Annotated in this window: 48 protein-coding genes; 24 read left to right on the top strand and 24 right to left on the bottom strand. The window is 73.6% G+C overall.

The genetic code is table 11. The annotated features are described in order from the left end of the window. Nucleotides 1-161: 161 nt before the first annotated feature. Nucleotides 162-1,016 (bottom strand): molybdate ABC transporter substrate-binding protein, encoded by an 855-nt coding sequence (gene modA / locus AC07BF_RS10285; protein WP_478333211.1) that lies wholly within the window; start codon nt 1,014-1,016, stop codon nt 162-164. A 360-nt stretch (nt 1,017-1,376) separates the two neighbouring features. On the opposite strand from modA, the gene AC07BF_RS10280 reads away from it, so the two are divergent. Then, a complete protein-coding gene (locus AC07BF_RS10280; RefSeq protein WP_363579401.1) occupies nt 1,377-2,459 on the top strand; it encodes an RNA ligase (ATP) in 1,083 nt (360 codons plus the stop codon). Between the two features lie 108 nt (nt 2,460-2,567). Further along, on the top strand, nt 2,568-3,953 hold the full coding sequence (locus AC07BF_RS10275) for a cytochrome P450 (protein ID WP_363579399.1): 1,386 nt from the start codon (nt 2,568-2,570) through the stop codon (nt 3,951-3,953). A gap of 182 nt (nt 3,954-4,135) precedes the next feature. Here AC07BF_RS10275 and AC07BF_RS10270 read toward each other — a convergent pair whose 3' ends face one another. After that, nucleotides 4,136-4,516 carry a hypothetical protein gene (locus tag AC07BF_RS10270; protein WP_478333210.1) on the bottom strand — a complete coding sequence of 127 codons (381 nt, stop codon included), beginning with the start codon at nt 4,514-4,516 and terminating at the stop codon, nt 4,136-4,138. A 113-nt stretch (nt 4,517-4,629) separates the two neighbouring features. Between AC07BF_RS10270 and AC07BF_RS10265 the strand changes: the two genes are divergently transcribed. After that, entirely contained in the window at nt 4,630-5,475 is an 846-nt protein-coding gene (locus tag AC07BF_RS10265) for an RNA polymerase sigma factor (protein ID WP_478333209.1), read from the top strand. A gap of 45 nt (nt 5,476-5,520) precedes the next feature. Then, nucleotides 5,521-6,486 (top strand): hypothetical protein, encoded by a 966-nt coding sequence (locus AC07BF_RS10260; RefSeq protein WP_363579393.1) that lies wholly within the window; start codon nt 5,521-5,523, stop codon nt 6,484-6,486. Between the two features lie 160 nt (nt 6,487-6,646). Here the strand turns inward: AC07BF_RS10260 and AC07BF_RS10255 are convergent, their stop codons facing one another. After that, entirely contained in the window at nt 6,647-8,050 is a 1,404-nt protein-coding gene (locus AC07BF_RS10255; RefSeq protein ID WP_363579391.1) for a cation:dicarboxylate symporter family transporter, read from the bottom strand. 230 nt (nt 8,051-8,280) lie between these two features. Here AC07BF_RS10255 and AC07BF_RS10250 point away from each other — a divergent pair, with 230 nt between their 5' ends. From AC07BF_RS10250 to AC07BF_RS10235, 4 genes are all read left to right on the top strand, one after another. Then, nucleotides 8,281-10,116, top strand: a complete 1,836-nt coding sequence (locus AC07BF_RS10250; protein WP_478333208.1) for an ATP-binding protein — start codon at nt 8,281-8,283, stop codon at nt 10,114-10,116. Next, the gene (locus AC07BF_RS10245; RefSeq protein WP_363579387.1) at nt 10,113-10,853 is read left to right on the top strand and encodes a response regulator; all 741 of its coding nucleotides are present in this window, start codon (nt 10,113-10,115) and stop codon (nt 10,851-10,853) included. The genes AC07BF_RS10250 and AC07BF_RS10245 overlap by 4 nt, the downstream gene beginning before the upstream one ends. Before the next feature lie 301 nt (nt 10,854-11,154). After that, a complete protein-coding gene (locus AC07BF_RS10240) occupies nt 11,155-12,519 on the top strand; it encodes a diaminobutyrate--2-oxoglutarate transaminase (protein ID WP_478316699.1) in 1,365 nt (454 codons plus the stop codon). 119 nt (nt 12,520-12,638) lie between these two features. Further along, complete coding sequence (locus tag AC07BF_RS10235) at nt 12,639-14,102, top strand: pyridoxal phosphate-dependent decarboxylase family protein (RefSeq protein WP_478333207.1); 1,464 nt, start codon at nt 12,639-12,641, stop codon at nt 14,100-14,102. A 167-nt stretch (nt 14,103-14,269) separates the two neighbouring features. Here AC07BF_RS10235 and AC07BF_RS10230 read toward each other — a convergent pair whose 3' ends face one another. The 10 genes from AC07BF_RS10230 to AC07BF_RS10185 all read right to left on the bottom strand — a co-directional run bounded on the left by AC07BF_RS10230 (nt 14,270) and on the right by AC07BF_RS10185 (nt 26,442). After that, the gene (locus AC07BF_RS10230; protein WP_363617008.1) at nt 14,270-15,067 is read right to left on the bottom strand and encodes an inositol monophosphatase family protein; all 798 of its coding nucleotides are present in this window, start codon (nt 15,065-15,067) and stop codon (nt 14,270-14,272) included. A gap of 250 nt (nt 15,068-15,317) precedes the next feature. After that, a complete protein-coding gene (locus AC07BF_RS10225) occupies nt 15,318-16,538 on the bottom strand; it encodes a type III PLP-dependent enzyme (protein WP_400804898.1) in 1,221 nt (406 codons plus the stop codon). Continuing rightward, the gene (locus AC07BF_RS10220) at nt 16,535-18,289 is read right to left on the bottom strand and encodes an IucA/IucC family protein (protein ID WP_478333206.1); all 1,755 of its coding nucleotides are present in this window, start codon (nt 18,287-18,289) and stop codon (nt 16,535-16,537) included. Before AC07BF_RS10220 ends, AC07BF_RS10225 begins: the two co-directional genes overlap by 4 nt. Continuing rightward, nucleotides 18,286-19,506 (bottom strand): MFS transporter, encoded by a 1,221-nt coding sequence (locus tag AC07BF_RS10215; protein ID WP_400984306.1) that lies wholly within the window; start codon nt 19,504-19,506, stop codon nt 18,286-18,288. The genes AC07BF_RS10220 and AC07BF_RS10215 overlap by 4 nt, the downstream gene beginning before the upstream one ends. Beyond that, nucleotides 19,503-21,218, bottom strand: coding sequence for an IucA/IucC family protein (locus AC07BF_RS10210; RefSeq protein WP_478333205.1), 1,716 nt, complete (start codon nt 21,216-21,218; stop codon nt 19,503-19,505). Before AC07BF_RS10210 ends, AC07BF_RS10215 begins: the two co-directional genes overlap by 4 nt. Continuing rightward, nucleotides 21,215-22,423, bottom strand: a complete 1,209-nt coding sequence (locus AC07BF_RS10205) for an ATP-grasp domain-containing protein (RefSeq protein ID WP_478333204.1) — start codon at nt 22,421-22,423, stop codon at nt 21,215-21,217. The genes AC07BF_RS10210 and AC07BF_RS10205 overlap by 4 nt, the downstream gene beginning before the upstream one ends. Nucleotides 22,424-22,526: 103 nt before the next feature. Beyond that, the gene (locus AC07BF_RS10200; RefSeq protein ID WP_363579376.1) at nt 22,527-23,516 is read right to left on the bottom strand and encodes an ABC transporter substrate-binding protein; all 990 of its coding nucleotides are present in this window, start codon (nt 23,514-23,516) and stop codon (nt 22,527-22,529) included. Nucleotides 23,517-23,603: 87 nt separating this feature from the next. Further along, entirely contained in the window at nt 23,604-24,446 is an 843-nt protein-coding gene (locus AC07BF_RS10195; protein WP_363579374.1) for an ABC transporter ATP-binding protein, read from the bottom strand. Then, the gene (locus AC07BF_RS10190) at nt 24,446-25,480 is read right to left on the bottom strand and encodes a FecCD family ABC transporter permease (protein ID WP_400804917.1); all 1,035 of its coding nucleotides are present in this window, start codon (nt 25,478-25,480) and stop codon (nt 24,446-24,448) included. The genes AC07BF_RS10195 and AC07BF_RS10190 overlap by 1 nt, the downstream gene beginning before the upstream one ends. Beyond that, complete coding sequence (locus AC07BF_RS10185; RefSeq protein WP_363579658.1) at nt 25,477-26,442, bottom strand: FecCD family ABC transporter permease; 966 nt, start codon at nt 26,440-26,442, stop codon at nt 25,477-25,479. Before AC07BF_RS10185 ends, AC07BF_RS10190 begins: the two co-directional genes overlap by 4 nt. 274 nt (nt 26,443-26,716) lie before the next feature. Between AC07BF_RS10185 and AC07BF_RS10180 the strand changes: the two genes are divergently transcribed. Both AC07BF_RS10180 and AC07BF_RS10175 read left to right on the top strand, forming a co-directional pair. Further along, entirely contained in the window at nt 26,717-27,517 is an 801-nt protein-coding gene (locus AC07BF_RS10180) for a (2Fe-2S)-binding protein (RefSeq protein WP_400984319.1), read from the top strand. Nucleotides 27,518-27,619: 102 nt separating this feature from the next. Then, complete coding sequence (locus tag AC07BF_RS10175; protein WP_363579370.1) at nt 27,620-28,021, top strand: VOC family protein; 402 nt, start codon at nt 27,620-27,622, stop codon at nt 28,019-28,021. Here the strand turns inward: AC07BF_RS10175 and AC07BF_RS10170 are convergent. After that, nucleotides 27,982-28,356 carry a DUF6191 domain-containing protein gene (locus AC07BF_RS10170; protein WP_400984321.1) on the bottom strand — a complete coding sequence of 125 codons (375 nt, stop codon included), beginning with the start codon at nt 28,354-28,356 and terminating at the stop codon, nt 27,982-27,984. The genes AC07BF_RS10175 and AC07BF_RS10170 overlap by 40 nt on opposite strands. Nucleotides 28,357-28,461: 105 nt before the next feature. On the opposite strand from AC07BF_RS10170, the gene AC07BF_RS10165 reads away from it, so the two are divergent. The 5 genes from AC07BF_RS10165 to AC07BF_RS10145 all read left to right on the top strand — a co-directional run bounded on the left by AC07BF_RS10165 (nt 28,462) and on the right by AC07BF_RS10145 (nt 35,570). After that, on the top strand, nt 28,462-29,220 hold the full coding sequence (locus tag AC07BF_RS10165; RefSeq protein WP_363579366.1) for a dienelactone hydrolase family protein: 759 nt from the start codon (nt 28,462-28,464) through the stop codon (nt 29,218-29,220). Between the two features lie 418 nt (nt 29,221-29,638). Continuing rightward, nucleotides 29,639-30,517 (top strand): alpha/beta fold hydrolase, encoded by an 879-nt coding sequence (locus AC07BF_RS10160; protein WP_400804925.1) that lies wholly within the window; start codon nt 29,639-29,641, stop codon nt 30,515-30,517. 115 nt (nt 30,518-30,632) lie between these two features. Then, a complete protein-coding gene (locus AC07BF_RS10155; protein WP_400984324.1) occupies nt 30,633-32,750 on the top strand; it encodes a serine/threonine-protein kinase in 2,118 nt (705 codons plus the stop codon). Further along, nucleotides 32,747-33,049 (top strand): glutaredoxin domain-containing protein, encoded by a 303-nt coding sequence (locus AC07BF_RS10150; protein ID WP_363616659.1) that lies wholly within the window; start codon nt 32,747-32,749, stop codon nt 33,047-33,049. Before AC07BF_RS10155 ends, AC07BF_RS10150 begins: the two co-directional genes overlap by 4 nt. An 883-nt stretch (nt 33,050-33,932) precedes the next feature. Next, nucleotides 33,933-35,570 (top strand): M4 family metallopeptidase, encoded by a 1,638-nt coding sequence (locus AC07BF_RS10145; RefSeq protein WP_478333203.1) that lies wholly within the window; start codon nt 33,933-33,935, stop codon nt 35,568-35,570. Between the two features lie 94 nt (nt 35,571-35,664). Here AC07BF_RS10145 and AC07BF_RS10140 read toward each other — a convergent pair whose 3' ends face one another. Genes AC07BF_RS10140 through AC07BF_RS10130 form a run of 3 tightly spaced genes read right to left on the bottom strand, consistent with a single transcriptional unit; the run spans nt 35,665 to nt 38,007 of the window. Further along, nucleotides 35,665-36,132, bottom strand: coding sequence for an MFS transporter (locus AC07BF_RS10140; RefSeq protein ID WP_478333202.1), 468 nt, complete (start codon nt 36,130-36,132; stop codon nt 35,665-35,667). A gap of 13 nt (nt 36,133-36,145) precedes the next feature. Next, complete coding sequence (locus AC07BF_RS10135; RefSeq protein ID WP_400984327.1) at nt 36,146-37,159, bottom strand: ABC transporter substrate-binding protein; 1,014 nt, start codon at nt 37,157-37,159, stop codon at nt 36,146-36,148. 59 nt (nt 37,160-37,218) lie between these two features. Further along, complete coding sequence (locus tag AC07BF_RS10130; RefSeq protein ID WP_363579352.1) at nt 37,219-38,007, bottom strand: MerR family transcriptional regulator; 789 nt, start codon at nt 38,005-38,007, stop codon at nt 37,219-37,221. Nucleotides 38,008-38,364: 357 nt separating this feature from the next. On the opposite strand from AC07BF_RS10130, the gene AC07BF_RS10125 reads away from it, so the two are divergent. From AC07BF_RS10125 to AC07BF_RS10115, 3 genes are read left to right on the top strand one after another with little or no spacing between them, the layout of a single operon-like run. Next, nucleotides 38,365-39,927, top strand: a complete 1,563-nt coding sequence (locus tag AC07BF_RS10125; protein WP_363579350.1) for a flavin-containing monooxygenase — start codon at nt 38,365-38,367, stop codon at nt 39,925-39,927. Next, complete coding sequence (locus AC07BF_RS10120; protein ID WP_478333201.1) at nt 39,924-40,931, top strand: alpha/beta fold hydrolase; 1,008 nt, start codon at nt 39,924-39,926, stop codon at nt 40,929-40,931. The genes AC07BF_RS10125 and AC07BF_RS10120 overlap by 4 nt, the downstream gene beginning before the upstream one ends. After that, the gene (locus AC07BF_RS10115) at nt 40,928-41,833 is read left to right on the top strand and encodes an SDR family oxidoreductase (protein WP_400325832.1); all 906 of its coding nucleotides are present in this window, start codon (nt 40,928-40,930) and stop codon (nt 41,831-41,833) included. Before AC07BF_RS10120 ends, AC07BF_RS10115 begins: the two co-directional genes overlap by 4 nt. A 141-nt stretch (nt 41,834-41,974) precedes the next feature. Here the strand turns inward: AC07BF_RS10115 and AC07BF_RS10110 are convergent, their stop codons facing one another. Then, nucleotides 41,975-43,414, bottom strand: a complete 1,440-nt coding sequence (locus tag AC07BF_RS10110) for an aminotransferase-like domain-containing protein (protein ID WP_478316646.1) — start codon at nt 43,412-43,414, stop codon at nt 41,975-41,977. A 204-nt stretch (nt 43,415-43,618) separates the two neighbouring features. On the opposite strand from AC07BF_RS10110, the gene AC07BF_RS10105 reads away from it, so the two are divergent. Then, nucleotides 43,619-44,215, top strand: a complete 597-nt coding sequence (locus AC07BF_RS10105) for a LysE family translocator (protein WP_363579657.1) — start codon at nt 43,619-43,621, stop codon at nt 44,213-44,215. Nucleotides 44,216-44,279: 64 nt separating this feature from the next. Here the strand turns inward: AC07BF_RS10105 and AC07BF_RS10100 are convergent, their stop codons facing one another. From AC07BF_RS10100 to AC07BF_RS10085, 4 genes are all read right to left on the bottom strand, one after another. Further along, a complete protein-coding gene (locus AC07BF_RS10100; RefSeq protein WP_363579343.1) occupies nt 44,280-45,293 on the bottom strand; it encodes a serine hydrolase domain-containing protein in 1,014 nt (337 codons plus the stop codon). Continuing rightward, nucleotides 45,290-46,222, bottom strand: coding sequence for a DUF6895 family protein (locus AC07BF_RS10095; protein ID WP_478333200.1), 933 nt, complete (start codon nt 46,220-46,222; stop codon nt 45,290-45,292). Before AC07BF_RS10095 ends, AC07BF_RS10100 begins: the two co-directional genes overlap by 4 nt. Beyond that, nucleotides 46,219-46,962 carry a hypothetical protein gene (locus AC07BF_RS10090; protein ID WP_478316640.1) on the bottom strand — a complete coding sequence of 248 codons (744 nt, stop codon included), beginning with the start codon at nt 46,960-46,962 and terminating at the stop codon, nt 46,219-46,221. Before AC07BF_RS10090 ends, AC07BF_RS10095 begins: the two co-directional genes overlap by 4 nt. A 271-nt stretch (nt 46,963-47,233) precedes the next feature. Further along, entirely contained in the window at nt 47,234-47,461 is a 228-nt protein-coding gene (locus tag AC07BF_RS10085; RefSeq protein ID WP_363616679.1) for a hypothetical protein, read from the bottom strand. A 155-nt stretch (nt 47,462-47,616) separates the two neighbouring features. Here AC07BF_RS10085 and AC07BF_RS10080 point away from each other — a divergent pair, with 155 nt between their 5' ends. Continuing rightward, nucleotides 47,617-48,390, top strand: coding sequence for an SDR family NAD(P)-dependent oxidoreductase (locus AC07BF_RS10080; protein ID WP_363579335.1), 774 nt, complete (start codon nt 47,617-47,619; stop codon nt 48,388-48,390). Between the two features lie 169 nt (nt 48,391-48,559). Next, on the top strand, nt 48,560-50,401 hold the full coding sequence (locus tag AC07BF_RS10075) for an ABC transporter ATP-binding protein (RefSeq protein ID WP_478333199.1): 1,842 nt from the start codon (nt 48,560-48,562) through the stop codon (nt 50,399-50,401). Nucleotides 50,402-50,493: 92 nt separating this feature from the next. Here AC07BF_RS10075 and AC07BF_RS10070 read toward each other — a convergent pair whose 3' ends face one another. After that, nucleotides 50,494-51,162: a lysophospholipid acyltransferase family protein gene (locus AC07BF_RS10070; protein WP_363579331.1), complete on the bottom strand. Its 669-nt coding sequence runs from the start codon at nt 51,160-51,162 to the stop codon at nt 50,494-50,496. Nucleotides 51,163-51,336: 174 nt separating this feature from the next. Between AC07BF_RS10070 and AC07BF_RS10065 the strand changes: the two genes are divergently transcribed. Then, nucleotides 51,337-51,549, top strand: a complete 213-nt coding sequence (locus AC07BF_RS10065; protein WP_363579329.1) for an EF-hand domain-containing protein — start codon at nt 51,337-51,339, stop codon at nt 51,547-51,549. An 88-nt stretch (nt 51,550-51,637) separates the two neighbouring features. On the opposite strand, the gene AC07BF_RS10060 is transcribed toward AC07BF_RS10065, so the two are convergent. Further along, the gene (locus AC07BF_RS10060; RefSeq protein ID WP_478333198.1) at nt 51,638-53,848 is read right to left on the bottom strand and encodes a bifunctional glycosyltransferase/CDP-glycerol:glycerophosphate glycerophosphotransferase; all 2,211 of its coding nucleotides are present in this window, start codon (nt 53,846-53,848) and stop codon (nt 51,638-51,640) included. A 799-nt stretch (nt 53,849-54,647) separates the two neighbouring features. On the opposite strand from AC07BF_RS10060, the gene AC07BF_RS10055 reads away from it, so the two are divergent. Next, complete coding sequence (locus AC07BF_RS10055) at nt 54,648-54,914, top strand: hypothetical protein (protein WP_063349971.1); 267 nt, start codon at nt 54,648-54,650, stop codon at nt 54,912-54,914. A 241-nt stretch (nt 54,915-55,155) separates the two neighbouring features. Further along, complete coding sequence (locus tag AC07BF_RS10050) at nt 55,156-55,602, top strand: YjbQ family protein (RefSeq protein ID WP_350875241.1); 447 nt, start codon at nt 55,156-55,158, stop codon at nt 55,600-55,602. Nucleotides 55,603-55,794: the final 192 nt, after the last annotated feature.

Here is a 55,794-nt window from a genome sequence, read left to right as displayed (position 1 = left end):
CACCGGAGCAACCAGAGGAACAACAGGAAGCACAGGACAGCGTGCCCCCCCCCCCCCCCCCCCCCCCCCCCCCCCCCCCCCCCCCCCCCCCCCGGGCCCGGTGCCGGTGGCGCGCTCGGTGGTGCGCCCGGTGTCGGTGGTGCGCTTGGTGGTGCGGTCGCTCACGGCGCCTGGAAGCCCGCCGCGGTGAGCACCTGCTTGGCCTCGGGCGACTGGATGTACGCGACGAAGGCGGCGGCGCCGTCCTTGTTCGGGGCCTTGGCCAGGGCGGCGATCGGGTAGTCGTTCACGGCCTTGTCGGCCTCGGGGAAGTCCACGCTGTCGATCTTCCCAGCGTCCGCCTTCACGTCGGTCTTGTACACGAGCGAGGCGTCGACCTCGCCGAGCTCGACCTTGGTCAGCGCGCCCTTGACGTCCTGCTCCAGGGTGACCGGGGTGAGGTTGACGTTGGCGGCCTTGAGCGCGGTCAGGGCGGCGGCGCCGCACGGCACCTCCTTTGCGCACAGCGCGACCTTCACACCGGAGGCGGTGAGGTCGTTCAGGCCCGCGACGTGCTTGGGGTTGCCCTTGGGCACGGCGATGGTGAGCGTGTTCTTGACGAAGGTCTTCGGGTCGCCGCTCGCGCCGCCCGCGTCGGTCACGGTCTTCATGGTGGCCGGACTGGCGGCGGCGAACACGTCCGCCGGGGCGCCCGAGTTGATGCTGGTGGCGAGGCTGGAGCTGCCGCCGAAGTTGAACTTGACCTTGGCGCCCGGGTTCGCGGCCTCGAACTTCTTGCCGAGGTCGGTGAACGTCTCCTTGAGCGAGGCGGCGGCGAAGACGGTGATGTCGCCGGTGGCCTTCGGGACGCTGCCGCCACCGGCCGCCGACGAGGCCGAGGAACCCGCCGTCGAAGCGGCCGTGGAGCTGCCGGACTTGCCACCGCCGTCGCTGCCGCAGGCGGTGGCCCCGAGGCTGAGGACGAGGGCCGCCGCGGCGGCGACGGCGAGTCTGCGGGTGGTCGTACGGGTGCTCATCGGGGCTTCCCCTCCAGGGCGCGCGCCGGAAGGGGCGCGGAGTGAGGCCGCAGGTGCGGCCATTACGGTGATCATAGTGCCGCAAATGCGAGTGATAAGTCCTCTGTCGCTTCGCACAGGCGGGGTGTGGCGGCGCTCTCCGCCCGGCTGTGCGAAGGCTCAAACGTGCACGGACGGCGCCGGAGCGGGAGTGCTGCGGGGGTCGGCGTGATGGCCTGTGTGAGGGCCGGCGTGAGCGTGGTGCCGGGGAAATTACGTCGCGCAGGGGGCGGCCGGGCGGACAGAGTGGGGGCGATTCGTACGGCAGTCCGTACACACCACCCGGGCCGAACGGCCCAGAAGAGGAGGGGGGGTCCGTCCATGTCCACGTTGCGCGTCACCGCGGAGAAGCTGGTCGTCCTGGAGCACCCGAACGCCGACGCACTGGAGCTCGCGCAGGTCGGCCTCTACCGGGCGGTGGTCGCCAAGGGCAGGTACCGGACCGGCGACTACGCCGTCTACATCCCCGAACAGTCGGTCCTCCCGGTGAAGTTGATCGAGGAGCTGGGCCTGACGGGCAAGCTTGCCGGCAGCAAGTCCGACCGGGTGAGGGCCGTCCGGCTGCGCGGTGAGCTGTCCCAGGGCATCGTCTGCCTGCCGGCCGCGCTCGCCGGCACCGACCTGGCGGACGCCGCCGGGCGCGGCGAGGACTTCGCCGAGCTGCTCGGAGTCGTCAAGTGGCAGCCCCCGGTACCGACCTCCATGAGCGGCGACGTGCTGAGCGCGCCCGACCTGCTGCCCTGGGTGGACATCGAGAACCTCAAGCGCTACCCCGACGTCTTCGAGCCCGGCGAGCCCGTGGTGCTGACCGAGAAGCTGCACGGCAGCTGCTGCCTGATGACGTACACCGCCGCCACCGGCGAGGTCCGGGTGTCGTCCAAGGGCATCGGGGCGCAGGGGCTCTCACTGGTCGAGGACGAGCGCAACCTGTACTGGCGGGCCGTGCGCGCTTACGACCTCCCCGCCGTGGCGGCCCGACTGGCCGAGCGGCTGGGCGCCGAGCGGGTCGGCGTCTTCGGCGAGGTCTTCGGCGCCGGTGTGCAGGACCTGACGTACGGAGCCTCCGGCCGTGCCGAACTGCCCGGCTACGCCGTGTTCGACGTGTCGGCCGTGGTGGACGGGCAGCTGAGGTGGTACTCCGCCGCCGAACTGCTCGCCGCCGAACTGCTCGACGGCGAACTGCCGCTGGTGCCCGAACTGTGGCGGGGGCCGTTCGACCCGGAGACCGTGCTGGCCTTCGCCCAGGGCAAGGAGACCGTCTCCGGGCGTGAACTCCACCTGCGCGAAGGCGTGGTGGTCCGGCCGGTGACCGAGCGCTGGAGCCCGGTGGTGGGCGGACGGGCGATCGCCAAGGTGGTCGGTGACGCCTACCTGACGCGCAGGGGCGGCACCGAGTACGAGTGATCCCCACCCCGTCGCGCCCTCTCGCGCCCTCCCCCGCGCTTTCACGCCTTCCGCAGCTGATGGATCGTCAGCTAGGTTGGTGGGTCGCCTGCGGAGAATGGAGTGCCGATGACCGCCGCCACCGCCCTCATCCCCGGGCCGGCCGGAAACCCCCTGGTCGGGTCGCTGTTCGACCTCACCCGCCGCCCGCTGCGCACCTACCTCGCCGCCCGCCGCGACCACGGGGACGTGGTCCGGTTCCGGGTCGGGCCGCCCGGGCTGCGGGTCGAGTTCTACGGGGTGTTCTCCCCGGAGGGCGTCCAGCAGGTGCTGGGCGGTGAGGCGGCCAACTTCCGCAAGGAGAACGCCTTCTACGACGAGTTGCGGACCAGCGTCGGTAACGGCCTGCTGACCAGCCAGGACGGCGACTACCAGTGCCAGCGCCGGCTGGTCCAGCCGCTGTTCACCCGCCGCCGGGTGGACGGCTACGCGGGCGCCGTCGCCCGGGAGGCGCGGGCGCTCACCGAGCGGTGGAACGCGATCCCGGTCGGGGTCGTGGACGCGGCGGAGGAGATGTCCCGGTTCGCGCTGCGAGCCGTCGCCCGGATCCTGTTCGGCGCGGACGTCGAGGAGGCGGTGGCGGTGGTGGACCGCAGCTTCCCGGTGCTCGGTGAGTACGTCTGGGACCGGGGCTTCGCGGCGATCCGCATCCCGCGCACCTGGCCGACCCCCGCGAACCGGCGCGGCGCCGAGGCCCAGCGCGCCCTGTACGCGGTCTGCGACCGGATCATCGCCGAGCGGGCCGCGCGCGGCGACCTGGACGAGGACGCGGACGACCTGCTCACACTGCTCGGACGGGCCCGTGGCGAGGACGGGGAGCAACTCGACCCGGCCGAACTCCGGGACCAGGTGCTGGTGTTCCTGCTTGCCGGGCACGAGACCACGGCCACCTCGCTGGCCTTCGCGCTGCACCTGCTCGCCAAGCACCCCGAGCAGCGGAAGCTCGCCCAGCAGGAGGCGCAGACCGTGCTGGCCGGCCGGGAACCGACCGCGGCGGACCTGGAGTCGCTGCCGTACATCACCCGGGTGCTGAAGGAGGCGATGCGGCTCTACCCGGCGGCGGCCCTGGTCGGGCGGCGGGCGGTCGCCGAGACGGTCATCGACGGGTACGTGATCCCGGCGGGTGCCCAGGTCGTCGTCTCGCCACTGGTCACCCACCGGCACCCGGCGCACTGGCCGGACCCGGAACGCTTCGACCCCGACCGCTTCCTGCCCGAGCAGGAGAAGGACCGGCACCGCTACGCCTGGTACCCGTTCGGTGGTGGTCCGCGGGCGTGCATCGGGCAGCACTTCGCGATGCTGGAATCGGTGCTGAGCCTGGGCGTGCTGCTGCGGGACTTCGAGATGGAGGCGGTGGACGAGCGGGTGGCGCTCGCCCAGGGCATCACGCTCCGCGCGGCGAGCCCGATGCGGATCCGGGTGACGGCGCGGGGAGCCGCAGGGCTCGCCGGGTAACGGCTGACAGCGTTCAGATTTCAGATGACAGAGGATGAAATCTGTTATCTGTCATCTGTTTGTCGTTATCTGTTCGCTGCCTCTCCGGGTGTGTGGCCGGCCGGCGCCCACCGGGGGGTGCGGGTGCGCGGCGGGGGCGCCGCCCCGGCGGGACAGCGCCCCCGATCGGCTCTGCCGGTGCCTCAGCCCCGGCTCTGGAACACGATCTTGGTCCAGGTGGAGCCCGGGCAGTTGCCCCAGACGTCCCAGGCCTGGGATCGGGCGCCGATCCACAGGCCGGTGGTGCTCGTGCCGTTGGCACAGTAGGTGATGGTGCGCAACTCGCCCGAGTAGACGTTGCAGTAGCCCTCCCAGCGCCACCCGTAGTTCGCGGTGATGACGCAGTGGTAGGAGGCGGCGGCCACCTCGGGCGAGGCTCCGATGGCATTGGCGGTGATGGTCTGGTCGGCGGCGGCGACGGTGGGCGCGGCGGCGGCGGGCAGGGTGGTGGTCCCGAGCACGCCGAGGGTGGCCGCGGCGGCGGCCCCGAACGTGGCGATCTTCCTGGCGATGCGACCTCGCATGGCGGTTTCTCCTCGCTCAGCGGTACGGATCGGGCGGTGCGTCCCCGGCCGTCCAGATCCACGGGGTGGGTGAATTCCGGCTTCCCGTCCGGCCGATGACGTATTGCGCACGAATGACTGCGGACAGTGAGACGACGGCCTATGATGTGAGCTGTGTCACAACCTTTTCTTTGGGTTGTGACCTGCCCAACTGGGCTTTCGGAGTGCCGATTTCCGGGGAGAGCGGCATGGCGGAATGCGGCGGTAGGTGTGGTGGCGGACGCGGGGGCGGCGGTGGGAAGGACTTCGGTCCGAGGCCTGCCGATCGTCAATCGGACGATTTCAACCGGGTGTTCACGGAAATGCTGCCGAGGCTCCACCGGGCGGCCACGTCGCTCACCGGCGGGCTCGCCGCCGGGGACGTGGTGCATGACGCGTATCTGCGGATCGCCCGCAGGCCGGAGCGGTTCCTGAGCCATCCGCAGCCCTACGCCTACGTGTTCACCACGATGGCGAACATCCTGCGCGACCAGTGGCGCCGGGATCGGCGGAGGGTCGTGCTGCCCGATCCGTGCGAGACGGCCGAGCGGGAGCGGGACCGGCCGCCGGTCGAGTCGCCGTCGGGCGGGATGGCTGAGCTGCAGGCGCGCTGGGAGGTGCTCCGACTGCTGGGCTGCCTGACGGCGAAGCAGGCCCGCGTGGTGGTGCTGGTGGACCTCGACGGCTACACCGTCGACGAGGCCGCCGAACTGCTGGGCCTGCATCGCAGCACGCTGGCCGTCACCCGTCGCCGCGCCCACGGGAGGCTGCGCGCGGTCCTCGCGCGGGAGCGGGAACATGAGCGGGAGGGCGAGCGGGACCATCGGCCGGGGCCCGCCCTCGAAGCGGCGCCCGGCGCGGGGTCCGCTGCGGGGTCCGCTGCGGGGCCCGGTGCAGGCCCTGGGGCGGCGCCCGAAGCGGCACCCGACGCACCGAGCTGACGCCAAGTCAGCTGATGCGCCGCCCCGGCCCGTACGCTGAAAATCGTGATCACGTACGAGGACCACCGCCTCCGCGCCCTGGCTGACGACGGCCGCTGGCCCGAACTGCTGACCGCCTACCGGCAGGGTCGGGCGGCAGCCGTGGAGCGCGCCGGGGAGGAGCCCGCGGCGGCGCTGACCGCGCCGCTCGGCCACCTGATCGCCTACTCGGCGCCGCCGGAGCTGGCCGTCCGGCTGTTCGACCGGGACGGCGGCCCGGGGACGGTCGCCGGGGTCGCCGACCATGACGCCGGTCCGCTCTGGGAGGTGCTGGCGACCCGGCATTCCTGGCTGCGGCTGGCCCCGCTGCTCGTCCCGGCCCCGGTGCGCCGACTGGTCGCGCAGACCCGGGTGCTGCTCGGCGAGGACCTCTCGTACGGGGCCGAACCCGACCCGGAGGGCGTGCCGCTGCTGCTGGCGCCGTGGGAGGCGGCCGGATGGGACGAGGGGGCGCGGGTGCGCCAGTACCTGCCCTGCGGGGGCGCGCGCAGTGCGCTGCTGACCCTGCCGGCCAGCCGGGAGGGTCTGGGTGACGTGACGCTGCCCGCATCGGGCGTACGGCTGGGCGGGCAGCGGGCGACCCGGGCGCTGGCCGCACTGGCGGACTGGGCGGAGGTGGTCTGCGTCCGGGGCCCGGCGCCGCAGGCGGCCGCCCAACTGGCCCGTAGTTCCCGGGTCACCGGCGGGTACCTGCCGTTCGCGCTGGTCTATCCGGCGCTGGTACAGGCCGCCGTCGTGGACCGCGGACGGGGCTCGGCGCACGGACGGCTGGCGCTCTGGCGGGCGCTGGTCGAGATGGCCGGCGCGAAGGGTACGGACGGGTCGGACCGGGCGGAGGTCGACGCGCTGGTGGCCCGGATGCGCTGCTTCATCTGGCACGAGCCGACCGCCGGGCTGCGCCATCTGCACGTCGCGCTGGAGGACCCGGCCTGTGGCCTGGCCTGGGCGGTGAGCGGCTCCGAGGACCTGTGAGGACCTCCGAGGACCTGCGAGGACCTGTGGGGACCCGCGAGAACCGGTGAGGACCGGTGAGGGCCTGTGGCGAAGGCCCGTCGGACATGCGGAACCCCCGGTCCGGCGCCGTTTCCGGGGGAGGTGGTGGCGCCGGACCGGGGGCGTATGAGGGGGCCGCTCAGGCGGCCGCGGCCGCACCGCTCTGGACGGGGACGGCTTCCGGAGTCGCCGGGACGGCCTCGGGGGCCTCGACCGGCCCGCCGTGCGCGTCGACCAGGGTCCGCTCGTCGAACGGCTCCTCGCCGGCCAGCACCCGCTGGGCGCGGTCCGCGTCGAGTTCGCCGGTCCAGTGCCCGATCAGGACGGTGGCGACGGCGTTGCCCGCGAAGTTGGTGAGCGCACGGGCCTCGGACATGAAGCGGTCGATGCCGACGATCAGGCCGACCCCGTCCACCAGCGCGGGCTTGTGCGACTGCAGTCCGCCGGCCAGGGTGGCCAGCCCGGCGCCGGTGACCCCGGCCGCACCCTTGCTCGCGATCACCATGAACACCAGCAGCGAGAGCTGCTCGCCGATCGACATCGGCTTGTCCATCGCCTCGGAGATGAAGATCGACGACATGGTGAGGTAGATCGCGGTGCCGTCGAGGTTGAAGCTGTAGCCGGTCGGCACGGTGATGCCGACGACCGGGCGGCTCACGCCGAGGTGCTCCATCTTGGCGATCAGGCGGGGCAGCGCGCTCTCGGAGGAGGAGGTGGAGAGGATCAGCAGGAACTCGCGGCCCAGGTAGCGCAGCAGGGCGAACACGTTGACCCCGGCGACCAGTCGCAGCAGCGCGCCCAGGACGACGACGACGAACAGCACGCAGGTCGCGTAGAAGCCGATCATGATGACCGCGAGGCTCTTCAGCGCGGCCGTGCCGGTCGCCCCGACGACGGCGGCCATCGCCCCGAAGGCGCCGATCGGCGCGACCCACATGATCATCGACATGACCCGGAAGACCAGCCGCTGCACGTGCTCGATCCCGCGCAGCACCGGGGCACCGGCCGGGCCCATCGCCTGGAGGGCGAAGCCGGCGAGCAGTGCGACCAGCAGGGTCTGCAGCACCTTGCCCTCGGTGAGGGCCGAGAACGTGGTGGTGGGGATCATCCCGAGCAGGAAGTCGGTCGTCGACTGGGCGCCGCCGGCGACGGCCTGGGCGTGGCCGGACTTCGCGAGCGCGGCGGTCAGGTGCAGGCCGCCGCCGGGCTCCAGCAGGTTGCCGATGGCCAGGCCGATGGCCAGCGCGACGGTCGACATGACGAGGAAGTAGCCGAGGGCGAGGCCGCCGACCTTGCCGACCTTGGCGGCCTTGGTCACCGAGCCGATGCCCAGCACGATGGTGCAGAAGATCACCGGGCTGATCATCATCTTGATCAGGTTGACGAAGCCGGTGCCGACCGGCTTCAACTCCACGGCGAAGCCGGGGGCGGCCAGCCCGACCGCGATGCCCGCGACCACGGCGGCGATGACGGCGAGGTAGAGGTAGTGGGTCCGGTCCCTGCGTCTGGATCCCCCCGCCGGTGCGGCTCCATCGATCGACATCTGCGGCTCCTTCGCCGTGCGGTCCTGGCGGCCCCGGGTGGTGGGCCGCTCTGACTATCGGTCCTGGGCGTGACGGAGGTCACGTTTGCGTTCATAGAGTTCACGGCCGGGTGTCGCTGGGACGTGGGGTCCGACGGGGCTGGGGGGCGTTCGTCGACAGGTCGTCGGCAGGCCGCCGACCTGTCGCGGGCCCCTGGGGGACCCCGGGAGTGTGGTGCACACTGGCAGGCATGTCCGTGCGCACCGCCCCCACGCCCTCGCGCCGACGGCTCCCGGCACCCCGCGGGCTGGTCCGCAGCCTGGCTGGGCAGCTCTTCGTCGTCCAGGTGGTCATCGTCGCCGCCGTGGTGGCGGGCGGTGCGGTGCTCGCATACCTCTTCACCGCCGACCGGGCCGAGGACGCGGCCCGTCGTCAGGTCACCACTGTCGCCCACGCCGTCGCCGACTCGCCCTCCGTGCGGGCCGCCGTCACCACGCCGGACCCGACCGCGGTGCTCCAGCCGTACGTCGAGCAGGTGCGGGTGGACACCGGCGTCTCCTTCATCACCGTCATGGACACCGAGGGCGTGCGCTGGACCCACCCGCTGCCCGAGCAGATCGGCAAGCGCTTCCTCGGACACATCGACTGGGCACTCGCGGGGGAGACCCGCAGCGAGACGTACACCGGCACGCTCGGGCCGTCCGTGCGGGTGGTGACGCCGGTGTTGGACGACCGGCACCAGGTGATCGCGCTGGTCAGCGCGGGCCTCACGGTGGAATCCATCTCCGCGCAGTTGAGCGGCCCGCTGCTCGCCCTGATCGGGGTGGCGGTGGCCGCGCTCGGGGTCGGCGGTGTGGGCACCTACCTCGCCAACTCCCGGCTGCGGCGGCACACCCACGGCATGGGGCCGGCCGAACTCAGCCACCTCTACGAATACCACCAGGCGACCCTGCGCTCGGTGCGCGAGGGGCTGGTCCTGCTGGACCGCGCGCACCGGGTGGTGCTCTGCAACGACGCGGCCCGTGAACTGCTCGGACTGGGCGGCAACTTGGAGGGCCGCCTGATCGTGGAGCTGGGGCTGCCGCAGGCGCTGGTCGCGGCCGTGCTCGGCGACGAGCCGGTCCGGGACGAGGTGCACCTGACCGCCGAGCGGGTGGTGGTGCTCAACACCTCCACCATCGGCACCGGCCTCGGCCGGGTCGTCACCCTGCGCGACCACACCGAACTCCAGTCGCTCAGTGGAGAGTTGGACTCCGTGCGGGGCTTCACCGAGGCCCTCGGGGCGCAGGCGCACGAGGCGGCCAACCGGCTGCACGCCGTCGTCTCGCTGATCGAACTCGGCCGCCACGAACAGGCGGTGGAGTTCGCCACCGCCGAGCTCGCGCTCGCCCAGCAGCTCACCGACCGGGTGGTCGCGGCGGTCGGCGAACCAGTACTGGCCGCGCTACTGCTCGGCAAGGCGGCCCAAGCGGCCGAACGGGGAGTGGAGTTGGCCCTCACCGACGACAGTCGGATCGACGACGGGCTGCTGCCGCCCGGGCTCTCCGCGCGGGACCTGATCACCGTCCTCGGCAACCTGATCGACAACGCCGTGGACGCCGCCATCGCCGGAGCCGCGCAGAGTGCGGTGCCGCCGGAGGTCACCGTCACCGTGCGGATCGATGGCGGTGGCGTGGGTGGCGTGGGTGGCGTGGGTGGCGTGGGTGGCGGCGACGCGGCTCCGGGTGGCGGCGATTGCCTGCTGCTGCGCGTCGCCGACACCGGGGCGGGGATCGACCCGACCGCCGTCGAGGACGTGTTCCGGCGCGGCTGGAGCACCAAGCAGGACGTGCGCGGGCACGGTCTCGGGCTGGCACTGGTGTCCCAGGCCGCCCGGCGCAACGGCGGCAGCGTCGAGGTCGGGCGCGACCGGGGTGCGGTGCTCACCGTCCGGCTGCCGCTCGCCGGGCTGCCGGCACGATCCGGTGAGCGGCAGCCGGGGCAACTCGGGAGCCCGGAGCAACTTGGCCGGCCAGGCCGGCCAGGCCGGCCGGGGCAGCCGGGGCAGCCAGGCCAGCCGGGCCGACGGGAAGGGGTGTCGCGATGACCGAGGTGACCGCCGGGCCGGGGATCTCCGTGCTGGTCGTCGAGGACGACCCCGTGGCCGCCGCCGCGCACACCCTCTACGTCGAGCGCGAACCCGGCTTCCACGCCGCCGGGACGGTGCACAGCTGCGCCGACGCGCTGCGCTTCCTGGACCGCGCCCGCGCTGCCGGGAGGCCCGTCGACCTGACCCTGCTCGACCTCTACCTGCCGGACGGCCACGGCCTCCACCTATGCCGCTCGCTGCGTGCCGCCGGCCACACCACCGACGTCATCGCGGTGACCTCGGCCCGCGACCTGGCGATGGTGCGGCAGGCCGTGTCGGCGGGCGTGGTCCAGTACCTGCTGAAACCGTTCAGCGCCGCCGCCCTGCACGACCGCCTGGAACGCTACGCCCGCTACCGCGACAGCCTCGGGCGCACCGGCGAGGCGACCGGGCAGGACGAGGTCGACCAGGCGTTCGCCTTGCTCCGCACGCCCGAGCGCAGCAGCCTCCCCAAGGGGTTGAGCGCGCCCACCCTGGACACCGTCGCCGCCGTACTGCGCGAGACGGCGACGGGTCTGTCCGCCGCCGCCGCGGGCGTCGCCGCCGGGGTCTCCCGGATCACCGCGCGCCGCTACCTCGAACACCTCGTCGACACCGGGCGGGCGGTGCGGGAACCGCAGTACGGGAGCGTGGGGCGGCCGGAGCTCTGCTACCGGTGGAAGGGTGGCGGGGCGGCTCCGGGTCGGCGGGGGTGAGGGCCGTGACCTTTTCGCCGGTGGCTCGTTGGCAGGACCGGGGGCGGTTCACTCACTCGGGTGGTTCTGGGGGCCCCTGGGGTATCCCGCCAGGTCAGGGGCGATAAAGTTAGGCTTACCTAACTTCTTCTGGGGGTTTGCCTTGTCGCTCGCCGCCGTTCCCGCCCAGGCTCCGGCCTCCTCCTCCGGAACTGTCGGAGCCGCCGGAGCCGTCGGAGCCGTCGGAGCCGTCGGAGCCGTCGGAGGTGTCGAAGCCGCCGGTGTCGCTGGAGCCGCCGGTGCCCCGGCCTCCGGCGAGGCCATCCTGCGCCGCCAGCGCGTACGCGAGTCCGCCGCCCGTACGTACGCCCGGTCCTTCCCGATCGTCCCGGTACGGGCCCACGGCATGACCGTCGAGGGCGCCGACGGGCGGCGCTACCTGGACTGCCTCTCCGGCGCCGGGACGCTCGCCCTCGGGCACAACCACCCGGTGGTGCTGGAGGCGATCCGCCGCACCCTCGACAGCGGCGCCCCGCTGCACCTGCTCGACCTCGCCACCGCCGAGAAGGACGACTTCACCAGCGCCCTCTTCGAGAGCCTGCCCGCCGACTTCGCCGCCGGCGCCCGGATCCACTTCTGCGGGCCGGCCGGCACCGACGCCGTCGAGGCCGCGCTCAAGCTGATGCAGACCGCCACCGGCCGGTCCGGCGCGCTCGCCTTCACCGGCGCCTACCACGGCATGACCGCCGGAGCCCTGGCGCTCACCGGAAACGTCGCCGTCAAGGAACCGCTGCCGAGCGGCGGCGAGGTCGTCCGGCTGCCCTACCCGTACGGCTACCGCTGCCCGTTCGGCGTCGGCGGCGAGGCCGGCGCCGACCTCGCCGCGACCTACGTCGAACGGCTGCTCGACGACCCCTCGGGCGGGGTCGTCCCGCCCGCCGCGATGATCCTGGAAGCCGTCCAGGGCGAGGGCGGCGTCGTCCCCGCGCCCGACGGCTGGCTGCGCGAGATGCGCCGGATCACGGCCGAGCGGGGCATCCCGCTGATCGTCGACGAGGTGCAGACCGGCGTCGGGCGCACCGGGGCGATGTGGGCCGTCGAGCACAGCGGCATCGTCCCGGACGCCATGGTGCTCTCCAAAGCCATCGGCGGCAGCCTGCCGCTCGCCGTCGTCGTCTACCGGGAGGACTACGACGGCTGGCGCCCCGGCGCCCACACCGGCACCTTCCGCGGCAACACCCTCGCCATGGCCGCCGGCGCCGCCACCCTGCGCCACGTCGCCGCCCACGGGCTGGCCGAGCGCGCCGCCGTCGTCGGCGAGCGGATGACCGCCCGGCTGCGCGGGCTCGCCGCCGAACTGCCGGTGATCGGCGACGTGCGCGGGCGCGGCCTGATGCTCGGCGTCGAACTCGTCGACCCCGCCGCCGATCCGGACGCCTGCGGGGCCAGGCCGGCCGACCCGGCGCTCGCCCGCCGGGTGCGGGAGGCCTGCCTGGCACGCGGGCTGATCGTCGAGCTCGGCGGGCGCCACGACGCGGTGCTGCGACTGCTGCCGCCGCTGACCATCACCGACGAGCAGGTCGCCGCGGTGCTCGACCGGCTGGCCGACGCGATCGCGGCCGCTGCGGCCGTCGAACCCGTCGCTGCGGCGAGCGCCGCGGCTCCCGCGGCCCGGGGCGCCGAATGAGCGCGCGGCGAGGGGGGGATGGCGGTTCAGGGGAAGGCTCGGGAGGAGGCTCGGGCGCCCGAGCCGGGGCCGGTGGTGACTCCGGTGCCGCAGCCGGACTGCCCGGCGGGCCCGCCCCGTTGGACGCCCTCGCGGGCGGCGTCGGCGGGCCTGGCGCGCTCGGACCGCTGCTGGCCACCGTCCTCGACGCGCTCGACCACGGCATCGCCCTGCGCGGCGGGCCGCTGCCCGCAGGCAGTCCGGCCGAGCTCGGTGCGCTGGTCGCCGACGGTCTGGCCGGCGCCCACGGGCCCGGCGCGCTCGCCCGCCTCACCGAACTCCTCGCCTACGGCGCCGCCGACCCCGCCGACCCGGCCTGCGCCGCCCACCTGCACTGCCCGCCGCTCGCCGTGGCCGCCGCCGCCGACCTCGTGGTCAGCGCCCTCAACCCCTCCCTGGACTCCTGGGACCAGGCCCCCGCCGCCACCGCCCTGGAGACTGCCCTCCTCGCCGAACTCGCCGCCCTCGTCGGCTACGACCCGGCCCGCGCTGCCGGCGTCCTCACCTCCGGCGGCACCGAGTCCAACCTCATGGGACTGATGCTGGCACGGGACCAGAAGCTGGACGGCATCGTCGAATTGGACGGCATCCCGGCCGGAGTCCGGCCGTGCGTCGTCGCCTCTGAGGCCGCGCACTTCTCCGTCCAGCGCGCCGCCGCCCTGCTCGGGCTCGGCGAGCGCGCCGTCACCACCGTCCCCGTCGACCGGCAACTCCGGATGGAACCAAAGGAGTTGGAGCGGACCCTGGCCGAGGCCAGCTGGGCCGGACGCACCCCGATCGCCATCGTCGCCACCGCCGGCACCACCGACACCGGCGGCATCGATCCGCTGCACGTCGCCGCCGACCTGGCCGGCCGCTACGGCGCCTGGCTGCACGTCGACGCCGCGTACGGCGGCGGCGCGCTGCTCTCCGACCGGCTCGCCCCGCTCCTCGACGGCATCGATCGTGCCGACTCCGTCTCCCTCGACTGGCACAAACTGGGCTGGCAGCCCTCCGCCGCCGGCGTCTTCCTGGTCCGCCGCACCGAGACCTACGTCTCGCTCGCCCGCCGCGCCGAGTACCTCAACCCCGTGGACGACGAGCAGGCCGGCTACCCCAGCCTGCTCGGCCGCTCGCTGCGCACCACCCGGCGGGCCGACGCCTTCAAACTCGCCGTCACCTTGCGCACCCTCGGCCGCGACGGGCTCGGCCGACTCGTCGACGCCTGCCACGAACTCGCCCGGTCGGCCGCCGAGGCCGTCCGCGCCGAACCGTCGCTCGAACTCCACGCCGAACCCGTGCTGACCGTCGTGCTGTTCCGCTACCGGCCGCCGGGCCTGACCGACGAGGCTGCCGTCGACGAACTCAACGGCAGCCTGCGCCGGTTGCTTCTGCGCACCGGGCGGGCGGTGGTCGGGCGGACCGAACTCCCGGGCGAGGGGCCGGGCCGGGTACGGCTCAAGCTCACCCTGCTCAACCCGCACGCCACGGCGGGGGAGGTCCGTGTACTGCTGCGCGAGGTGGTGGGCGCCGGGCGGAAGGCCGAGGGGGACCGGGCCGGCTAGGCGCGCGCTGCGGGGAGTCGGTCATCGCCGGTCATCGCCGGCCGACCGGCGCCCGGGCAGGCCCCGTTCGGGACCGAGGACCAGGGCGCCGAATCATGACCGCGACCGGATGACCACGGTTGCCGCAGTGGCGGTGGCGGTGGCGGTGTGGCTGTAGTTGCGGTCAGTCAGTCGCTCAGGAGTGTGGTGCGGGTGAGCTCCCAGGTCTCCGGGTCGGCGGCGACCAGCAGGCCGTTCTCGCAGCCGGGGGCCTCGGGGCGGTAGGGGGTGCCGTCCAGCCGGGCGGACACGCCGCCGGCCTCGGTGACGAGCAGGGAGCCGGGGGCGTGGTCCCAGGGGAGGGTGCGCCAGTAGAGGAGGAAGTCGAAGCGGCCCTCGACGACGTCCGGGTACTCGATTCCGGCGGCGTGCCGACCGGGGGAGACCTCGCCGAAGGCCGACTCGTTGGCCTGCAAACGCCGGCGGTGTTCCGGGTCGAGGTAGCGGCTCTTCACGGATCCGCGCAGCTTCGCGGCGTCGCGCGGTGCCGGCGGCCGGGTCAGGCGCACGCCGTCGCGCCAGGCCCCGGAGCCCAGTTCGGCACAGTAGGCGGTGGCGGTGGCGGGCTGCCAGATCCAGGAGGCGACGGTCTCTCCGCCGCGGACGAGCGAGCACATCACGGCGTACTCGGGGCGGCCTGCGACGAAGTTGGCGGTGCCGTCGACCGGGTCGACCAGCCAGGCGGCGGGCTCGTCGTGGAGGGCCTGGGCGAGTTCGGGGTCGGCGGAGACCGCCTCCTCGCCGACCACGGGGACGGGCAGCAGCTCGCGCAGGCGGCGGGCGATGATCACCTCGGCCTCGCGGTCGGCGACCGTCACGATCTCGCCGGGCGCCTTCTCCATCACCTCGCCGGCGGCCAGCGCCCGGAAGCGTGGCTCCACCACCTCGGCCGACGCCTCGGCGAGTATCTCCGCCACCTTGTCCATCAGCACGTTCGCGCTCCCTTCGCTGCCTACCACTGTCGCACGAGTGTGCGGAGGCAACCTGCGGCGACCCCTGGGGCGGGCGGGGCCCGCGGGTGGGGTCCGGCGCGCGGACGGGCGGGCGGCGGGGCTCGAACAGGGAACGGCGAACAGATAACAGCTGACAGATAACAGATTTCGAAATCTGTTATCTGTCAGCTGTTATCTGTCGGCTGTTATCTGTTACCTGCTGCCCGCCCTCCCGGGGGTGCCCTCAGTCGCCCAGGTAGTGGAACCCCGGGCGCGGGTGCATCAGGAACTCGTGGTGCGAGATGTTCCAGGCGTACGCGCCCGCCATCGCGAACAGCACCCGGTCGGCTGCCCGCAGGCCGTCGGCGTCGGCGGCGGCCCGGGCGAGGACGTCCTTCGGGGTACAGAGCTGGCCGGCCAGGGTGGCGCGGCCGGTGGCGACGGCGGGGCGCGGCCACGGGTGCGGCCAGGCGTCGACCGGGAGCACCTCGAAAGGCTGGGAGTGCCCCCGGGTGGCGGGGGTGCGCAGGTGGTGGGTGCCGCCACGGACCACCGCGAAGTCCTCGCCGTGGCTCTGCTTCACGTCCAGCACCTCGGTCGCGTACCAGCCGCAGTGGGCGGTCAGGGCCCGGCCGGGTTCGATCCGCAGGGTCAGACCGGGGTGGGCGTCCAGCAGCTTGGCCAGCCCTTCGCCGAAGGCCGTCCAGTCGAAGTGGTTCGCCGGGTCGTCGTAGTCCACGGCCATTCCGCCGCCGACGTTGACCTCCGCCAGCGGGAAGCCGTGCCGCTCGGCCAGCGCGGCCGACCAGGCCACGATCTGCTCGGCGACGGCCAGTTGCTCAGCCGCCGCGAGCCCGCTGGCCAGATGGGCGTGCACGCCGCGCAGACGCAGCCGCCGTCCGAGCGGGCCGGTGCCGTCGCCGGTGCCGTCGCCGGTGAGCTGGCGCACGCACTCCTCGGCACGGTCCGGGTCGAGCCCGAAGGGCGTCGGTCGCCCACCCATCGCGAGTGCCACCGCGTCGAGCGCACCGGTGGCGACCGGCAGGTTGACCCGTAGCAGCACGTCGACCACCGTGCCCGGCCGGTCCGCGAGGACGGCGTCGAGCCGGTGCAGTTCCTGCTCGCTCTCGATGTGCCAGCGGTGCACCCCGGCGTCCACGGCGGCGGCGATCTCGGCGGGCGTCTTGCCAGGGCCGCCGAAGGCCAGCGGCGCGTCCGGAACGGCCGCCCGCACGTGCGCCAACTCACCTCCGCTGGAGACCTCGTAGCCGTCGACCGCGTCGCGCAGCGCGGCGAGCAGCGGCGCCTCCGGATTGGCCTTGGCGGCGTAGTACAGCTCGACCCGCGCGGGCAGCGCGGCCCGGACGGCGGTGGCGTGCGCGCGCAGCGCCGCCAGGTCGTAGACGTAAGCGGGCAGGGCGTCGGGCGCGAGGGCGGCGACGTGCCGGCGGACGATCTCGGTCATCGGGCGGCGCTCCCGAGGGAGAGGGGGGTAGCGGTGCGGGCGGCCTGGGCGAGGACGGATCCGGCGAGCGGCGAGGGCAGGCGGACGTAGCCGGCCTGTCGGTCGGCCTTGCGTTCCCAACGGGTGAGCAGGTTGGCCTTGGCCGGCAGCGGCACGCCCGCGAGCAGCGCCCGCAGCCGGGGCGGGCGGCCGTGGCCTGCCGCGTACTGCTCCAGGGTGTCCCGGACCGCCTGCCACAGGGCGCCCTCCAGCTCGGGGTGGCGGTCGGCGAGGACGGCCAGCAGTTCGGCGACGTGGTTGACCAGCAGGCAGTAGACCACCCGGTCCCAGCCGCGTTCGGCGTCGTACGTCATCGGCCCGGCGACCTCGGGCGGGAGGGCGGCCAGGATGTCGGCGTTGTGCTCGGGGACGAGCTTGGTGCCCTCCAGGTCGCGGAAGAGCACCTGGGTGGGGCACCCGGTGGCGTCGACGCCGATGAGCACGTTCTGCAGGTGCGGCTCCAGCACCACGCCGTGGTCGAAGTAGGCGGCGAGCACGGGCGGGATGAGCAGCCCCAGATAGGCCCGCCACCAGTCCAGGGCCCGGAAGGCGTCCGAACTCCCGTCCAGCAGACGGGAGATGTGGGCGGAGCTGGTCGGGTGCTCGTCGGCGACGGCGGCGGCCAGCAGCGGGGTGACGCCGGGCCGCAGCACGCCGCCGAAGCCCTCGCGGACGATCAGGCCGAAGCCCTCGTACAGCGCCTGGTCGGGTCGGCCGTCGGCGCCGGGCAGGGCGAGGGTGCGGAACGCGGGCTCGCGCAGCATCGCCGCGTCGGGGAAGCGCCGGGCGAGGTCGGCGAGGGCGGGGGCGAGCAGCCGGGTGAGTTCGACGGCGCCAGTGAGCTCGTAAGCGGCGTTCTTGCGCAGGCAGTTGGTGATGCGCACGTTGAGGCTGAACTTGAGGAAGGCGTCCGCGCCGTGGAGGGTGCGCACCGAGGCGGTGGCGGCGAACTCCTCGCCGCGCGGCCCGAGGTCGAGGACGTCCCCGCGGTCCAGGGCGTCGCGCAACAGCGGGTGATCGCCGATGAGTTGGTACTGCCAGGGGTGGGCGGGCAGCAGGCGGTATCCGTCCGGGACGTCGCCGAGGCCGTCCAGCAGGGCGCTCGCGCTGTTGTCCAGGGACTGCTCGGTGAGCAGTTCGGCGCGGACGGCGAGGTGGCGCAGCGGGAACGCCGCGCGGGACTCCGGGGCGTACCCGCGCCAGTCCCCCCGAGCGGCGGAGCGGGACTTGGGCGCCGGGTGGAAGCGGTGGCCGAACAGCAGGGCCTGCTCGGACTCCAGGTAGCGATCCGGTCCGGAGACCGGGCGGTCGGCCAGGCTCTGCCGGAGGCCGTCGTGGCTGGAGGTGACCTGGCCGAGGAACTCCTCGTTCACCGTGCCGGTGCGCAGCTCCAGTTCGTCCTGCACGTGTTCCGCCAGCTCTCGCCAGTTCAACTCCGCCCAGATGCCGCCTCGTTCGATCTCGACCGGGCCGGTGAAGCGGTGCGCGCCGAGCAGCGAGGTGCGGCGCAGGGCGATCCGCAGCAGGGCGCCGCGCCGGGGCAGGCGCAGCAGCAGGCGGCCGTCGGCCACGGCGGTCTGGTGCTCGGGGGCGGAGACCTCGCGCAGCAGGCAGTTCAGCAGGGTGTGGGCCACCGCGTCGTCGGCGGTGGGCAGTTCGTGGCTGATCGGCTCGTGGGTGATCGACTTGGGGGCGATCGGCTCGGGGGTCATCGGCGACTCCAGCGCTGGCGGAGGGACGGGAGGGAGAATGCGGTGGCCGCGACGGCGGCCAGCAGGGCGGCGGCGGTGCCGGCCACCACGGGCGCGGCGGCGCCGAACTGCCCGTTGGCCAGCGCTGCGACGGCGCCGGCGGCGACGGCGCCGCCCTTGGAGACGAGTTCGAGCGTGCCGAACATCCGCCCGGGCGCGCGCCCTTGGGCCGCTCCGGCGGCGAGCACGGCGAGGCAGACCAGGCCGAGCGTGAGCCCGGCGCCGAGCAGCAGCCGGACGGCGACGAAGACCGGGAGCGAGTACGCGACGGCGTGCCCGGCCAGGCCGAGCGCGACGAGGCCGAAGCCGAGTGCGATGCCGGTGTGCGGGCGGGCGTGGAACAGCGTGTGGACGCGTGCGGCGAACACCAGGTAGCACAGGTGCGGCAGGGCGAACAGCACGCCGGTGGTGGTGCCGGAGACGCCGGGAAGCCGTTGCTCGGCGAGCGAGATGAGATAGGGGAAGGAGATGACGGTGGCGAAGACGAAGACGAACTCGAAGACGTAGAGCGGGAGGAGCGGGGCGGCGGGTGCCCGCTCGGCGCGGCCCTCCGACGCGGGGGTGGCCGCCGGACGGTCCGGCTCGGGCAGCAGGGACAGCAGCAGCGCGGCGGCGAGCGGGAGGACGGCCATCACCAGGTACTGGCGGTGCGGGTCGATCCACGGGGACAGCGCGCCGACCAGGATCGGTGCGGCCACCAGGGCCGCCCGGGCGCTGCCTTGCATCAGGGTGAGTGCGCGGGACAGCCGCGGTCCGTCGAGGGCGGCGGCGAGGTAGCCGTTGGTGGCGGCGAAGGTGCCGCCGAGGAAGCCCTGAAGGACCAGCGCGAGGGTGAACGCGGGCAGGCTGCCGGCGGCCCCGGCCAGCAGGAAGGAGACGGTGAGCCCGAGTTGGGCGCGCAGCAGCAGCCGCTTGCGGCCGAAGCGGTCGGCGAGCCGGCCCCACAGCGGTGCGCCGAGCGCGCTGAAGACCGTCGGGACGATGTAGAGCACGCCGGCCCACCGGGCCTGCGGATCGCCGAGCGTGGGCAGGATCGCGGTCAGGTACGGCGGCAGGCCCAGCGCGGCGAAGGAGGCGACGAAGTAGCAGGCGGCGACGGCGTGCACCTGGCGGCGGCCGAGTCCGCCGGAGTGGTCGGTCCCGTGGCCGGACCGCTGCGAAACGGTCTCCACACTCACCGGGTGATCCCGTCCGCCAGCAGGTAGTTGGGGCCGCTGGTGTAGTGCTTGTTGATGTCGGCGGCGCCCGAGCGCTGCTTGCTGAGCAGGGTCCCGGCGCTGACCATGGCCTTGACCGGCAGGCGTTCGGCCTCCAGCAGGTCCGTCCGCAGCGGCTCACCGGCCGGTCCGATCCGGTCCACCGCTTCGGCCAGGCGCTTTCGCAACAGTGTGAGCACGTCGGTGAGTTCGGCGCGACGGTGCTCGGCGAGGCCGAACGCGAGCGCGCCGGTGCACAGGTGGCCGGTGATGGTGGTGAACAGGTCGGTGAGCGCCCGGTCGTCGTCGCCGAAGATCCGGGCGTCGTCGAAGTCGGCCCGGGTCGGGGCGAGTTCGCCGAGGCGGGCGGTCATCCGGGCGGTGTGCACGCGCGGGCCGTCGTCGTCCTTGTAGAGCAGGCGCAGTCTGTCGCCGTCGAGCACCAGGGAGGTGTTCTGCTGGTGCGACTCCAGTGCTATGCCGTAGTCGAACAGCGTGGTCTGCCAGTCCAGCAGCAGTTCCAGCAGGGAGTCGTAGAAGGCGAGTTGGTCGCCGTCGTGGAAGCGGCCGGCGAGGTGGTCGAGCACCAGGCGGCCCCCGGGCGCGGGGGCCAGCAGGGCGGCCAGCGGGACGGTGACGGCCCGCTCCAGCCCGGCGGGGTAGCGGCGCAGCAGGACGGCCAGCAGTTCGTGACCGGCGTGCGCCCAGGTCTGCTCGTCGGCGTGCAGGACGCGGCCGGCGAAGCGCGGCTCGCGGGCCAGCACGGCCTCGATCAGGCGCTGGCCGGCGGCGCCGTCGAGCAGTGTGCCGGGCTTGATGGTGCGGCGGTTGAGCCGGCCCAGCGTGGCGGTGGCGAGCGGGAGTTTGAGGTGGCAGGCGGGGTCGTCGGCGACGGCGACGGTGCGCATGGAGAGCGTCGGCACGACGGTCAGGTAGGGCCGTTCGGCGAGCACCGCGCGGTCGGCCAGGCCGACCGCCTCCAGTGCCTCGTCCAGCGGGGCGCCGACGGTGAGGGGGTGGACCGGCAGGGTGGTCCAGCCGTCGCCGGGGCAGGCGTCCGCAAGGCCCAGCCAGGCCGGAGTGGGCCACCAGCTCGGGAGCGGGCGCCGGCCGTGGGTGGTGAGGGCGTCGGTCGGGACGGCCAGCCAGCGCAGCTCGAACGCGGGGTGGAACTCCGGTGCGTAGGAGTTCAGTTGGTGTTCGGTGAGGCCGGACCGGCCGCGTGAGGTCGGGTAGACGGGGTGGTCGAGGTAGGCGGCCAGGGTGTCGTGGCCGAGGGCGGCGGCCAGACCGGTCCAGTCGGCCGGGTCCTCGCCGTACAGGTCGGTGAGCCGGGCGTGCACCTCGGGCCGCGCGCGCTCGTGCAGTTCCATGGTGGCGAGGGTCTGGCGGCACTCCTCGGCGAAAGCGTCCCAGCCGGGCCGGTCCTCGGCCTCGGCCAGGCCGGCCAGGGCTGCCACGATGGCGTCCAGGCCGGTGAGCCGGCGCCCGGCCAGCTCCAGTAGGGGCAGCCGGGCGGCGTACTCGCACTGGAAGCCCTCGACGGCGACGGGCAGGGCGAGTTCGGCGTCCGCGACGGTGAACCAGGCGCCGTCCGCGCGGTCCTCCACGGCGCCGCGGGTGCGCAGGCCGAGGACGTCCTCGCGCAGCAGGGCGGAGAGCACCCGCAGGGTGAGCTGCTCGTCGGCGGTCACGGGGTGATCTCCCAGCGGTTGGCGGCGCGGAACCGGGCGACGGCGGCGTCCACGGCTTCCTGGTCGGCGCCGATGGCCCACATCACGCCCAGGTAGTCGCGGTTGGTGCGGTAGTGCTCGTGCCGCTCGCCGAGCGGGCGCAGCGGGCGGTAGGCGAGCCGGACGCCGTCGCGCTCCTCGTCGTACGGCCCGGGGGCGGCGGTGAGGAGGCCGGCGCGGTCGGCGCAGACCACCTCGTTGCGGGCCCGGCGCGGGGTCGCGGCGCACTGCGCGCCGAGGTCCGCGGGGAGTTCCCGGCCGAGGTGGGCGGCGAGGATGTGCTCGAAGAGCGGGACGCCGAGGACCTCGGCGAGCATCAGGTCGCACTGGTCGCCGATGGCACGGTAGTTGACCTCGATGATCCGGGCACGGCCGTCGGGCTGCACGACGAACTCGGTGTGGCAGGCGCCGAGTCCGATCCCGAGCGCGTCGAGTTGGGCGAGCACCTGCGCGACCACCTCACCGGGGTGCGCGGGGACGAACTCCAGCACCTCCTCGATGAAGTCCGGCGGCGGGGAGAGCTGGGTGCGGAAGCCGCCGAGGACGTGCCGGCGGCGGCCGTCGCCGAGCGTCTCCAGGGTGCACAGCCGGCCGTCCAGGAACTCCTCGACGACCAGCGTCGCGCCGGCCCGGCGGTGCTGGATCTCCCGGCAGCGGAGGGCGAGTTCGGCGGCGTCGGCGACCAGTGTGACGTCCTCGCTGGCCACTCCCTCACGAGGTTTGACCACGCACGGGAACGGCGGCTCCAGCTCGGCCGGGTCCTGCCAGGGGGCCAACTCGGCGGACCAGACGGCGTCCTGGCCGGTCAGGGCGAGGTGGCGGCGCAGCTGGCCCTTGTCCTTGGCCCGCAGTGCGGCCTTCCAGTCCTTGGCGGGGAGGCCGAAGTACTCGGCGGCCAGGGCGGTCTGGGTCTGCAGGTGGTCGCTGTTGCTGAACACCGCGTCGGGCGCGTGGTGGCGGGAGACCAGGCTGATCACGGCGCGGAAGTCCCGGACGTCGCACTCCAGCACCGCGGGTGCGGTGAACGGGAGGTCGGCGTAGGCCTTCTGGTGGGGTTCGGCGTGGTCGGTCAGGACGGTGACGTCGAGCCCGAGCCGGGCGGCGGCGGGCAGGAAGCCGGCGGTGACCGAGTCGGTGGGGTTGAGGGCGAGCAGGTAGAGCCGCATGGGGTGGTGGTCCTTGAGGGTGGTGGCGGACGGGAGTGACGGCGGGCGGTGGCGGGGGCGGCCACAGCGGCAGCCGCCTCCGCCCGCCGTCGTCCGTCGGCGGTTACTTGGGCGCGTCCACGCCCGCGGCCTTGGCGATGTCGCCGAGCATGGCGTCGGCGGCCTGGACGCCGATGCCGGACATCCAGGTCTCGTCCGGGACGTTGAAGACCTTGCTGTTCTTGACGGCGTTCAGGCCCTGCCAGACCGGGGTCTGCTGGACCTCGCTCTCCTTGGTCTTGGACGGGTCGTCGGCGGTGGTGACGAACACCAGGTCGGCGTCGGCCTGGTTGATCTGCTCGGCGCTCACCTCGACGATGTTCTTGTCGACGTCCTGGGCGGCCGGGCGGGCCAGGCCGACGTCCTTGAGCACCACGCCGCTGTAGGAGGCCTTGGCGTAGAGGCGGGTCGGTCCGGCCACGAAGCGGACCACCGAGGCGGTCGGCATGGCGCCGCCGTTCTTCGCCTTGATCGCCTCACCGAGCTTGGCGGCCCGCGCCTCGTAGTCGGCGAGCGCCTTCTTGGCCTCGTCCTCCTTGCCGAGCGCCTGCGCGTAGAGGGCGAGGTTCTCCTTCCACGGGAACCCGGTGGTCTCGGCGAGCACGGTAGGCGCGATCGCGTTCAGCTGGTCGTAGACCTTGGCGTGGCGGACCTTGGAGGAGAGGATCAGGTCGGGCTTCAGGGAGGCGATCAGTTCCAGGTTCGGCTCGTTCATCGGGCCGACGTCCTTGGTGTCCTTGATCTTGTCCTTGAGGTAGTTCGGGAACCCGCCCTCGGTCTTCATGTGCGGCGACACCGCGCCGACCGGCGTGATGCCGAGCAGCGTGACGTCGTCCAGCTCGCCGCTGTCCAGCACCACGACGCGCTTGGGCTGGGCCTTGATCTGGGCCGTTCCGGCGGCGTGGGTGACGGTGCGCGGGAAGCCGGCGGAGGCGCCGGCGCTCGCGGAGGAGGCGTCCCCGCTCTGCTTGGTCCCGCCGTCGCTGCCGCAGGCGGCGAGCAGCGTGGTGGACAGGGCGACGGCGAGGACGGCGACGGGGAGGCGGCGGTTCATGGGGGTCCTTGGATCGGGTCGAGCGGGCGTCGGGTTGCGGAGCGTCGAGGGTGAGGAGCGTCGGGGGTGACGAACGGGGGGCAGTGGTCAGCGGTCGGCGGCGCGCGGCCGGGTCCGCGCCCGGGGGACGACCAGCGGCGTGCCGGTCTCCGGGTCGGGCACCACCCGGCACGGCACCTGGAACACGGCCTCGACCAGGTCGGCGGTGAGGACCTCGGCGGGCGGTCCGGCGGCGGCGAGCCGCCCGTCCTTGAGCACCACCAGGTGGTCGGCGTACCGGGCGGCCTGCCCGAGGTCGTGCAGCACCATGACGACGGTGCGTCCGGCCTCGGCGTGCAGGTCGGCGACCAGGTCGAGGACGTCGAGCTGGTGGCGCAGGTCGAGGAAGGTGGTCGGCTCGTCGAGCAGCAGCAGCTCGGTGTCCTGGGCGAGTGCGAGCGCGATCCAGGCGCGTTGGCGTTGTCCGCCGGAGAGCCGGTCGACCTGCTGCTCGCGCAGTTCGGCGGTGCCGGTCCGGGCGAGGGCGTCCTCGACGGCGGCCTGGTCGGTCTTGGACCACGGGCTGAGCATCCGCTGGTGCGGGTACCGGCCGAGCCGTACCAGTGCCTCGACGGTGATCGCCTCGGGGGTGACGGGCTGCTGCGGCAGCAGGCCCATCCGCTTGGCGAGGGCCCGGGCGGACATCCGGTGGATGTCGGAGCCGTCCAGGGTGACGGTGCCGGCGGCGGGGTCGAGCAGCCGGACCAGTCCGCGCAGCAGGGTCGACTTGCCGCAGGCGTTGGGCCCGACGATGGCGGTGACGGCGCCGCCGGGCAGTTCGAGGTCGAGCCCGTCGACGATCGTGCGGTCGCCGTAGCGCAGGTCGAGGCCGTGCGCGGCGAGCCGGTTGGCGGTGGTGGTGACGGACTCGACGGTCGTCGTGGGCGTCATCAGTTGCTCCTCTGGGGAGGCCGGCCCTGGCGGATCATCAGCGCCAGGAGCCAGGGCGCGCCGAGCGTGGCGGTGACGGCACCGACCGGCAGGCCGTGGACGGGGATCACGTGGAGCACGAGGAGGTCGGCGGACAGCAGCAGGACGGCGCCGGTGAGCGCGGTGAGTCCGAGCGTGCCGAGGGTGGGCGGCCCGGCGAGCAGCCGGACCAGGTGCGGTACGGCGAGCGCGACGAACGCGACCGGGCCGGTGAGGGCGGCGGCCAGCGAGGCGAGGGTGATGCCGAGCAGCAGCAGCCAGAGCCGGTCCCGGCCGGGGTTGAGGCCGAGGCCGCCGGCCGAGTCGTCGCCGAGGTCGAGGACCGCGATCCGCCGCTGGCAGAGCAGCACGGCCAGGGCGGTCAGCGCGATGGCGGTGCCGCCGATCCACACCTCGGTCCAGTTGCGGCCGTAGAGCGAGCCGGTGGTCCACTGCATCGCGGAGGAGGCCAGCTCGGCCGGGAACCGTACGATCATCAGGTTCACGGCGGCGGCGAGGCCCTGCTGCACCGCCAGGCCGACCAGCACCAGCCGGGTGACGGCCATCTTCGACCGCCAGGCGAGGCCGCCGAGCAGCAGCGCCGCCAGCAGTCCGCCGCCGAGCGCGGCCAGCGGGATCAGCTGCTGGGAGGCGCCGGTGGCGAGCATCAGCACCGCGCCGAAGGACGCGCCGCCGGTGACACCGATGGTGTCGGGGGAGGCCAGCGGGTTGCGGAAGAGCCGCTGGAGCATCGAGCCGGCCATCGCCAGCCCGGCCCCGGCGATCAGCGCCGACACCACCCTGGGCGCCCGGAACTGCTGCACCACCAGGACGTTTCCGGGTTCGCCCTGCCCGACCAGGGCGCGCAGCGCGTCCCATCCGGACAGGCTCACCTGTCCGGTGCCGAGCGCGACGCCCGTCAGCACCACCAGGACGACGGCGGCCAGCGCCGACCACACGGCGGTGCGGGCCCGGCGGCGGGCGAGCGTGCCGACGGGTACGGCGAGCGCGGTCACCGGGCCACCTTCCGGGCCAGTACGGCGAGAAGCGGCGCGCCGAGGAAGGCGGTCACGATGCCGACCTCGATCTCGGAGGGGCGCACCACGAGCCGTCCGAGCACGTCGGCGGCGAGCAGCAGCAGCGGACCGGCGATCAGGCAGCCCGGCAGCAGCCAGCGGTGGTCGTTGCCGAGCAGCGGGCGGACCAGGTGCGGCGCGGCCAGTCCGATGAACGCCACCGGCCCGGCGACGGCCACCGCACTGCCCGCGAGCAGGACAACGGCCAGCCCTCCGGCCAGTCGGATCCGGGCCACCGGCACGCCGAGCGACTGGGCGGTCTCGTCGCCGAGGGCCAGCGCGTTGAGGGCGGGCGAGATCGCGAACGCGCCCAGCAGGCCGAGCACCAGGAACGGCAGCACGGGGGTGAGGGTGTCCAGCTGCCGCCCGCCGATCGAGCCGGCCAACCAGAACCGGGCCTCGTCCAGGGTGCGGTGACTGGCCAGCATCAGCGCGGAGGTCCAGGAGGTGAGCACCACGGTGAGCACGGTGCCGCCGAGCGCGAGCCGGACCGGGTCGAGGTCGCCGCCGCGCCGGGACATCGCGTACGCGGCGACCGCGGCGACGGCCGCCCCGGCGAAGGCGAACCAGACGTACTCGACGGGCCGGGTGAGGTCCAGCGCGTAGATCGCGGCGACCACGGCGAGACTCGCGCCGGCGTTGACGCCGAGGGTGACCGGGGAGGCGAGCGGGTTGCGGGTGACGCCCTGGGCGACCGCCCCGGCGACGCCGAGCGCGGCCCCGACGGCCAGTCCGATCACCGTTCGCGGCAGGCGAAGGCCCGTCACCACATCGGCGTCGCCGCCGTGGGCGGCCCCGGTGAGCGCGTCGGCCACGGTGGACAGCGGGATGGATCGGGAGCCGAGCGCGAGGCTCAGCGCGGCACACAGCACGAGCGCGCCCACACCGGCGACCAGCAGCAGGGGCCGCTGGACCGCAGACGATCGAGGCGTCGCCGGGGCCGTGGTGGCCGGCGGGTCGGTTCTCAACACGAGTCGACATCTTAGGTTAGGTTTGCCTAAGTTCGTCAATCTCGGGTCGCCTGGTCCGATGTCGGGCCGTTCGCCGCGGCGTCACCCCGCCCAGGTGTCGCGGGTGTCGCGCCGCCCAGCCCGGCCCCGGGTGGTGCACTTCCTGGGGCATTGTAAGGTGAGCCTCACCTTATTCGATCATGCGGAGTCGATCCACGGAGCGCCGATGATCCCCGGAACACCCCTGCCCGTCGCGCCGACGTCCACCCTGCCCGGCGACTACCGGCGCCTGCGCGAACTCTGCCCGGTGCTGGAGCTGCGCCTGCTCGGCGCCGAAGAGCCCGACCCCCGTGCCGCCGACGGCTGGTACTCGGGGGCCGAACTCGCCGCCGACGAACGGGCCCTGGCCGCCGTTCTGGCCGGCGAGGAGGAGCGCATCGCCGCCGAGCACGGCCGCGCCCCCCGCCCGCACGTCACCGCCTCCAGACTGCTGCACCACTACGTCTGGTCCGCGTGCCTGCTCATCGCGGGCCCCTGGCACCTCGCCCGGAAAGTACCCCTCGTCGACCCCGCCGACCTCTGGCTGCACGCCCCCACCGGGGACCTCGCGCTGCGCCCGCGCGGCCACGTCACCCTCCCCGGCGACGACGAACTCCGCGCCGAACTGCGGGCCGCCGTGGTCGCCCACGTGGAGCCGGTACTCGCTGCCTTCGCCGCCCCCAGCCGGCGCCGCGACCGCGCGCTCTGGGGCATGGTGACGGACGACCTCGCCTCCGCCGTCTGGTACCTCGGCCGGATGCTCGGCGAGGAGGACGCCGCCGTCGTCGCCGCCGGGGCGGTGCTGCCCGGCGGCACCCTCCCGCTGCCCGGCGCCGCCGACTTCCGCCGCCTGCACACCCCCGACGGGCGCGGCCACCACACCCGTACCCGGCTCGGCTGCTGCCTCTACTACGCCGTCAAGCCCGAGGCCGCCGCATGCCTGACCTGCCCGCGCACCGGCGACGAGGAACGGCTGCGCCGGTTCTGAGGGGTCCGTCCGCGGATCGCCGTCGGGGATCCGCGGACGGGATTGTGTGGGGGAACCGTCGGGGACGGTTCGTTGTCAGTGGTATCGGCTAGGGTCGCGGCCATGATCGATTCGACGACGCGGGTTCGCATCGCCCGGCCCTCGCGCGACCTCGCGGCGGCCGAGCGCTTCTACGTCGGCGGCCTCGGCCTCGACGTGCTGTGGCGCACCACCGAGCGGGTGTCCGGCGAGCACGACCTGCTGATGGTCGGTCCGCCCGGCGGAGCCTGGCACTTCGAACTCACCCACGACCCGGAGAACCCGCTGGAGCCCACCCCGACGGTCGACGACCTGTTCGTCGTCTACCTCGGTGCGCCGGTGGACGACGCCCTGGTCGCCCGGCTGGAGGCCGCCGGCGGCACCCCGGTCCGGGCCCACAACCCCTACTGGGAGGAGTTCGGCGTGACGATATCCGACCCGGACGGCTACCGGCTGGTGCTCTGCTCCCGTGGCTGGGGAGCCTGACCGCCTGTCCGACCCCGTTCGGTCTCGCCGCCCGCCCCGTCCCTGCCGCGCAGCACCGCCACGCCCCGGTCCAGGTCCACGCCGAAGTGCGGCGGCGCTCCGACCTGGGCGTCGTCCCGCAGCGTCAGCTGTTCCCGCCGTTGTTCGACCTGCACCCGCTTGCCCGGGCTGAACAGCGCCTGCAACTCCTCCAGCCCGCCGCCCAGGCCAATCCCGGTGCTCCCGCCGCCGCGCCGCCAACGCCCCGACGACTCGCCCCGGATCTGCCACGCGATCAGGAGCATCAGCCCGATCACCGCCGCCGCCACGCACGCCACGTCTACGATCACACCCATGTACGCCCAACGCCGGTCGGCCGCACCCGTGTTCCCCGAGGGCGCCGCGCCGGTGGCGGCGTCCACCCGCTACCCTGCCGCGCGAACCGAAGGAGACCCCTCACCATGACCGTGCGCGGAACCACCGTGGACATCCCGACGGCGGACGGCACCGCCGATGCCTACCTCGCCCGTCCCGACGACGGGCGGGCCCACCCCGGCGTCATCCTCTATATGGATGCCTTCGGGCTCCGACCCCAGCTGAAGGACATGGCCGACCGGCTCGCCCGGGCCGGGTACGCCGTGCTGGTCCCCAACGCCTACTACCGGAACGGCCGCGCGCCGGTCGTCGAACTGCCGCCGCTGATCGACCTGGAGAAGGACCCGGCGATCTTCAAGCAGATCGGCCCGCTGCTCGCCACCCTCACCCCCGAGGTGACCGCCCGCGACGCGGACGCCTACCTGCGCTGGCTCGCCGATTCCCCGCTCGTCGAGGACGGCCCGGTCGGCCTCACCGGCTACTGCCGCGGCGCGGTGCTCGCCCTGCGGACGGCCGCCAGCCACCCCGACCGGATCGCGGCCATGGCCGGTTTCCACGGCGGCAGCCTCGCCACCGAGGCGCCGGACAGTCCGCACCTGGGCGCCTCCCGGATCACCGCCGAGGTGTACTTCGGCCACGCCGACGAGGATCCGTCCATGCCCGCCGAGCAGATCGAACGGCTCGCCGGGGCCCTCGCCGCCGCCGGTGTCCGCCACCGGGAGGAGGTCTACCAGGGTGCCCCGCACGGCTACACCCAGGCCGACACCACCCGCTACGACGCCGTCGCCGACGCGCGCCACTGGGAGGCGCTGCTCGACCTGTTCAAGCGGACCCTGTCGGCCTGAGCCGCCGGAGGGCCGGGGCGGCCAGCGACGCCGCCCCGGCCTGGGCCGTGCGGGCGCGGGCCGGTGACGGCCTCACGCCACAGCGCCTCCTCTTCGTCCTCCGGTCACACAACGGACGCGAGGTGTTCGGGTTTGCGTGGAGCCGGGCCGTCATGGTCTGGTGCCTGACAGCGAGTCCGGGCCCGGCCGGGGGCCGACCCGCCGGGCGTCGGGGAGGCACCCGGGACTCGTGGCAGTGGTGAGCAACGAACCCGCGTCACCCGGTACCACAGGCCGGGACCGGGCGGACGGATCCAGGGGGGAACCGAACGTGCAGAAGACGGAGAACAGGCAGAACGCGCAGGAACCGTGGGGCACGCGGGACACGCAGGGCGCACGGGGCATGGGGGGCGTACAGGTAGTACGGGGCACGCGGGCCATGCGGGATGTGCAGGACGCCATCGCGCAGGCGCTGGCCGAGAGCGTCCCCGGCGGGGTCCGGCAGGGCGAACTCGACCGTGACGGGCGGGCATTGCGCTGGGTGGAGGCGGGGCGCGGCGGCCCGCCGGTGGTCCTGCTCGCGGGCTGCGGCACCTCGTCGCTGACCTGGGCGCCGGTGCTGTCCGAACTGGCCGCGCACAGCCGGGTCGTGGCGTACGACCGGGCCGGGCTCGGTGCCAGTGACCCCGCTCGCGTCTCCGGTCCTTCGCTGGAGTCCCCGACCGGGGACCTGGCTGCCCTGGTGGAGCACCTCGGCGCCGGCCCGGCCATCCTGGTCGGGCACAGCTGGGGCGGCCAGCTGGCCCAACTCCTCGCCTGGCGGCACCCGGAACTGGTGGCCGGCCTGGTCCTGGTGGATCCGGCGCACGAGGAGTTCCAGCCACCGGCCATCCGCGCGGCCGAGGCCGTCCTGTTGCGGCTGGGGCTGCTCCGGGCGGCCATGACGCCCGCCGCACGCCGTGCCGGGGGAGCCGTCGCGAGGGCCGAGGCGGCCGTCGAGGCGCATCGCCACCAGCGGCGGACCGTCCTCGACGAGAACCGGCTGACGGTCCTCGCGGTCTCCGAGCTCCGGCGGCGGCGCGCGGCCGCGCGGCTGCCCGACGTGCCGGTGACGGTGCTGAGCGCGACCGACGGCCTGCCGGGGGCGATGCGCGCCCGCTGGACCGTCCTCCAGTCACACGTCGTCGCCGGCGCGGCCAAGGGGTCGCACATCGTGGTGCGCGGCGCCGGCCACCACGTCCACGCCGACCACCCGCAGGCCGTCGCCGCCGCCGTCCTGGAGGTGGTCGAGCACGCCCGGCAGGGCCGGGACAGCTGACGGCGGCGGCCCTCAACCGCTGGCCGGACAGCGCCTGCTGACCGTTCGACCCCCTCTGGCACACTGGGGGCCGAACGGCCCGCTGGGGAGGGTCATGACACATGGGGGCGGGAGTATGAGGGGTCCGGGCGCCGTGCTCGGCGGGCGGTACACGCTGGTCGAGCGGATCGGCGGCGGGGGGATGGGTACGGTCTGGCGGGCCGACGACACGGTGCTGGCGCGGCCGGTGGCTGTCAAGATCCTGCACTCGGCGCTGTTCGAGGACGACACTTTCATCCAGCGCTTCCGCCGGGAGGCCCAGCTGGTCGCCGCGATCGACCACCCGGCCGTCGTGGACGTCCACGACTACGGTGAGAGCGGCGGCGGTGCCGAGGGCCGGGAGGGCGGCGAGGGCGGTGACGCCGGGGACCGCTGCGCCTACATCGTCATGGAGCTGGTCGACGGCCGGCCGTTGGACCGGGTGCTCGCCGAGGAGGGCCCGATGCCTCCCGAGCGCGCCCTCGGTCTGGTCGCCGCCGCGCTGGACGGCCTGCACGCCGCCCACCGCCGGGAGATCGTGCACCGGGACATCAAGCCGTCCAACCTGATGGTGCGCACGGACGGCCGGGTGACCATCACCGACTTCGGCATCGCCCGGGCGATCGCCAGTACCAAGATCACCGCCTCGCACGCGATCGTCGGCACCGCCCTCTACATGGCCCCCGAACAGGCCGAGGGTACGGGCACCGGGCCGGCCTCCGACCTCTACTCGATCGGCGTGGTCTGCTTCGAACTGCTCACCGGGAAGCCGCCGTTCGTCGGCGAGAGCGTGTTGGAGGTCGCGCTCAAGCACGTCCGCCAGCCGGCGCCGGAGCTGCCGGGGGCCTTCCCGGCGGCGGTCCGCGAGCTGGTCGCGAAGGCACTGGAGAAGAAGCCGGAGGACCGGTTCGCCGACGCCGCCGAGATGGCGGCCGCGGCCCGGGCGGCGATCGGCGCGAAGGACGCGGGCGCTGCGGCGGGTGCGGCCGGCGCCCCGGCCGACACCGGGACGGTCGACCTCAGGGCGGCGGCCGGGGGAGCGGCTGCGGGTGAAGGGGCCGGGGGTGGGGTGGCCGGGGGCGCCGGTGCGGCGAAGGCCGGTGCCCTGGTGCCGGTCGCGGACGGCGCCGACCAGCCCGCGTCAGGCGAGCGCCCGGCGTCGGGTGGCCCCGTGCCGGACGAGGACGAGGTCGCCAAGGTGGGGCCGCAGCCGGTGACCGAGCCGGGCAAGCGCCGGTCGCGGCGCGCACTGCTGGTGCCGGTGATCGTCCCCGTGGTCATCTCGATGGGCACGGCGACCGTCCTGCTGGTGGACCGCGGCCCCGGCCGGTCGGACGCGGCCGAGCCGCCCGCCGCCCAGCCGACCGTCGTCGTGACGGCCCCGGTGACCCCGGTCGCGGGCACCCCGGCGGCCCCGGCCGCGACGCCGCCCGCCACGCCGACACCCTCCGACACCCCGGTCGCGGCCCCGGCCGCCGACCAGCAGCCGAGCACCCCGAACCAGCCGGGCGCGCCCGTCCCGGCCCCCGCGCCGGGCGGCAACGGAGGCGCGGCGGGCCGAGGTGCCGGCGCGGGCGCGGCGGGCGGCGGAAACGCGGCCGGTGGCGGCGGCGCTTCGGGCGGCCAATCCAACCAGTCCGGCGGCGGGGGCGGCACCGCCAACCAGCCCGCCAACCCCAATCCCAATCCCAACCCGCAGCCCCCGGCCCAGAACGCGGCCGGTGGCTCCCCCGCCGGGGGCGGCTCCCCGTCCGGCGGCGGTTCGCCCTCGGGCGGCGGCAACCCGCCGGCTCCGCAGACCCCCACCCGGCCGCCGTCGTGCGGCGGCACCTCCTGGACCACCATCGTCAACGTGAAGGACGGCCGCCCGATCGGGATGGCCCGCGACGAACTGAGCGGCGACAACCCGATCGTGGTCGGCGGCGCGTCCCAGTACGGCTGGGTGCGGGCGACCGACCCCGGTTCCTGGATCAGTTTCAACGCCTGCAACAGCGGCGGGCCGCTGCTCGTCCAGACCATGGACGGCAAGGTCGCCCTGAGCGGAGGCTTCAGCTTCCTGACCAACTGGACGGTGCGCAGCGGATCCGCCCAGGGCTCCTACACGCTGGCCGACTACCAGAACCAGCGCTGCATGACCGACAACGGCCCGGGGAACGCGGTCACCATGGTGACCTGCACCCCCGGCAACACGGCCCAGGAATGGCGGTTCCAGTGACAGCGACCGGCGGAGCCGACGACGGTGTGGTCCTCTACTGGCGGCCGCTGTGCACGTTCTGCATGAACCTGCGCCTGGCGCTGCTCTTCACCCGCCTGCGCTACAGCCGGCGGTTCACCATGGTGAACATCTGGAAGGACCCGGACGCCGCCGCCTTCGTCCGCTCGGTCGCGGACGGCAACGAGACCGTGCCGACCGTCACCGTGGCCGGGCGGCCGATGGTGAACCCGTCGATCCGCCAACTGCTCGCCGCAGTGCGGGAGTACGCGCCGGACGTGCTCCCGGGGAGGCCTCGCTGACCGGTCCGGGCGAGGAGTGGTACCCCTTCGCTCTCCCGGTCCAGATCCCGATCCCGCCGTTGCCGTTGCCGTTGCCGTTGCCGTTGCCGTTGCCGTTGCCGCTGCCGCTGCCGCTGCCGCTGCCGCTGCCGCTGCCGCTGCCGCTTCTGCGACCGGACGGGCCCGGCGCGGGCGGCGGTTGAGCGCGTGTGCCGACCCGGCCCGGGTGTCCGTACGGGCGGGTCGCCCGAGAGTCGGGGGCGGGCGAGCGGGGCGCCGCGGGAACCGGGCGTCATCGCAGATGCCGGTGGAGGAGGGGCCGTTGTGGGACACGGGGTCTCCCCGGCTCCGGTGCGCCCTCAAGTGTCGAGCCCAACTCGCCGACTGCGCTGAGGAGTCGGGCGAACACGAGGCCCGGTGGCGCTAGCAGATGACCCGGCGGCGGGCAAGGGTGGCAGGTGGCGGGACCTCGCCAAGCGGATGTCAAGATTCCGTATTGGAAGTTCTACAGGGATGTAAAAGTCGATTCCGGCCCGCTCGGCTCCGCGCGCCGAATCGGCGTTCGACGGTCGATCGGACATCGGTGCAGGCGGTCGGGCGTGGTTCGGGTGGGAACCCACTGCAAGGCGCGGTGAATTGCCCCGTTTTGCCCACCGCTTGAGGGCCTTGGCGAGCTGGCGGGACCTGGCCAATCGCTGAAGTAGACCTGTCAATTCACCTGCTGGATTGTCATGCTTCTGGACAGCCCCGGCGGTAGCCCCCACCCCCACCCCTTGGTGGCTCGCCGCTCGACCGCTCGGGGTTTCAGCACGTCAGCGCCCATTTCCGCCCCACAGGTGCCGACCCCGGCCCCCGGAACGCGGCGCGACCGCGTCCACACGCGGTTTCCCGGAAGGACTCGCACGTGAAGCGAAAGCTCGCAGCTGTCGCCGTACTGTCGGCCACCGCCCTGCTGACCGGTGTGATCCAGGTGAGCACCGCCGCCCAGGCCAGCCCCGTCGCCGGCCTCCAGGCCCAGGCCGACCACCAGCACGCGGCCGTGCTCGCGCTGGCCGGCGGCCAGTCCGGCCCGCTCGCCAAGGCCCTCGCCCTCGGCGAGAAGGAGCGGCTCGTCGCCAAGGACGCCGTGGTGGACAAGGACGGCACCCGGCACCTGCGCTTCGAGCGCACCTACGCCGGCCTGCCGGTGCTCGGCGGCGACCTGGTCGTCCACCAGAAGGCCAACGGCTCGGTCAAGTCGGTCGACAAGGCGGTCTCCGCCAAGCTCGCGCTGCCGAGCCTGACCCCGCAGATCCCGGCCGACCAGGCCGCCACGCAGGCCACCGGCGCGGTCAAGGCCACCGTCGGGGTCACCCTCGACGCCGACGAGTCCCCGCTGGCCGACGTGCACCAGACCGGCAAGGCCGAACTGGTCGTCTGGGCGACCGACGGCAACCCGCGCCTGGCCTACCGGACCACCGTCGAGGGCGTGCGCGCCGACGGCACCCCGAGCAACCAGGTGCTCGTCACCGACGCCGCCACCGGCAAGGTGCTGTCCACCCACGAGAAGATCCAGACCGCCGCCGGCACCGGCAAGGGCGTCTTCGTCGGCCAGGTGCCGCTCACCACCGCGCAGAGCGGCTCCAGCTACTCGCTGAAGGACGACAGCCGCGGCGGCCAGTCCACCAGCGACATGAGCAACGGAACCGCCGGCAACGGCTCGCTGTTCGCCAACACCTCCAACAACTTCGGCGACGGCACCGCCTCCAACCGCGAATCCGCCGCCGTGGACGCCCAGTTCGGCGCGGCCACCACGTGGGACTTCTACAAGAGCGCCTTCGGCCGCAACGGCATCCGCAACGACGGTGTCGGCGCCGCGAGCCGCGTCCACTACGGCTCCAACTACGTCAACGCCTTCTGGGACGACAGCTGCTTCTGCATGTCCTACGGCGACGGCAACGGCGACGCCGCCCCGCTCACCGAGATCGACGTGGCCGGCCACGAGATGAGCCACGGCGTCACCGCCGCCACGGCGAACCTCAACTACTCAGGTGAGTCCGGTGGCCTCAACGAGGCCACCTCCGACATCATGGGCACGATGGTCGAGTGGTACGCCAACCTGCCCTCCAACCCGCCGAACTACTGGATCGGCGAGCTGATCAACCTGAACGGCAACGGCACCCCGCTGCGCTACATGGACCAGCCCAGCAAGGACGGCCAGTCCGCCGACTCCTGGTCCGCCGGCGTGGGCAACCTCGACGTGCACTACTCGTCGGGCGTGGCCAACCACTTCTTCTACCTGCTGTCGGAGGGCAGCGGCGCGAAGAGCATCAACGGGTTCGACTACAACAGCCCGACGGCCGACGGCTCCTCGCTCGCGGGCATCGGCCGGGACAAGGCCGCGCAGATCTGGTACCGCGCGCTGACCGTCTACTTCACCTCCACCACCGACTACGCGGGCGCCCGGGCGGGCACCCTCAGCGCGGCGGCGGACCTGTACGGCAACGGCAGCGCCGAGTACAACGCGGTCGCGGCCACCTGGACGGCGGTCAACGTCAACTGACGACCGCCTGAGTGGGCCCTGCCGAACCGTGGGTGCCGGCGGGCGGGGCCGCACGGCGGGGGCGACGGTGTGCGGACCACCGTCGCCCCCGCCGTCATGTGCGCGGGGCGCGGCGCGCGGGCGCAGCGATGCGGGGTTGGACGCCGGAACCGTCAGTCCCACCGTCAGTCCCACCGTCGGTCGGAGCGGTCGGAGTGCGGCGGCGGTAGCGCTGTTCGGTCGCGGTGCACGCGGCGAGCAGCAAGGCCGCCGCCGCCGTGGCCGCGGTGATCGCGAACGGCGCGGCGGGCGCGAAGTGCGTGGTCGCCCAGCCGCCCAGGAAGGTGCCGGCCGATTGCGCCAGGATCAGCGCGCTGACCAGCGCAGCCATCGCCTCGCCCAGCCGGACGGCCGGCACCGTCCGCTCGGCCAGGCCGAACATCGTGATCATCTGTGGTGCGACCGCCACCCCGAGGAGGCCCACGGCAACGGTCAGGCTCCACAGGCTCCCGGTGGAGACGAGCAGGACGCCGGAGGCGGCGAACAGCAGCGCCATCCCGGCCAGCAGCAGGACGTAGGGCACGGTGAGCAGCCGCTCAGGGCGCGAGGTGCTTCCGGATCTGGTCCAGGATCAGGCCGGCCCCGGTGTAGCCGATCCCGAGCATCCACAGGCTGTCGTCGACCCGGAACACCCGGCCGGTGCGGACGGCGTCCAGGCTCTTCCACAGCGCGCCATCGGTGATCCTGCCCTGGTCGGACTTGGCCGCGTCCCCGTAGACCGAGTAGAAGATGACGTCGGCCGCCGCCTGGTCCACCTGCTCGGGGCTGATCTCGACCGAGAACCCGGGCTTGTCCTGGTTGGCGGGCCGGCCGAGCCCGAGGTCCTTGAACAGCGAGCCGACGAAGGTGTCGTTGAGGTACAGCCTGGTCGGTGCGCCCGCGAGGAAACGAGCCATCTCGACCCGGGTGGCGGCGGCCTTGGCCGGGCCACCAAGTGCGGTGACGAGGTCCCGCGCCTTCGTCCGGTACGCCGCGTCGGCCGCTTCGGCTTCGGCCTGCCGGCCCATCGCCTCGGCGTGCAGCCGGACGTTCTCCTTCCAGGTGGGCCCGGTGGTCTTGGACAGCACGGTCGGCGCGATCTTCGTCAGTTCGTCGTACCGCTTGTCGTCGCGCACCTGGTTGCTCAGGATGAGGTCCGGCCGCAGCGCCGCGATCGCCTCCAGGTTGGGCTGCCCGATGGCGCCGACGGCCTTCGTCGTGGCCAGCCGTTCGGCGGGCAGGTAGGCCGGGAAGGGAGCGCCCTCGGTGACGGTGGTCGCGCCGACCGGCGTGAGCCCGAGGGTGACCACCGAGTCCAGCGCGTCGGTGTCCAGCGCCACCACCCGGGTGGCCCGGGCCGGTACGGTGCTCTCGCCGCGAGCGTGCCGGACGGTCCGGGGGCCGGCCCCGCTGGATCCGCCGGAACCGCCCGGCGCGCCGGATTCACCGGTCGCGCCGGTCGAACCGTCGGACGGTGCCGGGGAGTTCGGTCCGCAGGCGGCGAGCGCGAGGCCCGGGGTGAGCCCGGCGGCGAGGCCGAGCGCGGCGCGGCGACTGAGGGGTCTGGGCATCGGCGGTTCCTCCAACGGGTGGGCAGGGCGCGGGAATCCCTGCCCTCCCGTCGGAGGGGTTACGCCTCGGTGTCGTTCTCCCGTCGCTGGCGCAGCAGTTCGTCGTACTCGGCGGGCACCCGCCGGTCCATCGCGAGGGCGAACTGCGCGTCGACGACCGTACGGGCCAGCGGCCGCACCCGCAGGATGCGTTCGGTGAGCCGGGCTGCCTCGCCGGGCGGCAGCGGGGCGTCGGCGGCGAGGGCGCCGAGCAGGTGCTCGCCGACCACGTCGATGAAGATCTCGGCGATGGCTTCCACGTGCTCCTGGGTGCGCCGGCTGGCGTCCAGCACCACGGAGAGCGGTACGCCCTCGGCGACGAGTGCGGTGGTGGCGTCCATCAGGCGGCGGCTGATGTGGGTGATCCCGTCGTCGTCGATCGTGATGTAGCCCTGGGCGATCGACTCGGCGGTGTTCTCCTCGGTGAGCTGGTCGTTGAAGACGGTCCTGAGTTCGTCCCAGTCCAGGCGCACCGGGGTCTCGTCCGACCAGGGGGCGACGATCGCGGCCTCCAGCCCGATCAGCTCGGCGACGTCCCGCCCGCTCTCGCCGGCGCCGATCAGTTCGGCGATGCCGCCCAGGGTGTGGCCGCGGTCCAGCAGTTCGCCGATCATCCGCAGTCGGGCCAGGTGCTCCTCGCCGTACCAGGCGATCCGGCCCTCCTTGCGGGGCGGCTGGAGCAGTTTGCGCTCGCGGTAGAAGCGGAGCGTCCGGCTGGTGATGCCGGCCGCCTCGGCCAGTTCCTCCACCCGGTACTCGCGTTTTCCGTCACCCGCAGCAGCTCTGACCTTGTCCACGGCGATCAGCATAGGTCCGGCACCTCCGAAGGCTCCCGGAATCCGGGTGGCCGCGCTTCTTCCATCCGGTGTCAGCAAGGGCTACCCTGCCAATCATGCCAGTAATTACTGGCGCGATTGGCGGGGCTCCGACGCCGGTCGTCGGGGAGCCCAAGGCAGTGCGCACAGCACCATGCGGAGCAGCACCAGAGCGACACCGCGGCTTCACCCGGGCGCATCAGGGCAACATCAGAGCAGCGCCAGGGCGGTACGAGAGCAGTCGAGCACAGCACGAGCACGGCGTCGTCGGCGCGCCAGGACGCGCGGCACGAGCGGGCGCCACGGTACGGCAGCGCGAAGATCATCGCCCCACCCTCAGGAGGAGGCCGCATGGCATCCAGCAGCAAGCGCCCCCGCTCCGGCACGTCCGGTGCCCCCGCGGCGGACGAGGCCGTCCCGCACGTGCGGGTGGCGGTGATCGGCTCCGGCTTCGGCGGTCTCGGCGCCGCGGTCCGGCTGCGCCGCGCCGGGATCACCGACTTCGTCGTCCTGGAGCGCGCGGACTCGGTCGGCGGCACCTGGCGCGACAACAGCTACCCCGGCTGCGCCTGCGACGTGCCCTCGCACCTCTACTCCTTCTCCTTCGCGCCCAACCCCGCGTGGCCGCGCAGCTTCTCCGGCCAGCCGGACATCCGCGCCTACCTGGAGAAGGTCGCCACAGTCTTCGGCCTCCGCCCGCACCTTCGGTTCAACACCGAAGTGCTGGAGGCGCGTTGGGAGGCCGAGCAGGTCCGCTGGCGGATCACCACCTCGGCCGGTCAGTGGACCGCGGACGCGGTGGTCTCCGCCGCCGGACCACTGGCGGACCCGCAGATCCCCGACCTGCCGGGGCTCGGCGCCTTCCCCGGCAAGGTGTTCCACTCCTCCCGCTGGGACCACGACTACGACCTGACCGGCAAGCGGGTTGCGATCGTCGGCACCGGAGCCTCCGCCGCCCAGATCATCCCGTCGATCCAGCCGAAGGTCGGCAGGTTGACGGTCTTCCAGCGCACGCCCGCCTGGGTCCTGCCGCGCCGGGACCGCGAGATCAGCCAGCTGGAGAAGTGGCTGCACGACCGCGTGCCGGTCACCGGGAAGATCCGCCGCGGCACCCTGTTCGCCCTCCGAGAGCTCCAGGTGGACGCCTTCGTGCGCCGCCCGGGAATGCTGCGCGTGGTCCAGCAACTCGCCGAACGCCACCTCGCCCAGGGCGTTCCCGACCCGGCCCTGCGCGCCAAGCTGACCCCGGACTACCGGATCGGCTGCAAGCGCATCCTGCTCAGCAACACCTACTACCCGGCGCTCGCCGCGGCCAACACCGAGGTCGTCGCCTCCGGCCTGCGTGAACTGCGCGGCTCCACCCTGGTCGCCGCCGACGGCAGCGAGCACGAGGTCGACGCCATCGTCTTCGGCACCGGCTTCCACGTCACCGACATGCCCATCGGGGCCCGGGTGTTCGGCGCCAACGGCACCAGCCTGGCGGAGGAGTGGAAGGACGGCATGGAGGCGCTGCGCGGCTCGGCCGTGCACGGCTTCCCGAACCTGTTCTTCGTGATCGGCCCCAACACCGGCCTCGGCAACAGCTCGATGATCCTGATGATCGAGTCCCAACTGAACTACCTGATCGACGCGTTGACCACGCTCAAGTCGATCGGTGCCACCGCGATGCAGCCCACCGTCCGGGCCCAGCGGCAGTGGAACCTAGAACTCCAGCACCGGATGGACCGCACCGTCTGGACCACCGGCGGCTGCCGCAGCTGGTACCTGGATCCGAACGGCAAGAACACCGTGCTCTGGCCCGGCTCCACCACCGCGTTCCGCCGCGCCACCCGCAAGGTCGACCTCGGCGAGTACGAACTGATCATGCGCGCCGGCCAGGACGCCGCCCGTACCGCGCAGGAGGTGTCCGCATGAGCGCCGCCGAGCTGCCCGCCGAGTACGTCTCGCCCGTGCCCGTCGAGGAGTTGAGCATCCGATCGGCGGACGGGATCCGGCTGCACGTCGAGGTCCACGGCCAGTCCGGGGCGCCGACCGTCGTGCTCGCCCACGGCTGGACCTGCTCAACCGCCTTCTGGGCTCCGGTGATTCGCCAACTCGCCGACCGCTACCGAGTGGTGGCCTACGACCAGCGCGGCCACGGGCACAGCGAGATCCCGTCGAGCCGGGTCCGCTACTCCACCCGGGCACTGGCCGAGGACCTCTCCGCCGTCCTCGCCCGGACCGTCCCGGCGGGGGAGAAGGCCGTGCTCGCCGGGCACAGCATGGGCGGGATGACCATCATGGCCGCCGGTGGCCGCCCCGAGATCGCCGCCCGGACCGCCGCCGCCGTCCTGGTCTCCACCGGGCCGGGGGAGCTGGTGGCCGAACTCACCGTGCTGCCCGAGGCGGTGCGTTCCCCGGGGCTGCGTCGCTTCCTGAACCGCCTGCTGCTGCGCTCCCGGCTGCCGCTCGGGCCGGTCTCGCCGGTCAGCCGTGTCGTGCTCAAGTACGCGACCATGGGCCCGGGTTCGTCCGCCGGGCAGGTGGAGGCGACGGCCCGGATCGTGCACGCCTGCCCGACCGCCGTCCGTGCCAACTGGGCGGGCGTCCTCGACCGTCTGGACGTCCACGCCGGACTCGCCCGGCTCGCCGTACCGACCGCGGTCGTGGTCGGCACCGCGGACCGGTTGACCCCGCCGGTGCACGCGCACCGGATCGTCGCCGAACTCGCCGACCCACAGGGGCTGTTGCTGCTTCCGGGGGTCGGGCACATGGCGCCGCTGGAGCGGCCGGTGGAGGTCGCGGCCGAGATCCACCGCTTGGCCGCCGCGTACCTGTCCGCCGCGCCCGCTTCCGTCTCCGTTCCTGCCGTCTCCGCTCCTGCCCCCTCCGCCTCCTCCGCCTCTGCGCCCGTCTCCGAGAGGACCGCCGCCGCATGAACGCCATCCCGCCGTTGTCCGCGCAGGTCGTCGTCGTCACCGGAGCCGCCCGCGGGGTCGGGGCTTCGCTCGCCCGCACGCTCGCCCGGCGCGGGGCCAAGGTCGCCCTCCTGGGGCTGGAGCCGGACGAGCTCAAGGCCGTCGCGGCGCAGTGCGGCGCGGCCGCGACCAGTTGGGAGGTGGACGTCACCGACCTCGACGCGCTCGGCGACGCCGCCCGTCGGATCAAGGAGCATTACGGCCGGATCGACACGGTGGTCGCCAACGCCGGCATCGCCATCGGCGGGCCGGTGGCGGACAGCGATCACCGGGCGTTCAGCCGGGTGATCGAGGTCAACCTGCTCGGCAGCGTCGCCACGGCCAGGGCCTTCCTGCCCGCCCTCGCCGAGAGCCGGGGCTACCTGCTGCAGATCGCCTCGCTCGCCGCGCTCACTCCCGCGCCGCTGATGAGCGCGTACTGCGCCAGCAAGTCCGGGGTGGAGGCCTTCGCCCACTCGCTCCGCGCCGAGGTCGCCTACCAGGGGGTCAAGGTCGGCGTGGGATACCTGAGTTGGACCGACACCGACATGGTGCGCGGCGCCGACGAGGACGCCGTGCTCAAGCAGATGCGCACCAGGCTGCCGTGGCCGGCCAACAAGACCTACCCGCTGGAGCCCGCAGTGGAGCGGATCGTCGCCGGCATCGCCCGGAGGTCCGCCCACGTCTACGCGCAGGCCTGGCTGCGCGGCATGCAGCCGGTCCGCTGGCTGCTGCCGAGCCTGATCGCGGCGGTCGGCTCCCGCGACGTCGCCCGGATCGCGCCCCAGCTCGCCGCCACCGCCGCCTCCCGGTTGCGTGCCGTCGGCGCCGGCGGAGCTGCGGACACGGCGGTGCGGGGCGGCCGGAGCGGCGCCGTCGACTGACGGCCGTCGACTGACAACTGACAACTGACAGATTTCAACTGACGGATAACAGATAACAGATTTCAACAGCTGTTATCTGTTATCCGTCAGTTGTCCGTCGGTCCGTCGGTCCGTCGGTCCGTCTGGCCGCCCGGCCGCCCGTCACTCCATCCACTCCTCCGCCGTCCCCCGCGCGATCCGCGCCAGCGTCTCCAGCGCTCGCGTCAGCACGGGCAGCGGCGGCGAGGCCAGGGCGACTCGGACGGCGGACGGGGAACGCCGGGGGTCGGCGGCGAACGCCGCCGCGGGTGTGACGGCGATGCCCGCCCGCGCCGCCGCCGCGACGAACGTCTCCGCCCGCCAGGCCGTCGGCAGCTCCCACCACAGGTAGTACGAGCAGGGGTCGGCCCGGACGTGCTGCCCCGCCAGCACCTCGCGCGCCAGCCGCTGACGCGCGACGGCGTCGGCGCGCTTGGCTGCCGCGACCTCGGCCACGGTGCCCTCCCCGATCCAGCGCACGGCCGCCTCCAGGGCGAACCCGCTGGGCGTCCAGCCACCCGAGCGCAGTGCGCCCGCGATCCGCTCGCGCAGCGCGACGGGGACGACCGCGAACCCGGTGGTCAGCCCGGGCGCGAGCCGCTTGGAGAGGCTGTCGACGAGGACGGTGCGTTCCGGTGCGAGGCTGGCGAGGGCGGTCAGCTCCGGGCGGAGGAAGGACCAGATCGCGTCCTCGACGACCGGCAGGTCGAGGCGGCGCAGTTCCTCGGCGAGGGCGGCCGTCCGCTCGTACGGCAGGCTCCCGCCGAGCGGGTTCTGCAGCCTCGGCTGGACGTAGACGGCGCGCAGCGGCGCGGCCCGGTGGGCGGTGGCCACGGCGTCGGGCAGCAGCCCGTGCTCGTCGACGGCCAGTGGCACGAGTGTGATGCCCAGCCGCTGGGCGACGGCCTTGACCACCGGGTAGGTCAGCGCCTCCACCCCCAGCCGGTAGCCGGGCAGCACCAGTGCGGACAGCGTCGCGGCGATGGCCTGCCGCCCGTTGCCCGCGAACAGCAACTCCTCCCCGGCGATCTCCGGGTTGACCTCCTGATCCCCGCCCGAAGGGTCCCCGCCCGACCGGACACCGCCCGACCGGTCGCCGTCCATCCGATCCCCGCCCGTCCGGCGTTCGTCCGACAGCAGTGCCGCGAACGCCTGCCGGGCCGCGCCCGTCCCGGCCGCGCCCACCGGTGCGAGCGCGGCACCCAGCGCGTCGGCCCGGAGCAGCGGCGCCAGTCCGGTGGCCAGCAGTCCGGCCTGCTCGGGGACGGCGGGGTAGTTGAGTTCCAGGTCCACCGGCGCGCCGGCCGGTTCGGCGAGTGCCACCTGCCCGCCGGTTGCCCCGCCGCCGGCCCCCTGCCCGGCCCGGACGAAGGTGCCGCGCCCGACCTCCCCGGTGGTCAGTCCGCGCCGGGTCAGTTCCCGGTAGACGCGCCCGGCCGTGGAGTTGGCGATGCCCCGGCTGCGGGCGAAGGCGCGCTGGGTGGGCAGTTGCCGGCCCGGTCGCAGCCGCCCGTCGGTGATGGCGCCGGCGATCTCGTCGGCGATCAGGCGGTAGTCGTCCATCGGGGGGACCCCTCCACACGAGTTGACGGCATTGCACGGCATCGCACCGATATTGCACCGAGTGCAAAGTCATCATTGCATTGAGATCGACGCCGGGCCTAGCCTCCTCGCATGGAAGCACTGACCCCCACCGCTCCCGCCGCATCCGCCCTGTCCGCTGTGGGCGGGCACGCCGTACTCGGGATCGCCGCCGTGGCGCTCGGGATGGTGCTGACACCGGGGCCCAACATGATCTACCTGGTCTCCCGGTCGATCGCCCAGGGCCGCCGCGCCGGGCTGCTGTCGCTGATCGGGGTCGCGGCCGGCTTCCTGGTCTACCTGGCCGCGGTGACGGCGGGCGTGGCTGCCGTGTTCTCGGTGGTGCCCGCCCTCTACACCGCGATCAAGCTGGCCGGCGCCGGCTACCTGCTGTGGTTGGCCTGGAAGGCCGTCCGTCCGGGCGGTACGGCGGTGTTCGCCCCGCAGCAGCTGCCGCCGGATCCGCCGCGCCGGCTGTTCGCGATGGGCTTTCTGACCTGTCTGCTCAACCCCAAGATCGCCATCATGTACATCTCGCTGCTGCCCCAGTTCGTGGCGCCCGAGCGCGGTCACGTCGCGGTGCAGAGCCTGGTGCTGGGGCTGGCCCAGATCGTGGTGGCGGTCACCGTCAACGGGCTGATCGCGGTGAGCGCGGGAGGCATCGCGTCCTTCCTCAACCGCCGTCCCGCCTGGCTGCGGATCCAGCGCTACGCGATGGGGACGGTCCTCGGCGGCCTCGCCGTCCACATCGCCGCCGACCGCGCCAAAGCCGTGGCAGCCTAGGCCCGTCGCCTCGGCCCGCAGTGCCGCGATGCCGCAGCGCCGCAGTGCCGCACCCCCCAGGGTCCTAAGCCGCCCGCAGCACCTCGTACGCCGCCTGTAGGAAACGCCCGTCCAGCGACGGCCCGGTGTTGGCCAGGGCCGCCACCGCGGCCGACGCCTGGGGCGAGAACCCGACGAAGGCGGTGAACCCCCGGGTCGCCCCGGCGTGGAAGTACAGGTCGCGCCCGCCCGGGCGGCGGTGGTTCCACACCAGGCACAGCTCGTCCGTCGAGCGCGGCAGCCGCAGCCGCGGTCGCTGGACCTCGCGCAGCGCGGCCGCCAACTCGCCGTGGCCACCGCCGAGATGCGCCCTCAGGTAGCGCAACAGGTCGGCCCCGCTCGCCCGGAGCGCGCCGGCCCCCGGCAGTCCGGGGATGTGCCAGGGTGGCAGTTCCTGCCCGCGCCGGTACCCGACCGCCCGCCCCGGCGGGTCCGCCGTACAGGTGGTGGCACCGAGGCCCAGCGGTCGGAGGACCCGTTCGGCGAGCAGTTCCCCATAGGGCGACCCGCCCGTCTCGGAGAGCACCCGACCGAGCAGTGCGACGCCGTAGTTGGAGTACCGGTACCGGCTGCCGGGCCTGCACCGTACGGTGGTTCGGGCCACCCCTGCCCTCAACTGCTCGTCCCCGAACGCGACGTACGGATTGGTGAACCAGGTCGGTACGGCGCGCGCGGCCAGTCCGGGCGGCAGCCGGGGCAGGCCCGAGGTGTGGGTGGCCAGGTGCAGCAGCCGGATCGGCTCGGGGGAGCGGACGGTCACCGGGCGCCAGCAGTCCGGCAGGCGGCGTTCCACCGTGTCGTCCAGGGAGACGTCTCCGCGCGCGGCCATCTGTGCCAGCAGCAGCGCGGTGAAGGTCTTGCTGACCGAACCGAGTTCGAAGACGGTGTCCGGCGAGCACGCGGCCGTCCGCCCGTGCCCGAGCCGCCCGTGGCAGCGCACCTCCTCCGCGTCCCCGCGCGCGACGGCGACCGTGACGGCGCTGGCGTACGGCCCGGCCGCGCGCACCACCTCCGCGACCGCCGGACCCAGCCCGTTCACGCGACCGCCGTGGTGGCCCCGAGCGCCCGGGCGAGCGTGATGCCACCGGCCACCACCGCGACGACGGCGGTGTGCTGGTGGTCCTGGAACGCCTGCGCGCGGTCCTCGTCGACCGGGTCGGCGTCGCGCGGCAGCAGGCCGTCCTCGTGCTGGACGGCGGCCAGCGCGTCCCAGCCCTGCCGCCCGGTGGCCGGCTCACCGATGCACGCGTCGACCACGAGGAGTTCGGCGGCGAGGTCCCACTGGCCGATCTCCAGCCAGATGTCGAGCCAGGCCGGCAGCCAGTCGCGCACGTGGTCGCGCATCGGCTCCGGCAGGCCGTCCGGGCGGGCGCCCCAGTCCGTGAGGTGGAAGACGGTGTGGGTGATGTCGTAGCCGGTCATCCAGTTGACGGCCCACGGCTCGGGCGTGGCGCCCAGCCAGGTGCCGGCGGCGAGTGCGGCCCAGTCCGGCTGGTGGGCGAGCCCGATGACCCGTCGGGCGTTGGCGACCCCCAGGCGCCGGTTGGGGTGGATCTCCTCGGCGTGCGCGGCCCGCAACCGGCTGAGCGAATCGAGCAGTTCCTCCAGCGCCGGGTGGCGGTAGCCGGCCCGGGCGAAGTGGGCGTAGGTCTCCAGCGGGTCGGTCATGGTGAAGTGGCGCAGCTGCCGCTCGTACAGCAGGTCGCCCTCGCGCAGTTGCGCCCAGGCGTGGTTGAGCAGCTCGCGTGCGGTGCGGGCCTCGGTGGGCCCGGTGACGCCGTCGCGCAGGATCAGCGAAGCGGCCAGCGCGATCTCGCCGAGCGGCTTGTAGGCGTCGTCGGGGTCGGAGAGGTCGACCACGGTGTTGTCCGGGATCCGGCCGAGGCCGTCGGCGTGGGAGGCGTGCAGCCAGGCCAGCGCGCGGGAGGCGAGCCGCTGCGCGGTGGCGAGGACGTGGGTGTCGGTCATCGGACCCGGCTCCGTCGGTCGGTCGGCGGACGGGAGGAGCGGTCGAGCAGTCGACGGGCGACGGCCAGCTCGAGTCCGGTGCGGGCGCTGCCGTTGCCGGCCAGCCGGATGCGTTCCAGGACGGGCTCGACCTCCAGCCGCAGCGGCCGGCCCTCGGCACCGGCCCAGGCGAGCCAGCGGGCGAGCCGGGCGGCGGTGGGGAGGTCGCGGCGCAGCATGGAGCGGACGGTGCCGCGGGCAAGGGCCAGGGTGTGCGCGCGGGCGGTGTCGTGCACCGGGCCGTCGAGCCCGGGCAGCGCCAGGACGGACAGCTGGGCCATCCGTACCGACCAGGTCTGCCAGCCGACGGCCTCCGGGCCCGGAGGCGGCACGGGCGGCGGGGCACCGGTTCCGGAAGGCGTGCGGGCGAGCACCTGCCCGGCCGCCCAGTCCTGCCATGCGATCACCAGCGCGGCGTCGGCCGAGGCCGCTGCCGAGTCCGGTGCCGGAAAGGCCTGCCGCGCCTCGGCCAGCAGTACGGAGGTGGGCCCGTCGGGCGCGGCCCCGGAGAGTAGTTGCGGGGCGAAGAGGTCCGCGCCGAGCACCCGCAGCGCGGCCAGTGTCGGGCGCGGCACGGCGCCGTCCGGGTCCGCGAGCGCGGCTGTGCCTCCGTCGCCCCGGACGGCGTCGAGGGTCCGGCGCGCCACCCGTTCGACGGCTGCGGCGTACTCGTCGCGCAGTGGCGTCTCGGCGAAGGGCATCGGTGGTGTTCCTCCTGGTCGGGGAGCCCCCGGCGGGCGGCCTCGCGGGCGTGGGTTCGCGCGGACGGGCTCACGGGCGCGAGTTCACGCGGACGGACTCACGAGCGTGGGCTCACGAGCGCGGGTTCGCGCGGACGGTTCACGAACTCGGGCTCACGAGCCCTCGTCAGGCCCGCCGAGGAGCCGGGGAAGGGGGGCCGGTCCACGTCGGTGGACCGGCCCCGCGATCGGGCCGCCCGGCTACCGGGTCGGTGATCGGGTCGCCCGGCTGCTAGCGGGTCGACTTCTCCTTCGGCGGCTTCGGCGACAGCAACAGCGCCAGCAGCAGGAGTCCGAGGGCTTCGGGCGAGTACGTGGGCGCGTCGGACACGACGGCCTCGTCCTCCACCATCAGGCTCGCGAGTGTGTCCGTCTCGGCGCGCGTCGCGGTCGTCGCGGTCGGCGTGGTCGTGGCGGTCGGCGTGGTCGTGGCCTTGTGGGTCCGGCAGTGAGTAAGCATCAGAAGTGCCTCCTCAGTTGAGCGTCACCGCCCGGTCGGGCGATGCCCCCGTCCGAACGGTACGGGCGCGGTCCGGTACCTGCATCCGCAGATGGCCGGCAGGGATAGTCCGTTCGGAGTGGGCGCGGCCGCGGTGAGTCGGTACCGTCGGGGGCATGACCACAGCCTTGATCACCGGCGCGACCGCCGGCATCGGAGCCGCGTTCGCCCGCCGGCTCGCCCGCAGCGGCTACCAGCTCGTCCTGGTGGCCCGGGACACCGGGCGCCTGGAGCGTGCGAGCGCCGACCTGCACGCCGAGCACGGAATCGAGGTGGAGGTGCTGACCGCCGACCTCGCCACCGACGAGGGCATCGCGGCCGTCGAGGCCCGGCTCGCCGACTCCGCCCGCCCGGTGGACCTGCTCGTCAACAACGCCGGTTTCGGCAACAAGGGCGCGTTCGGGACCGTCCCGCTCCAGGACGAGCTGGACATGCTGAAGGTGCACATCGAGGCGATCCTGCGGCTGACCACGGCGGCCCTGCCGGGGATGCGCGAGCGCGGTCGCGGCGCGGTCGTGAACGTCGCCTCGGTGGCGGCGTTCCTGCCGCGCGGCACGTACGGGGCGAGCAAGGCGTGGGTGGTGAGTTTCACCCAGGGCGTGCTGCGCGACCTCGGTGGCACCGGGGTGCGGATGATGGCGCTCTGCCCGGGCTTCACCCGCACCGAGTTCCACCAGCGGGCCGGCATGGGCACCGGCAACATTCCGGCCTGGTCCTGGCTCTCGGCCGAGCGGGTGGTGGCGGAGGCGATGCGCGACCTGGCCCGGGGCCGCTCGTTGTCCGTGCCGGGCAAGCGCTACAAGGCGGTGGTGGCCCTCGCCCGCCTGTTGCCCTCCGGCCGGCTGGGCGGCCTGTCCTCGAAGGCGGCGCGCAGCTACCGGACGAACTGACGCGGTCGGGGCGGTCGGGGCGGTCGGGGCGGTCGGGGCGGCCGGACGGTAGGCCGGGCGGTCGCGGCGCCGTGGGAATAGATCCAGCCTCACTATTAGCTAGTCTAACTATGAGCTATTCTCGCTATGCTTGCGGCCGTCCGACCGCCCCACCCACGGAGGTTTGCCCTTGAGACCCACCACCATCAACTGGACCCCGCCCGAACGCGCCCAGGGCGAGCCCCGCCCGCCGGCCCAGTGGCGGCGCATCCTCGGCCTCTTCCGCCCGTACACGGGCCGCCTCACCGTCGTCGGGCTGCTGGTGGCCGCCTCCGCCGTGGTGTCGGTGGTCTCGCCGTTCCTGCTCAAGGCGGTCCTGGACACCGCGATCCCGCAGGGCCGCACCGGGCTGCTCAGCCTGCTCGCGCTCGGCATGGTTCTCGCGGCCGTGGTGAACAGCATCTTCAACGTCCTGCAGACGCTGATCTCCACCACCGTCGGCCAGCGCGTCATGCACGACCTGCGCACCGCCGTCTACAGCCACCTGCAACGGCAGTCGCTGGCGTTCTTCACCCGCACCCGCACCGGCGAGGTGCAGTCCCGGATCGCCAACGACATCGGCGGCATGCAGTCCACCGTGACGTCCACCGCGACCAGCCTGGTCTCCAACTTCACCGCGGTGATCGCCTCCGTGGTCGCCATGGTCGCGCTCGACTGGCGGCTCACCGTCGTTTCGCTGCTGCTGCTCCCGCTGTTCGTCTGGATCAGCCGGCGGGTCGGCAACGAGCGCAAGAAGATCACCACCGAGCGGCAGAAGCAGCTGGCCGCGATGAGTTCGGCGGTCCAGGAGTCGCTGTCGGTCAGCGGCATCCTGCTCGGCCGCACGATGGGCCGTTCCGACTCGCTCGCCCGTGAGTTCACCGGGCAGTCCGACCAGTTGGCCGACCTCGAAGTGCGGTCCAGCATGGCCGGGCGCTGGCGGATGAACACCATCCAGATCGTCATGGCCGCGATGCCCGCGGTCATCTACTGGGCGGCGGGGCTGTCCGCGGCGGGCGGCGCGCCGATCGTCTCGGTCGGCACCCTGGTCGCCTTCGTCACCCTCCAGCAGGGCCTGTTCCGCCCGACCGTCAGCCTGCTCTCCACCGGCGTGGACGTGCAGACCTCGCTCGCGCTCTTCCAGCGCATCTTCGAGTACCTCGACCTGCCGGTGGAGATCGCCGAGCCGCCGAAGCCGCGGAAACTGACCGACATCCGCGGCGAGGTCCGCTTCGAGGACGTCGACTTCCGCTACGACCCCGCGCAGGAGCGGCCGACGCTCTCCGGGGTCGAACTCAAGGTCCCGGCCGGGAGCTCGCTGGCCGTGGTCGGTGAGACGGGCTCCGGCAAGACCACGCTCAGCTACCTCGTCCCGCGTCTGTACGACGTCACCGGCGGCCGGGTCACCATCGACGGCGTGGACGTGCGCGAACTGTCCTTCGACACGCTGGCCCGCGCGGTCGGCGTGGTCTCCCAGGAGACCTACCTGTTCCACGCCTCGGTCGCCGAGAACCTGCGCTTCGCCAAGCCGGAGGCCACCGACGCCGAACTGGTCGAAGCCGCCCGGGCCGCGCAGGTCCACGAGACCATCGCCGCCCTGCCGGACGGCTACGACACCCTGGTCGGCGAGCGCGGCTACCGCTTCTCCGGCGGCGAGAAGCAGCGCCTCGCGCTCGCCCGGACGATCCTGCGCAACCCGCCGGTGCTGATCCTCGACGAGGCCACCAGCGCGCTCGACAACCGCACCGAACAGGCCGTCCAGCAGGCCGTGGACACCCTGGCCGCCGGCCGCACCACCATCACCATCGCGCACCGGCTCTCCACCGTCCGGGGCGCCGACCAGATCGCCGTCCTCGACCACGGTGAGGTGGTCGAACTCGGCACCCATGAGGAACTGGTGGAGCTGGACGGCCGCTACGCGGCGCTGCTGCGCCGGGAGGCGCCGGAGCCGGCCGTCGTCGTACCGGAGCCGGCCGCGCTCGGACACGTGTGAGCGCCCGAGCGGGTGCGGCGAGGCGTGATGTGGCGGGGTGTGACGTAGCGAGGTGTGGCGGGGTGTGATGCGGTGCGGCGCGCGGCCGGGGCCTACGCGGCCTTCGGCGCCTCGTTGTAGCTCTCCGCGACCTCCTGGCCGGAGAGCCGCTGGATCGCCGCCATCACCTCGTCGGTCACCTGTCGACGGGCCTTCAGCGAGCGGGCCTGCCCGTGCAGCTCGTCGAAGTGCAGCGGCTCGCCGAACCGGACGGTCACCTTCTTGATCCGCGGCACCCGCTTGCCGACCGGCAGGATCTGCTCAGGCCCCTCCAGCGCCACCGGCACCACCGGTACGCCCGCGGTCAGCGCCAGCCAGGCGACGCCCGTCTTGCCCCGGTAGAGCCGGCCGTCCAGCGACCGGGTGCCCTCGGGGTAGATGCCGAAGGCCTTGCCGTCCTCCAGGATCTCCAGCGCCGACTCCAGCGAGGCCTGAGCGGAACGGTAGGTGCCGCGCTCGACCGGCACCGCGCCGATCGCCTCGAAGAAGTCCTTGGAGAGCCGGCCCTTGAGCCCCGTTCCGGTGAAGTACTCGGCCTTGGCGAGGAAGTGGACCCGGCGCGGGGCGGTGAGCGGGATCACCACGCTGTCGATGAAGGACAGGTGGTTGCTGGCCAGGATGACCCCGCCCTTGCGCGGCACGTTCTCGATGCCCTCGATGGTCGGCCGCCAGATGCCGCGTGAGACGGGTTTCAGCACCAGCCTGGTGGCGAGATCGAGCATGGTCCCTCCCTGGACGAACGATCGCCCGGGAGGAGCCCGGGCCTGCAATCAGATCCGCAGACTACGACAACCACCCCCGCGGCCGTCCACTCCCGGCGACCGTGGCGCGCACCACGGCCGGGTAGGGTACGCCCGTCCGAACAGAGCACAACCCCGCAGTACCAGGAGGGCACGATGGAGACCACCGAGGCGATCAAGGCCATGTTCGACCGTTTCGACAAGAACGGCGACGGCAAGATCACTCCGGCCGAATACGCGCTGGTCGCGAACGAGATGGGCGACCACGACGTGACGCTGTCGATGGCCGAGGCCCTGATCCACGCCATGGACACCCACCACCAGGGCTTCCTGACCTTCGACGAGTTCCTGGCCGCCCGCCAGCGCTGAGCGTGCCGACGGGTCCGGTCGCCGTACCGGCGGCGCCGGGCCCGGTGCCACCCGGCTCCTCAGGGCTCCGGGAGCGCCGCGCGACGCCTCAGGACTCCACCGGGAACACCCGGCGCACCACCCGCTCCGCCGCCCCGCCGTCGTCCCACGGGCAGAACCGCGCCCGGAAGCGCGCCCGCGCGGCCGGCTCCGGATCGCCCGCCAGCAGCGCCTTCGCCAGCCCGTCCGGGTCCACCGTGACGGCCCCCGGCGGCTGCTCGAACAGGTCGAAGTAGACGCCGCGCACCCGCTGGTACTCCTCCCAGTCCGGCGCGAAGATCACGACCGGCCGGTCCAGCACCGCGTAGTCGAACATCATCGACGAGTAGTCCGTCACCAGCGCGTCCGCCGCGAGGTAGAGGTCCTCCACGGTCGGGTGGGCCGAGACGTCGACGATCGCGGCCGAACCCTCGCCCGCCGCCAGGTCGCCCGGGCCGCCGGTGTGGAAGTAGTGCGTGCGCACCAGCAGGGTGAAGTCCGGGCCCAGCCGCCGGGCCAGCTCCCGGACGTCCAGCAGCGGCACGTAGCCGCCCTGGTCGCCGCGGTGGGTCGGGGCGTACAGCACGGCCGTGGTGTCCGGCCGCAGCCCGAACCGCTCGCGCACGGCCCGCACTCCGTCCGGTGTGGTGTTGGCCAGCCGGTCGTTGCGCGGGTAGCCGGTGTCCAGCATCTCGTACCGGCCGGGGAAGGCGCGGGTGAAGTGCTCGCTGGTGTGCGGGTTGGAGGAGACCAGGAAGTCCCAGCGGTCGACGGCCTCCTGGAGCCGGTCGAAGTCCATCCCCTCGGCGGCTTCGGGGCGTTCGCGCAGGTCCATGCCCATCGCCTTGAGCGGGGTGCCGTGTTGGGTCTGCACGTGCACGGTGCCCGCCCGCTTCGCCATCGTGCGCGGGAAGTTGACGTTGTTGACGAAGTACTTGGCGGTCGCCATCGCCTTGAGGTAGGCCGGGGTGTTGACGATCACGTACGGCACGCCGGGCGGCATGGCCGCGGCCTGCTTGCGGTTCTCCACCACCCACACGCCCCGGATCTGCGGCGCCAGCTCCCTGGCCTTCTCGTAGATCGCCGCCGGGCTGCACGCGTAACCCCGGTGCCAGTACGCCGCGTAGACCGCCAGGTGCTCGTCCAGCGGCAGCCGGCGGAAGGCGTTGTACGCGGTGAACCGGGCGCCGCTGCGCACGCCCTTCTTCACGGCCGGGGCCACCGCCCGTGCCCCGCGCTTGAGTTCTCGCGGCAGCTGCCCGGTGCGGCGCAGCTCCGCGTACGCGATCCGGGCGCCGCGCGCGGCCAGCCGGTACTGCACGCCGCGCACGCCGCCGGGGTAGCGGTAGCCGGTCGGGCGGTGCCGGGTGAAGTGCCGGGCGATCTGGCGGAAGAAGTCCTTGCGCCGGTCGACGGGGACCAGCCCGGGGGTGTCGTAGACGTTCAGCGCCTGCCGGACGGTCCGGTCGAAGACCAGGGTGCGCAGCGCGTCGGGGACGGGCCGGCCGGGGCGGTCCGGGCGGTCCAGGAAGGCGAAGATCGCGTCGTACTGGGCGAACACGTCGGCGTGCTTGGGGGAGGCGGTGGCGGTGATCGCGCCGTCCCGGCCGCGCCGGTAGAAGTAGCAGGGGCGGTCGAGGTAGCGCAGCCGCTCGGCGGCCAGCAGCGCGGGGTAGGTGACCGAGATGTCCTCGTAGTAGCCGCGGCCGAAGGAGACGCCGAGGCCCTCCAGGAAGGCGCGGCGGAACACCTTGTTCCAGACCGACATCACGGTCTGGAACAGCGCCGGGTGCTCGGCCAGCGTGCACCCCTCGACCAGCGGGGAGTCGGCCAGCACGTGGCGCCAGGGGTTCGGCTCGGTCCCGCCGTCCGGGTAGACGTGGGTGAAGCCGGTGAGCAGGACGTCGGCGGGCGTCCCGGTCCCGCGCTGCCGCTCCTGCTCCCGCTCCAGTTCGTCCAGGATCGCGCCCACCGTCCGCTCGGGCAGCCAGTCGTCGCTGTCCACGAACCAGACGTACTCGCCGCGCACCTGCGCCAAGGCGGCGGTGCGGGCGCCGCCGAGGCCCTGGTTCTCGGTGAGGTGCAGGACCCGAAGTCGGGGATCGCGGGCCGCGTAGGCGTCCAGGATCGCGCCGGAGCCGTCGGGGGAGAGGTCGTCGACCGCGATCACCTCGAAACGGGACTCCGTGGCGGGGGTGTCGCCGAGGATCGAGTCGAGGCAGCGCGGCAGGAACCGCTCCACGCCGTGGACCGGGAGCACGATGCTGAGGAGGAGGGGCACGCTGGCCGAGTCTACCGATCCACCGGGTGCGACCTGCGGGGACGTCCGGCCGGAGTGATCGGTCGAGGTGACCGGCCGGGCTGACCGGTTGCCGTGGAGCCGTGGCCACGGTCGCCCCTGGGCCCGGAACCGCCGGTGCCGGGCCCTGAACGGGGCGGCACCGGCAGCCTGGCGGCGGCCCGGCCGACCCTCTACGGCCGGCCGCCTTTCCGGGCACCTCGCGAGCCTGGCCACCGCAGCGTCGAGGCGGCCGGGCAGTGGCTCGCGGGAGCCGGAGTTCTTCATCACTCGAACACGCACCCGGGTGCGATGCGGGCGCGCACGTGTTCTCACAGATATTGCTTGGAGGATTGCCGGGAGTCAATCCCTCGAATGTGTTCACTTCATGAAGCCTGGAGGTGTCGACCGGTCGCTTTGTCGATGGCCCCGGCTGTCCCCTATATCCACCGCGGCATCCGCGTCGTGTCCACCGCCGCATCCCTCATGGCTCTCGGGCGGACCGGCGGGCCGCCCGCGGGACCACCGGCAGGACCGTCCGCAGGGACGCGTGCGGGGTCGCGTGCGCCCGGCGCGCGCCGCGTGGCCGGGCGCCGTGCCCGTGCCCCGGGTACTGCTGACAGATGGCCGGTCGTGCACCATCATTGATGCCTAGTCGTGATCGGCCTGGTGGCCCCTGGTGCATCGTCAGTTGACGCCGCACGATACGGTGGCACAACACCAAGGACGGTTGCGCGAAGGCCGTCCATCGCGGATAGTCTTCGCCTCACGGCCCTGGCGCCTCGTAGGGGTGGGAAAACTGATGGAACACATGCAAGTGCGGACTCGGCCCCGCGTGCCGGCGATCCAGTGCGGTGTCGGCACGACCGGCCGTCGGATCGACCGACACCTGGCCGTGCTCGGCGCGCCCGCGCTCCCGGCGGTGGACACCGCCGAGGCGCTCGGGTTGATAAGGGAGCTGACGCCGCGCGGCGCGGACGCCCCGACGGCCAAGCGTCGTCACGCGCGGATCTCGCTGCTGACGCCACTGCGCCGGCTGCGGCGAAGCCTCTTCGGCGGGCGCGGCTAGCGCCCGTCGGCTCGGGGCCCACGGCTCCGCGGCCCGGGGCCTCCCGGGCCACCCGATGCGGATCGGGACCCCGACCCGGCGGACCACACGGACCGTCGGGTCTTCGGCGTACCCGGCTCCGGGGTCGTCCCGGCTGGGCCGATGTGGTCTAAACCTTTCACCCTAGTGCACCTCGCCGCCCCCACAGGTGGAGTCGGCGAGGTGCTGCGCGAGGTCCGCCGAGGTGGGTCAGGATGGCGCCATGGCGGACAACATCCACTCCACCCACCAGGGCCTCTTCCAGACCACCACCTTCGAGATCACCACCGGCAGCCGAGAGGTCGCGCTCGACATCACCGACCGCTGTGCCGCGTTCCTCACCGAACGGGCCGCCGGCCGCGACGGCCTGCTCAACGTCTTCGTCCCGCACGCCACCGCGGGAATCGCCGTCCTGGAGACCGGATCCGGCAGCGACGACGACTTCCTCGCCACCCTGCGCGAACTGCTCCCCGCCGACGACCGCTGGCGCCACCGGCACGGCAGCCCCGGCCACGGCCGGGACCACGTGGTGCCCGGCCTGGTCGCCCCGCACGCCACCCTGCCGGTGATCGGCGGCCAGCTGGCGCTCGGCATCTGGCAGTCCGTGGTGCTGATCGACACCAACGGTGACAATCCACGCCGAACCGTGCGGCTCTCCTTCTTCGGCTGATCCGGCTCCCTCGGCCGAGGCTCCTTCGGCCGACACTCCTTCGGCCGACACTCCTTCGGCCAGGACTTCTTCGGCCGACACTCCTTCGGCTGACTCGACGCTCTACTCGACGGCGGGACCGGGGGGGGGGGGGGGGGGGGGGGGGGCGGGCGGGGGGGGGGGGGGGGGGAACAGGGCGAGGGGGGGGGTGAG

Source organism: Kitasatospora sp. NPDC043950, assembly GCF_056435345.1.
This window is presented reverse-complemented; position numbering and strand designations above follow the sequence as displayed.

Bases quoted from the DNA above. Each gene is read 5' to 3' on its own strand.
- modA (WP_478333211.1), bottom strand. From the start codon at position 1,016: ATGAGCACCCGTACGACCACCCGCAGACTCGCCGTCGCCGCCGCGGCG.
- AC07BF_RS10280 (WP_363579401.1), top strand. From the start codon at position 1,377: ATGTCCACGTTGCGCGTCACCGCGGAGAAGCTGGTCGTCCTGGAGCAC.
- AC07BF_RS10275 (WP_363579399.1), top strand. From the start codon at position 2,568: ATGACCGCCGCCACCGCCCTCATCCCCGGGCCGGCCGGAAACCCCCTG.
- AC07BF_RS10270 (WP_478333210.1), bottom strand. From the start codon at position 4,516: ATGCGAGGTCGCATCGCCAGGAAGATCGCCACGTTCGGGGCCGCCGCC.
- AC07BF_RS10265 (WP_478333209.1), top strand. From the start codon at position 4,630: ATGACTGCGGACAGTGAGACGACGGCCTATGATGTGAGCTGTGTCACA.
- AC07BF_RS10255 (WP_363579391.1), bottom strand. From the start codon at position 8,050: ATGTCGATCGATGGAGCCGCACCGGCGGGGGGATCCAGACGCAGGGAC.
- AC07BF_RS10250 (WP_478333208.1), top strand. From the start codon at position 8,281: ATGTCCGTGCGCACCGCCCCCACGCCCTCGCGCCGACGGCTCCCGGCA.
- AC07BF_RS10245 (WP_363579387.1), top strand. From the start codon at position 10,113: ATGACCGAGGTGACCGCCGGGCCGGGGATCTCCGTGCTGGTCGTCGAG.
- AC07BF_RS10230 (WP_363617008.1), bottom strand. From the start codon at position 15,067: ATGGACAAGGTGGCGGAGATACTCGCCGAGGCGTCGGCCGAGGTGGTG.
- AC07BF_RS10225 (WP_400804898.1), bottom strand. From the start codon at position 16,538: ATGACCGAGATCGTCCGCCGGCACGTCGCCGCCCTCGCGCCCGACGCC.
- AC07BF_RS10220 (WP_478333206.1), bottom strand. From the start codon at position 18,289: ATGACCCCCGAGCCGATCGCCCCCAAGTCGATCACCCACGAGCCGATC.
- AC07BF_RS10205 (WP_478333204.1), bottom strand. From the start codon at position 22,423: ATGCGGCTCTACCTGCTCGCCCTCAACCCCACCGACTCGGTCACCGCC.
- AC07BF_RS10200 (WP_363579376.1), bottom strand. From the start codon at position 23,516: ATGAACCGCCGCCTCCCCGTCGCCGTCCTCGCCGTCGCCCTGTCCACC.
- AC07BF_RS10195 (WP_363579374.1), bottom strand. From the start codon at position 24,446: ATGACGCCCACGACGACCGTCGAGTCCGTCACCACCACCGCCAACCGG.
- AC07BF_RS10180 (WP_400984319.1), top strand. From the start codon at position 26,717: ATGATCCCCGGAACACCCCTGCCCGTCGCGCCGACGTCCACCCTGCCC.
- AC07BF_RS10175 (WP_363579370.1), top strand. From the start codon at position 27,620: ATGATCGATTCGACGACGCGGGTTCGCATCGCCCGGCCCTCGCGCGAC.
- AC07BF_RS10170 (WP_400984321.1), bottom strand. From the start codon at position 28,356: ATGGGTGTGATCGTAGACGTGGCGTGCGTGGCGGCGGCGGTGATCGGG.
- AC07BF_RS10165 (WP_363579366.1), top strand. From the start codon at position 28,462: ATGACCGTGCGCGGAACCACCGTGGACATCCCGACGGCGGACGGCACC.
- AC07BF_RS10160 (WP_400804925.1), top strand. From the start codon at position 29,639: ATGCGGGATGTGCAGGACGCCATCGCGCAGGCGCTGGCCGAGAGCGTC.
- AC07BF_RS10155 (WP_400984324.1), top strand. From the start codon at position 30,633: ATGAGGGGTCCGGGCGCCGTGCTCGGCGGGCGGTACACGCTGGTCGAG.
- AC07BF_RS10135 (WP_400984327.1), bottom strand. From the start codon at position 37,159: ATGCCCAGACCCCTCAGTCGCCGCGCCGCGCTCGGCCTCGCCGCCGGG.
- AC07BF_RS10130 (WP_363579352.1), bottom strand. From the start codon at position 38,007: ATGCTGATCGCCGTGGACAAGGTCAGAGCTGCTGCGGGTGACGGAAAA.
- AC07BF_RS10125 (WP_363579350.1), top strand. From the start codon at position 38,365: ATGGCATCCAGCAGCAAGCGCCCCCGCTCCGGCACGTCCGGTGCCCCC.
- AC07BF_RS10120 (WP_478333201.1), top strand. From the start codon at position 39,924: ATGAGCGCCGCCGAGCTGCCCGCCGAGTACGTCTCGCCCGTGCCCGTC.
- AC07BF_RS10115 (WP_400325832.1), top strand. From the start codon at position 40,928: ATGAACGCCATCCCGCCGTTGTCCGCGCAGGTCGTCGTCGTCACCGGA.
- AC07BF_RS10110 (WP_478316646.1), bottom strand. From the start codon at position 43,414: ATGGACGACTACCGCCTGATCGCCGACGAGATCGCCGGCGCCATCACC.
- AC07BF_RS10105 (WP_363579657.1), top strand. From the start codon at position 43,619: ATGGTGCTGACACCGGGGCCCAACATGATCTACCTGGTCTCCCGGTCG.
- AC07BF_RS10095 (WP_478333200.1), bottom strand. From the start codon at position 46,222: ATGACCGACACCCACGTCCTCGCCACCGCGCAGCGGCTCGCCTCCCGC.
- AC07BF_RS10090 (WP_478316640.1), bottom strand. From the start codon at position 46,962: ATGCCCTTCGCCGAGACGCCACTGCGCGACGAGTACGCCGCAGCCGTC.
- AC07BF_RS10085 (WP_363616679.1), bottom strand. From the start codon at position 47,461: ATGCTTACTCACTGCCGGACCCACAAGGCCACGACCACGCCGACCGCC.
- AC07BF_RS10080 (WP_363579335.1), top strand. From the start codon at position 47,617: ATGACCACAGCCTTGATCACCGGCGCGACCGCCGGCATCGGAGCCGCG.
- AC07BF_RS10070 (WP_363579331.1), bottom strand. From the start codon at position 51,162: ATGCTCGATCTCGCCACCAGGCTGGTGCTGAAACCCGTCTCACGCGGC.
- AC07BF_RS10065 (WP_363579329.1), top strand. From the start codon at position 51,337: ATGGAGACCACCGAGGCGATCAAGGCCATGTTCGACCGTTTCGACAAG.
- AC07BF_RS10055 (WP_063349971.1), top strand. From the start codon at position 54,648: ATGGAACACATGCAAGTGCGGACTCGGCCCCGCGTGCCGGCGATCCAG.
- AC07BF_RS10050 (WP_350875241.1), top strand. From the start codon at position 55,156: ATGGCGGACAACATCCACTCCACCCACCAGGGCCTCTTCCAGACCACC.